The sequence below is a fragment of the Halodesulfovibrio aestuarii DSM 17919 = ATCC 29578 genome (genome assembly GCF_000384815.1).
GTDB classification, from domain to species: Bacteria; Desulfobacterota; Desulfovibrionia; order Desulfovibrionales; family Desulfovibrionaceae; genus Halodesulfovibrio; species Halodesulfovibrio aestuarii.
This window is the reverse complement of record NZ_ARQF01000015.1, coordinates 57,672-115,342: the sequence shown is the minus strand read 5'-3', so window position 1 is coordinate 115,342 and position 57,671 is coordinate 57,672. Positions and strand designations below refer to the sequence as shown.

50 protein-coding genes (2 of these 50 cut by a window edge) are annotated in these 57,671 nt (G+C 44.7%); 26 read left to right on the top strand and 24 right to left on the bottom strand.

Translation table 11 applies throughout. The features are described 5' to 3' along the window. The 3 genes from aroC to F461_RS16765 form a co-directional block, all read left to right on the top strand. Positions 1-613 carry the 3' portion of a chorismate synthase gene (gene aroC / locus F461_RS0101405; protein WP_019999377.1) on the top strand. The gene continues 488 nt to the left of window position 1, outside the view, so 613 of the gene's 1,101 nt are visible here — the last part of the coding sequence; its start codon lies beyond the left edge, outside the window; it ends in the stop codon at positions 611-613. Positions 614-637: 24 nt separating this feature from the next. Further along, positions 638-2,839, top strand: coding sequence for an SF1B family DNA helicase RecD2 (recD2, locus tag F461_RS0101400; RefSeq protein ID WP_019999376.1), 2,202 nt, complete (start codon positions 638-640; stop codon positions 2,837-2,839). A gap of 246 nt (positions 2,840-3,085) precedes the next feature. Beyond that, positions 3,086-4,627, top strand: coding sequence for a response regulator (locus F461_RS16765; protein WP_019999375.1), 1,542 nt, complete (start codon positions 3,086-3,088; stop codon positions 4,625-4,627). On the opposite strand, the gene F461_RS18395 is transcribed toward F461_RS16765, so the two are convergent. The 4 genes from F461_RS18395 to F461_RS0101370 all read right to left on the bottom strand — a co-directional run bounded on the left by F461_RS18395 (position 4,607) and on the right by F461_RS0101370 (position 8,924). Continuing rightward, positions 4,607-5,830, bottom strand: a complete 1,224-nt coding sequence (locus F461_RS18395) for a BPG-independent phosphoglycerate mutase family protein (protein ID WP_019999374.1) — start codon at positions 5,828-5,830, stop codon at positions 4,607-4,609. The genes F461_RS16765 and F461_RS18395 overlap by 21 nt on opposite strands. After that, the gene (locus F461_RS0101385; RefSeq protein ID WP_019999373.1) at positions 5,830-7,119 is read right to left on the bottom strand and encodes a homoserine dehydrogenase; all 1,290 of its coding nucleotides are present in this window, start codon (positions 7,117-7,119) and stop codon (positions 5,830-5,832) included. The genes F461_RS18395 and F461_RS0101385 overlap by 1 nt, the downstream gene beginning before the upstream one ends. Further along, complete coding sequence (locus tag F461_RS16755; protein WP_019999372.1) at positions 7,106-8,302, bottom strand: aminotransferase class I/II-fold pyridoxal phosphate-dependent enzyme; 1,197 nt, start codon at positions 8,300-8,302, stop codon at positions 7,106-7,108. Before F461_RS16755 ends, F461_RS0101385 begins: the two co-directional genes overlap by 14 nt. 274 nt (positions 8,303-8,576) lie before the next feature. Then, positions 8,577-8,924 carry a DVU0772 family protein gene (locus F461_RS0101370; protein WP_019999371.1) on the bottom strand — a complete coding sequence of 116 codons (348 nt, stop codon included), beginning with the start codon at positions 8,922-8,924 and terminating at the stop codon, positions 8,577-8,579. Positions 8,925-9,742: 818 nt separating this feature from the next. Here F461_RS0101370 and F461_RS0101365 point away from each other — a divergent pair. After that, positions 9,743-9,997: a hypothetical protein gene (locus F461_RS0101365; protein ID WP_019999370.1), complete on the top strand. Its 255-nt coding sequence runs from the start codon at positions 9,743-9,745 to the stop codon at positions 9,995-9,997. Between the two features lie 688 nt (positions 9,998-10,685). On the opposite strand, the gene htpG is transcribed toward F461_RS0101365, so the two are convergent. Next, positions 10,686-12,572 carry a molecular chaperone HtpG gene (htpG, locus tag F461_RS0101355; protein ID WP_019999368.1) on the bottom strand — a complete coding sequence of 629 codons (1,887 nt, stop codon included), beginning with the start codon at positions 12,570-12,572 and terminating at the stop codon, positions 10,686-10,688. Positions 12,573-12,895: 323 nt separating this feature from the next. On the opposite strand from htpG, the gene panB reads away from it, so the two are divergent. Further along, positions 12,896-13,753: a 3-methyl-2-oxobutanoate hydroxymethyltransferase gene (gene panB, locus F461_RS0101350; RefSeq protein WP_019999367.1), complete on the top strand. Its 858-nt coding sequence runs from the start codon at positions 12,896-12,898 to the stop codon at positions 13,751-13,753. Between the two features lie 84 nt (positions 13,754-13,837). Here the strand turns inward: panB and F461_RS0101345 are convergent, their stop codons facing one another. The 4 genes from F461_RS0101345 to F461_RS0101330 form a co-directional block, all read right to left on the bottom strand. After that, positions 13,838-14,482, bottom strand: coding sequence for a hypothetical protein (locus F461_RS0101345; protein WP_019999366.1), 645 nt, complete (start codon positions 14,480-14,482; stop codon positions 13,838-13,840). Positions 14,483-14,493: 11 nt separating this feature from the next. Continuing rightward, entirely contained in the window at positions 14,494-14,937 is a 444-nt protein-coding gene (locus F461_RS0101340; RefSeq protein ID WP_019999365.1) for an alanyl-tRNA editing protein, read from the bottom strand. 108 nt (positions 14,938-15,045) lie between these two features. Beyond that, positions 15,046-16,140, bottom strand: coding sequence for a hypothetical protein (locus F461_RS0101335; protein WP_019999364.1), 1,095 nt, complete (start codon positions 16,138-16,140; stop codon positions 15,046-15,048). A gap of 298 nt (positions 16,141-16,438) precedes the next feature. Beyond that, positions 16,439-17,329, bottom strand: coding sequence for a DMT family transporter (locus F461_RS0101330; protein ID WP_019999363.1), 891 nt, complete (start codon positions 17,327-17,329; stop codon positions 16,439-16,441). Positions 17,330-17,528: 199 nt separating this feature from the next. Between F461_RS0101330 and F461_RS0101325 the strand changes: the two genes are divergently transcribed. The 6 genes from F461_RS0101325 (at position 17,529) to F461_RS0101300 (ending at position 23,664) form a co-directional block, all read left to right on the top strand. Beyond that, complete coding sequence (locus tag F461_RS0101325; RefSeq protein ID WP_019999362.1) at positions 17,529-18,386, top strand: hypothetical protein; 858 nt, start codon at positions 17,529-17,531, stop codon at positions 18,384-18,386. Positions 18,387-19,063: 677 nt separating this feature from the next. Next, positions 19,064-20,179 (top strand): hypothetical protein, encoded by a 1,116-nt coding sequence (locus tag F461_RS0101320; RefSeq protein WP_143154858.1) that lies wholly within the window; start codon positions 19,064-19,066, stop codon positions 20,177-20,179. Positions 20,180-20,342: 163 nt separating this feature from the next. Further along, positions 20,343-20,894, top strand: a complete 552-nt coding sequence (locus tag F461_RS0101315; protein WP_019999360.1) for a hypothetical protein — start codon at positions 20,343-20,345, stop codon at positions 20,892-20,894. Between the two features lie 82 nt (positions 20,895-20,976). After that, positions 20,977-21,885, top strand: a complete 909-nt coding sequence (gene rarD / locus F461_RS0101310; protein WP_019999359.1) for an EamA family transporter RarD — start codon at positions 20,977-20,979, stop codon at positions 21,883-21,885. Positions 21,886-22,042: 157 nt separating this feature from the next. After that, complete coding sequence (locus F461_RS0101305) at positions 22,043-23,149, top strand: NADH:flavin oxidoreductase (RefSeq protein WP_019999358.1); 1,107 nt, start codon at positions 22,043-22,045, stop codon at positions 23,147-23,149. Between the two features lie 209 nt (positions 23,150-23,358). Continuing rightward, positions 23,359-23,664: a YciI family protein gene (locus F461_RS0101300; RefSeq protein WP_019999357.1), complete on the top strand. Its 306-nt coding sequence runs from the start codon at positions 23,359-23,361 to the stop codon at positions 23,662-23,664. 75 nt (positions 23,665-23,739) lie between these two features. Here the strand turns inward: F461_RS0101300 and F461_RS18390 are convergent, their stop codons facing one another. The 5 genes from F461_RS18390 to rpsF all read right to left on the bottom strand — a co-directional run bounded on the left by F461_RS18390 (position 23,740) and on the right by rpsF (position 27,740). Beyond that, positions 23,740-24,903, bottom strand: a complete 1,164-nt coding sequence (locus tag F461_RS18390) for a GGDEF domain-containing protein (RefSeq protein WP_019999356.1) — start codon at positions 24,901-24,903, stop codon at positions 23,740-23,742. Positions 24,904-25,196: 293 nt separating this feature from the next. Continuing rightward, complete coding sequence (gene dnaB, locus F461_RS0101290) at positions 25,197-26,681, bottom strand: replicative DNA helicase (protein ID WP_019999355.1); 1,485 nt, start codon at positions 26,679-26,681, stop codon at positions 25,197-25,199. Continuing rightward, positions 26,635-27,171, bottom strand: a complete 537-nt coding sequence (gene rplI / locus F461_RS0101285) for a 50S ribosomal protein L9 (protein ID WP_019999354.1) — start codon at positions 27,169-27,171, stop codon at positions 26,635-26,637. The genes dnaB and rplI overlap by 47 nt, the downstream gene beginning before the upstream one ends. 10 nt (positions 27,172-27,181) lie before the next feature. Continuing rightward, positions 27,182-27,445 (bottom strand): 30S ribosomal protein S18, encoded by a 264-nt coding sequence (rpsR, locus tag F461_RS0101280; protein WP_019999353.1) that lies wholly within the window; start codon positions 27,443-27,445, stop codon positions 27,182-27,184. Position 27,446: 1 nt separating this feature from the next. After that, entirely contained in the window at positions 27,447-27,740 is a 294-nt protein-coding gene (rpsF, locus tag F461_RS0101275) for a 30S ribosomal protein S6 (RefSeq protein ID WP_019999352.1), read from the bottom strand. Between the two features lie 401 nt (positions 27,741-28,141). Here rpsF and F461_RS16745 point away from each other — a divergent pair, with 401 nt between their 5' ends. After that, positions 28,142-30,481 carry an LPS-assembly protein LptD gene (locus F461_RS16745; protein WP_019999351.1) on the top strand — a complete coding sequence of 780 codons (2,340 nt, stop codon included), beginning with the start codon at positions 28,142-28,144 and terminating at the stop codon, positions 30,479-30,481. Positions 30,482-30,773: 292 nt separating this feature from the next. Beyond that, the gene (locus F461_RS16740; RefSeq protein ID WP_162139278.1) at positions 30,774-31,457 is read left to right on the top strand and encodes a carbonic anhydrase; all 684 of its coding nucleotides are present in this window, start codon (positions 30,774-30,776) and stop codon (positions 31,455-31,457) included. Between the two features lie 784 nt (positions 31,458-32,241). Here the strand turns inward: F461_RS16740 and F461_RS0101260 are convergent. From F461_RS0101260 to F461_RS0101235, 5 genes are all read right to left on the bottom strand, one after another. Then, positions 32,242-33,474: an L-serine ammonia-lyase gene (locus tag F461_RS0101260; RefSeq protein ID WP_019999349.1), complete on the bottom strand. Its 1,233-nt coding sequence runs from the start codon at positions 33,472-33,474 to the stop codon at positions 32,242-32,244. 12 nt (positions 33,475-33,486) lie between these two features. Next, positions 33,487-34,788: a TRAP transporter large permease gene (locus F461_RS0101255; protein WP_019999348.1), complete on the bottom strand. Its 1,302-nt coding sequence runs from the start codon at positions 34,786-34,788 to the stop codon at positions 33,487-33,489. After that, positions 34,789-35,322, bottom strand: coding sequence for a TRAP transporter small permease (locus F461_RS0101250; RefSeq protein WP_019999347.1), 534 nt, complete (start codon positions 35,320-35,322; stop codon positions 34,789-34,791). It lies immediately after the preceding gene. 87 nt (positions 35,323-35,409) lie between these two features. Beyond that, positions 35,410-36,441, bottom strand: a complete 1,032-nt coding sequence (dctP, locus tag F461_RS0101245; protein WP_019999346.1) for a TRAP transporter substrate-binding protein DctP — start codon at positions 36,439-36,441, stop codon at positions 35,410-35,412. A gap of 551 nt (positions 36,442-36,992) precedes the next feature. After that, on the bottom strand, positions 36,993-38,438 hold the full coding sequence (locus F461_RS0101235; RefSeq protein ID WP_248642538.1) for a sigma-54-dependent transcriptional regulator: 1,446 nt from the start codon (positions 38,436-38,438) through the stop codon (positions 36,993-36,995). Between the two features lie 284 nt (positions 38,439-38,722). Between F461_RS0101235 and F461_RS0101230 the strand changes: the two genes are divergently transcribed. Next, positions 38,723-41,224 carry an ATP-binding protein gene (locus F461_RS0101230; RefSeq protein WP_071410325.1) on the top strand — a complete coding sequence of 834 codons (2,502 nt, stop codon included), beginning with the start codon at positions 38,723-38,725 and terminating at the stop codon, positions 41,222-41,224. Positions 41,225-41,319: 95 nt separating this feature from the next. After that, positions 41,320-42,189 (top strand): HAD family hydrolase, encoded by an 870-nt coding sequence (locus tag F461_RS0101225; protein WP_019999342.1) that lies wholly within the window; start codon positions 41,320-41,322, stop codon positions 42,187-42,189. A gap of 33 nt (positions 42,190-42,222) precedes the next feature. On the opposite strand, the gene F461_RS0101220 is transcribed toward F461_RS0101225, so the two are convergent. Next, on the bottom strand, positions 42,223-43,593 hold the full coding sequence (locus F461_RS0101220) for an amidohydrolase (RefSeq protein ID WP_019999341.1): 1,371 nt from the start codon (positions 43,591-43,593) through the stop codon (positions 42,223-42,225). A gap of 511 nt (positions 43,594-44,104) precedes the next feature. Here F461_RS0101220 and F461_RS19290 point away from each other — a divergent pair. The 7 genes from F461_RS19290 (at position 44,105) to F461_RS0101185 (ending at position 50,601) form a co-directional block, all read left to right on the top strand. Beyond that, positions 44,105-44,272: a hypothetical protein gene (locus F461_RS19290; protein WP_019999340.1), complete on the top strand. Its 168-nt coding sequence runs from the start codon at positions 44,105-44,107 to the stop codon at positions 44,270-44,272. Positions 44,273-44,314: 42 nt separating this feature from the next. Next, on the top strand, positions 44,315-45,136 hold the full coding sequence (locus F461_RS0101210) for a transporter substrate-binding domain-containing protein (protein WP_019999339.1): 822 nt from the start codon (positions 44,315-44,317) through the stop codon (positions 45,134-45,136). 214 nt (positions 45,137-45,350) lie between these two features. Then, a complete protein-coding gene (locus F461_RS0101205; RefSeq protein WP_019999338.1) occupies positions 45,351-46,361 on the top strand; it encodes an amino acid ABC transporter permease in 1,011 nt (336 codons plus the stop codon). After that, the gene (locus F461_RS0101200) at positions 46,358-47,089 is read left to right on the top strand and encodes an amino acid ABC transporter ATP-binding protein (protein WP_019999337.1); all 732 of its coding nucleotides are present in this window, start codon (positions 46,358-46,360) and stop codon (positions 47,087-47,089) included. The genes F461_RS0101205 and F461_RS0101200 overlap by 4 nt, the downstream gene beginning before the upstream one ends. A 510-nt stretch (positions 47,090-47,599) precedes the next feature. Beyond that, positions 47,600-48,394, top strand: a complete 795-nt coding sequence (locus F461_RS16735) for a MogA/MoaB family molybdenum cofactor biosynthesis protein (RefSeq protein WP_019999336.1) — start codon at positions 47,600-47,602, stop codon at positions 48,392-48,394. A gap of 12 nt (positions 48,395-48,406) precedes the next feature. Beyond that, positions 48,407-49,735 carry an HD domain-containing phosphohydrolase gene (locus F461_RS16730; RefSeq protein ID WP_019999335.1) on the top strand — a complete coding sequence of 443 codons (1,329 nt, stop codon included), beginning with the start codon at positions 48,407-48,409 and terminating at the stop codon, positions 49,733-49,735. Further along, positions 49,732-50,601: a 4-hydroxybenzoate octaprenyltransferase gene (locus F461_RS0101185; RefSeq protein ID WP_019999334.1), complete on the top strand. Its 870-nt coding sequence runs from the start codon at positions 49,732-49,734 to the stop codon at positions 50,599-50,601. The genes F461_RS16730 and F461_RS0101185 overlap by 4 nt, the downstream gene beginning before the upstream one ends. A gap of 87 nt (positions 50,602-50,688) precedes the next feature. Here the strand turns inward: F461_RS0101185 and F461_RS0101180 are convergent, their stop codons facing one another. The 3 genes from F461_RS0101180 to F461_RS0101170 all read right to left on the bottom strand — a co-directional run bounded on the left by F461_RS0101180 (position 50,689) and on the right by F461_RS0101170 (position 53,202). Beyond that, positions 50,689-51,924, bottom strand: coding sequence for a P-loop NTPase (locus tag F461_RS0101180; protein WP_019999333.1), 1,236 nt, complete (start codon positions 51,922-51,924; stop codon positions 50,689-50,691). 267 nt (positions 51,925-52,191) lie between these two features. Then, entirely contained in the window at positions 52,192-52,848 is a 657-nt protein-coding gene (gene hypB, locus F461_RS0101175) for a hydrogenase nickel incorporation protein HypB (protein ID WP_019999332.1), read from the bottom strand. Between the two features lie 9 nt (positions 52,849-52,857). After that, a complete protein-coding gene (locus tag F461_RS0101170; protein ID WP_328586279.1) occupies positions 52,858-53,202 on the bottom strand; it encodes a hydrogenase maturation nickel metallochaperone HypA/HybF in 345 nt (114 codons plus the stop codon). A 149-nt stretch (positions 53,203-53,351) separates the two neighbouring features. Here F461_RS0101170 and F461_RS0101165 point away from each other — a divergent pair, with 149 nt between their 5' ends. The 3 genes from F461_RS0101165 to F461_RS0101155 are packed head-to-tail and all read left to right on the top strand — an operon-like array spanning position 53,352 to position 55,665. Beyond that, positions 53,352-54,068: a tetratricopeptide repeat protein gene (locus F461_RS0101165; RefSeq protein ID WP_019999330.1), complete on the top strand. Its 717-nt coding sequence runs from the start codon at positions 53,352-53,354 to the stop codon at positions 54,066-54,068. A gap of 37 nt (positions 54,069-54,105) precedes the next feature. After that, the gene (locus F461_RS0101160) at positions 54,106-54,909 is read left to right on the top strand and encodes a tetratricopeptide repeat protein (RefSeq protein ID WP_019999329.1); all 804 of its coding nucleotides are present in this window, start codon (positions 54,106-54,108) and stop codon (positions 54,907-54,909) included. 27 nt (positions 54,910-54,936) lie between these two features. Then, positions 54,937-55,665: an AMIN domain-containing protein gene (locus F461_RS0101155; RefSeq protein WP_019999328.1), complete on the top strand. Its 729-nt coding sequence runs from the start codon at positions 54,937-54,939 to the stop codon at positions 55,663-55,665. Positions 55,666-55,772: 107 nt separating this feature from the next. Here F461_RS0101155 and F461_RS0101150 read toward each other — a convergent pair whose 3' ends face one another. Further along, entirely contained in the window at positions 55,773-55,973 is a 201-nt protein-coding gene (locus tag F461_RS0101150; RefSeq protein WP_019999327.1) for a heavy-metal-associated domain-containing protein, read from the bottom strand. A 154-nt stretch (positions 55,974-56,127) separates the two neighbouring features. On the opposite strand from F461_RS0101150, the gene F461_RS0101145 reads away from it, so the two are divergent. Beyond that, positions 56,128-57,671: the 5' portion of a heavy metal translocating P-type ATPase gene (locus F461_RS0101145; protein WP_019999326.1), read on the top strand. Its footprint extends 997 nt past the window's final position; 1,544 of the gene's 2,541 nt are visible here — the first part of the coding sequence; it begins with the start codon at positions 56,128-56,130; its stop codon lies beyond the right edge, outside the window.

Below are 57,671 nucleotides of genomic sequence, written 5' to 3'. Positions count from 1 at the left end.
TCCTGCTCCTGTAATTGAAGCATCCGGAGCACAGAGGCGTCCATATTTTGCAGCGGATGACTCTATTGTTGATGCATGGAATGAGCGTGTAGCAGCAGTGAAAAAAAATGGTGATACTCTTGGCGGTATTGTGCAGATTGAAGCTGTCGGTGTGCCCGCTGGGCTTGGTGAACCCGTGTTCGACAAACTCGATGCCTTGCTTGCCCATGCTTTAATGAGTGTGGGAGCCGTAAAAGGCGTGGAAATTGGACAGGGGTTTGAAGCTGCGCGCATGTTGGGGAGTGAAAATAACGACGGCATGAACGCTGAAGGGTTCACTTCAAACAACTGTGGCGGGAGCCTTGGTGGAATTTCTAACGGCATGCCTGTCATTGCCCGCGCTGCAATTAAGCCGATTCCTTCCATCGCAAAAGAACAGCATACGGTAACCCGCAGTGGTGAGCCTTGCACCATGCAGATTAAGGGGCGCCATGATATCTGCGCAATTCCTCGCGTTGTACCTGTGTTGAAATCGATGGTCGCGCTTGTTCTTGCCGATTTATTGTTACAGCAAAGTAAACAATTTTTCTCGCCTGTTTCAGGCGTTGTAGAGCCTCGCGGGTTTGACGAATAATATAACTGTCAGTACATGAGCTACATGCAATCTACCTTACCTACTAATACTAATGCCCAGAATGCTGCCAGTCTGGACGGCATGTTGGAACGTATAGTCTTTCATAATGAAGAGAATGGCTATTCTGTACTCAGGTTTAAAACCACAGCGGGTGATAACTATACTGTTGTGGGGAACATGGCAGACCCGCAAGTAGGGAGTTCTTTAAAACTTACCGGCGAGTGGGTGGATAATGCCAAGTTCGGACGGCAGTTTAAAATGCTTACGTATGAAACCAGCCTTCCAGCTGGTCTTGTAGGCATCCGTCATTATCTTGCATCCGGCCTTATCAAGGGTGTTGGGCCTAAGACTGCTGAACGTATTGTTGAAGCCTTTGGTGAAGATACTTTTGCAATTTTGGATAATGAACCGGAGCGACTTGCTGCGGTAAAAGGCATTGGTAAGCGTACTGCGAAAGGTATTCAGGAAGCATGGTCAGAGCACCGTGGTATCCGTGACCTTATTATGTTTCTGCAGCCGCATGGTGTTTCCACTGCGTATGCAGTGCGTATTTATAAGTTCTACGGAAAGCATGCACTGAGTGTTGTTCAGGAAAATCCATATCGTCTTGCTATGGACATTAACGGAATTGGTTTTGTTACGGCAGATACTATTGCCCAGAAAATTGGTTTTGATGTGGATTCCCCGCTTCGTGCCGAGGCTGGAACATTGTATATGCTTACCAAAACATCAGACGAAGGGCATGTGTACTTTCCGTTTGATGCGCTGGTAACAAAGACATCCGATACGCTGAACATTCGGGCTGACCTTGTTGAGGGCGCAATAGATACTCTTGAGCGTGAAGAGCGTGTCATTGTTGAAGAGCTCTCAAACGGGCAGGTTGCTGTCTATCGTAGTCGATTTCACGCATACGAATCCGGTATTTCAACATACATTAAAAAGATTATTGGTTCGCCCAAAACAGTGCTGATCAAAAATCCTAATGAAATTGTTGAAGAGGTTGTTAAAAATCTTGGGATTGATCTGGCAGAAGAGCAGCTTGAAGCCGTACACACTGCTGTACGAACTAAAATGATGGTGCTTACAGGCGGGCCGGGTACTGGTAAAACAACCATTACCAAGGCGATTGTGCAGGCGTATAAAAAGCTTAAAGCCAAAATTCTGCTGTGTGCTCCAACAGGCCGCGCTGCAAAGCGTATGTTTGAAACAATTGGCGTGGAGGCAAAAACCATCCATCGCCTGCTGGAGTATTCACCGCGCGAAGACGGGTTTCAGCGTAACGAGAATAATCCGCTTGCATGCAGTCTTATTGTTATTGATGAATCTTCTATGATGGACACTATGTTAATGTTCCATCTACTCAAAGCAATTCCTCTCGGTGCAACCGTGATCTTTGTCGGGGACGTGCATCAGTTGCCGTCTGTCGGCCCGGGCAACGTGCTTAAAGATGTCATTTCATCTGGTGTCGTGGATGTTGTAGAGTTGCATGAAGTTTTCCGTCAGGCGCAGGAATCAGACATTATTACCAATGCGCATAAGATTAATGCAGGTGAAGTACCGTTTCTTGAGTCTTCAAAAGAGCGATTGTCTGATTTTTATTTCATCCGGCAGGATGACCCCGAGCGTTGCGCTGCTATGATTGTGGATCTGGTGAAGAACCATATTCCGCGCCGGTTCCATTTTGATCCCATTGACCAGATTCAGGTGTTGACACCAATGCATAAAGGCTCAGCCGGTTCCGGCAATTTGAACCATCTGTTGCAGGAAGCTTTGAACCCGCAGCCATTATGTCTGAAACGTGGTGATCGTGAATACCGTCTTGATGATAAGGTCATGCAGCTACGGAACAACTACGATAAAGACGTATTTAACGGTGATATCGGGCGTATTTGCGTTGTGAACACTGAAGACAAAAAGCTTACAGTCCGGTTTGATGATGAGAAGAACGTTATCTACGACTTTAATGAACTTGATGAACTGGTTCCTGCCTATGCAATTTCAATTCATAAATCTCAGGGGTCAGAATATCAGGCTGTTGTTATTCCTGTGCTGACTCAGCACTATGTATTGCTGCAGCGTAACCTTATATATACAGGGGTAACGCGCGGGAAAAAACTTGTTATTCTTGTAGGCGCACCAAAAGCGCTGACAATGGCGATTAAGAATAATAAAATGCAAAAGCGTTTCACGTATCTTGCCCAACGCTTGAGTGAGTTTTTACAGTAGTTCTATCTATGGGGTATGTTGCAGTAATGTAATAGTCAGAATTCCTGTTTATAGAAGGCGCGATATTGAGAATATAAATCTCTCTGATCATAAAAATGATCAGAGAGATTTTTTTTATAATGAAATTTGAAATTTTTACAGCGCGCTAAATTTACGAGTATGGTACGGCAGGCGTATATGGAAAAAGATGAACAGTACGGGGACGCTTGTCGTCTGGTGGGACGCCAAAACTAGCGGGAGTATAGCGTGACTGTTTCAACCAACGTGCTGACAATGGAGGATGACCCAGTAGTGCGGGAAACCATTGCGGCATATCTGACGGATGAAGGATATAATGTAATACAGGCAGAAAGCGGATTGCAGGGACTATCCCTGATTCAGGATAGAAGTATCGATGTTGTGTTGCTTGACTGGCGGCTTCCGGACATTTCCGGAGGGGAAGTGCTTTCCAAGTTGGCAGGAGTTAATCCAACGTTGCCGATAATTGTCGTGTCTGGAACGGATGAAGTCCGCGAGGTTATTGATGCGCTGAAGCGTGGAGCATGGGACTATCTACGTAAGCCTCTTAAAAATATGGATATCCTTGTTGATGCGATACGTAGGGGGCTTGCCAGAGCACAGCGGTTGAAAGAGACCGCATTGGAAGGTGAGCATTTAAAGGAGCTTGTACGGAGTCGTACAGAAGAATTGGAAAGAGCAAATGCTCTGTTGAGAAGAGAAGCAAAGGAACGGCAGGAGTACGCGGCTGCTTTGAAAGAAAGTGAAGCTCGTTTCAGGCAGCTTGTGGAGACCGTACGGGAAGCATTTTTCGTACGCAATGCGCTGACAAAGGAATTTACGTATGTCAGCCCGGCAGCAACAGAGATGTTTGGCTTAACGCCTGACCAGCTTGCATTAAACTCATGGTTATTATTGGATTTAGTTCACCCTGATGATCGGGAAGATGCCAGAAAGAAAGCGTTGCAGTTTGATAACAATCCCGTTCCGGATAGTTTTGAGTACCGATTTATAGTGGGTGCTGAGAAAAAAATGAAGTGGATTAGTTTTCGTATTTTTCCTGTATTCGATCTTAATGGTACAATATACCGACAGGTGGGGGTTGCCGAAGACATAACGGAACGTAAATATGCACATGATGCCTTGTGTGCCTCACTGCGAGAGAAGGATATCTTGTTCAAGGAAGTGCACCATCGTGTAAAAAATAATTTGCAGCTTGTCTCCAGTCTGTTGAGCCTTCAAGCGCAACGAATTTCTAATTTAGAAGACAGGGAGCGTTTTTTGGACTCGCAACGACGCATCCAGTCTATGACGCTGGTGCATGAGGAACTGTATCGTACAGATGATCTTTCCTGTATTGATTTCAGTTATTATGTGGAACAGTTGGCGCGACGGATTGAACAGGCTTTTTCCGCAACTGTTCCGGTTGAATTGACCGTGGATTTGGAGCGCATTCATTTGTCAGTGGACACGGCGGTACCATGCGGTCTTATTTTAAATGAACTTATTTCCAACGTGTATAAACATGCGTTTGTCGGTAGAGAAAGCGGTCGATTGTATCTTTACGCTGGATTGCGGGATGGCGCGATTGTCTTAAAAGTTGTTGATGACGGCATCGGCTTTCCTTCCTCTTTTGATGTTCGGGAGTCTAACTCGCTAGGAATGCAGGTTGTTCATGCGTTAGTAGAGCAGTTGTCCGCTAAGCTTGTTATTACATCCGATAGGGGCACAGAGTTTGAACTGGCATTTTCTGATTCAAGTTTATGCTTGCTACCGAACTGCGCGGGGTAGTTTGCATTCGTGAATGCGTTTAAGAAGCGTATCAATGAGGAGTGTGTCTTTTGTAAGGCGCATTCCTTTTTTACATTCAGCTTCTGTAAATCTTCGTACGGCTGTTTGCTGCGCTAGCTTCGGGTGGTAGGCGATAAACGGTACTGCTCCATAAGCGTGAGATTTTGTGGCAGCAGGCGTAAGGTGGTCTGTAGTAACAACGATACATGCCTCCGGCATTTCATGTAGAAGAATCGGCAAAAGCTCTTTGTCTATTCGTTCAATGGCGTTTTTCTTTCCTGCTGAATCGCCAAGGTGGCCGCAGTGATCCGGCGCTTCAATATGGATGAAAGCAATACTGTTTTCAGGTTCTTGAAGGAATGCAAGTGCGGCATATGCCTTTGCTGTAAGGTTCGTATCCGGATGTCCGGTGAAGGACGGGTGTGTGATAACCTGCATCTCAGCCATATGCCCGAGGCCGTGTAGAAGCGGAATGCCGGAAACAATACAGCTGTTTGTTTTGTACAGTGTGGGAAAGGCGGGTAGAGTATAGGGGCTGCCTTGTCCCCATAACCATAGGCAATTAGCTTTGGAAGTTCGCTCTGCAAGTATTGTTGAAGCGTTCAGCATGATGCTTTGTAATGATGCCGGATACTGGCTCAGAATGGTATCCAGTGGCATATGTTGCAGCATATGGGGGCCGGAGGTGACAAAAGAAGGCAATCCCTTTTGGGTGCGCCTGCGGTGATGCTCCTCAAGGGTCTGAAGACCGTTTTTTTGAATCAGCAAGTGGTGATAGGTTCTGTTTGCAATAAAGGTACAGGATGTGCCACCGCAAGCATGGCTGAGTGCTTGTATCAGCGTTTCTCCTTCTTCTTGGGTAATGGACGAAGCACACGGTGTGGTAATAACGCCGTTTTCTGTGCGGCAAAAAGTAACGCGCCAGATAAGGTCGTCCTTAGATGTTGTAACCCCGAGCGCTGCGGCTTCAATGGGAGCGCGTCCCTTGTGGTGCAGAACAGGGGCATAGCCGAATAGAGACATGTTTCCTACATCAGAATCCGGACTGAAGCCATCTGGAATAGTATAGCAAAGACCCGCCACACTGTGGCGGGTCATAGAGTCTAGAACTGGGGTCTCAGCGCGTTCCAAAGGTGTACCATCGGGACACAGAGAGGGATCGTCTGCTGCGCCGTCAGCTATGCAGACTATAATTTTTTGCATTACAGAATCCGGTAGAACACAGGTTCTTCAAGAACAAGCCCTTTTTCTTTCATTCCATTTACTGCCTTCTGAACAGCTTCTGCACGTGCTTCATGTGTAAGGAATACAACAGAAGCCGTGGTTTCAGTGCCATCTTTCTGGATAGCCTGAGCAATGGAGATATTCTGCTCGGCAAGGGTGCCAGCGAGATCACGCAGTACACCCGGCACGTCCTGCACCATTACACGGAAGTAGTACTGGGACGTCGCATCTTCCGGAGCAAGAATATCAGCAAGTGGAGGAACCTGTTTTACGTAGCCGGTGTTGTTGGGATGTGCACCGCGGGCAATGGTGAGGATATCACCAATTACCGCGCTTGCGGTCGCAAGATCTCCAGCACCCTGACCATGCATGAATATAGGGCCGCATGCGTTACCTTCAAGCCGAACTGCGTTGTATGCGCCACCCACACGGGCAATAAGCAGAGTGTGGTGAACCAGCATTGGGAATACGCCAGCTTCGATTTTTCCATCAACTTTACGGACATGGCCGAGCAGCTTCACACGGTAGCCGAATTCTCGTGCAAACTCGATATCCTGAGGGTGAATTTTAGAAATACCCACAACAGGAAGTTCGGTAAACGGATATTCAACACCAAAAGCAAGGCGGGTGAGCAGGCACAGCTTATGTGCGGCATCAAAGCCTTCAATGTCCAGAGTCGGATCTGCTTCAGCAAAGCCGAGCTCCTGAGCTGCCTTGAGCGCGGTGTCAAAATCGAGTTTCTTAGTAGTCATTTCGGACAGAATGTAGTTTGCTGTGCCGTTAAGAATACCTATAAGACTCAGTATCTGATTTCCTGCAAGGTTTTGCTTTAAGCTATCCAGAATCGGGATGGCGCCGCAGACACTTGCTTCGTATGTAAGATGTACGTTGTGTTCTTCAGCAAGAGCAAAGAGATCGTGACCGTCTTCAGCAAGCAGTGCCTTGTTTGCCGTTACGATGTGTTTACCGGCCTTAATGGCAGCAGTGATGAGCGTTTTCGCAGCGGTAATACCCCCGATAAGCTCAACAAGAACATCAACTTCCGGATCGTTAACAAGGATGTCCGGATTGTCTGTAAGTACTGTGCCTTCTGGAAGATCTGCAGCACGAGGCTTGGATACGTCGCGTACAAGAACAGATTTTACAACAACTTCTCTACCAGTGCGTGCGATGATAGAATCACGGTTCTCTTTAATAACTTTTAGAAGACCACTGCCAACAGTACCGAAACCGGCAATGGCTAAAACGAGGGGTTTATTCCTTGGCACAAATACATCCTTCTTTCTGGAAAAATTTTTTTATTCCACGACATGCCTGATTAATGCGGTGCTCATTTTCAATAAGTGAGAAGCGAACATAATCGTCTCCGAAGTGTCCAAAACCAAGTCCCGGTGAAACCGCAACTTTTGCTTCAAGCAGCAGCTTTTTCGCAAATTCAACTGAACCTAGTTGCTTAAACTGTTCAGGAATCTTTGCCCATACAAACATGGTTGCCTTTGGAGAAGGTACATCCCATCCGGCACGTTCAAGGCCTAAGATTAATGCGTCACGGCGTTTCTGGTATACTTCGACTATTTCCTGCACGCAATCATCAGGACCATTTAATGCAACCGTCGCAGCAATTTGAATTGGTTGGAATATTCCATAATCAAGATAAGACTTGATTCTAGTAAGTGCGTGAACAAGCTTTTTGTTGCCAGCGCAAAAGCCAACTCTCCAGCCAGCCATAGAATAGCTTTTTGACATGGAGTAGAATTCTACGCCAACGTCCTTAGCACCTTCAGCCTGAAGGAAGCTCGGAGGAACGTAATCGTCAAAAGTAAGATCTGCGTATGCCATGTCATGAATAACATACACATTATACTTTTTAGCCCAGTTTACGACTTTTTGAAAAAATTCAGGAGTTGCCAGCTCAGTTGTCGGATTGTGCGGATAACTAAGCATAAGCACTTTCGGTTGCGGCCACGTTTGTTGCGTGGCGGTTGTCAAGTCCTCAAAAAAATCACGCCCCTTTCCTATCGGAATCCTACGGACATCTGCTCCTGCAATAATAGCGGCATATGTGTGGATAGGGTAGGTCGGGTCTGGAGCAAAAACTACATCACCCGGAGAGAGCATGGCAAGTGCGAGATGTGCAAGACCTTCCTTAGCTCCCATGGTAGCAATAGCTTCTGTTTCCGGATCAAGGTAGACATTATATTTTCTTTGATACCAGTCACAAATAGCTTTACGCAAGTTCGGAATGCCCTTGGAAGCTGAGTATCGATGGTTAACACCTTTGTGCGCCGCCTCTGTGAGCTTATTCACAATATGATCAGGGGTAGGAAGATCGGGATTTCCCATGCCCATGTCAATAACGTCGATGTTCTGATGTCGCAGTTCCATTTTTAAATCATTAACAACTGCGAATACATATGGTGGTAATCTGTCGATTCTTGGGAATTCATTCATAGCGCATACTTCCTCTAGAAGGTTTCATTTTCTCTAGATTACATATAGGGGCTGCGCCTGTAAAGCTAGTAGTTGCAGTGTCTTTAGCTGTTGTTGGTTTTTTTTGTGATTTTTACATCAGAAAGGTGGATAGAAAATGAATAAATTATCAAACATTTTTTTGTCAAAAAGAGAAAAACAAAAAAAAGGACCGATAGCAGCCCCGATGATGCTAACGGTCCTAGGAATTACCATCAGTATTCACATGTAATGAATACGTGGTAAGGAGTTTGAGTTATTTTTCGTAAAGTTCTTCTTTAAGCCATTTTTTAATTGCGGGTGTAGGTTCAAATAGTCCTTTCAGATCACCGTATTCGGCCAGGAATGCATTCGCGACTCGTGGTGGTAATGGAACTTCGATAAGATCAATTGCTTCTTCTGAGTTTCGACGGACTAGTCGAACAACGGGCTGTTCACCCCATGTGTCTACTACAAAATATGTTGAGTAATCTGCTTTGGAACGGACTGGAGGGTACTCAGCATGCCAGTCATTGTTCCCCCACTCCAGATACATAGTTACTGCATGTTCGGGGCTCATGTTCCAGTCAATCTGTAAGTCGCTGAATTTTGAAAGGTTGCTCATTTTTCCTCCAATATAATCAAATACTGTATTTTCCAGTTCTCTATAAGTGGCGGGAAGAACTGCCACACTCTTCCCACCACATGTTGCCTGTGAAGGTAGGAACGTCTTTTTCGTTGTGTTGAACTAATAATAACTATTACTAATAAACTGTCAAGGATAATTAAGGGATTTTTTTTTGATATTCGCTGTGCTTTTGTATCAGGTGGATATGTTCTTTAAAATGAGATTAAAAAAGAGGGGAGGGAGGTGTGGATAACAATCTGGGAGTGCTTTAATATAGGGGATATGCGCGAATCGCACTTACTGATAAAATAATGCACTTTTAGATTTTGCTACGTTAAATAGAAACTACGTATAATCCGTATAGCAGGGGAATATTCCATGACCCCTGTGGTGCTACCCTTCGTTTTAGCAGAAGGATGCATCAACCGGATCTAGATGCAGCATTTCTCTTTTTCATTTTGCTGACCCGTTCGTTTTCGTCTCTAAATGCCTGCATAGACCTAAACAAGATTTATTTTGGAACTGTCCATAATAGAATGGAGATATCCAGTACCTTAATATCGGTTTTGGTGTGGTATTGGTTACATGATGGAGATTTACACATCAGTACAAACTGAATGGTCAAACAGTTTTAATTGCTTGACCTAGTATTTGTTTTATGTGTTTATAGCGTCGCTGGAGAAGTCCTCTATCTCTATTGATGTTGCTTTGTGGGTCGAAGCATATCGTTAGGTTGAGGCAATGAGTACGCTCCCACCGTGAGAGGTGGCCATCATGCTGATTGCTGAATCCTGTAGAGTCAAACGGAGGTTGTCATGAGACCAGTGAAATTCGCAAAACCTGAACAGTACGCAGATCACTTTTTCGATACTGCCGAGAGTTTAGGCGTTAAATTCACCCAGACTGGTAACATTTTTACCGATGGGGGAAAGAACATTTCCAAGGGCAAAGTTGCCGCCATTTATCGTCGATATGGGGATGAATGTCATGTTTGCCCAAGCTGTGAATTTAAGAGTGACTCTGTAGGACTTAAGCATTTCCGGATGATCGCAGAGAAGGCTTTGGGCTAGAAATCTTCTCGTTGTCTATGTGATTTTGTAGCATGATTGGTGCCCGCCGCTGCCCCCGCAGCGGCGGGCTTTTTATTGCTGTTGCGTCAGGTTTCGTCATGAATTTGTTGAATAAAAGGCCGTATTGGTTCAACCAATTTCTTCTGCTGGTTGTGAATCGTCGCAACAGAAATTTCTTTCTGAAAAGGTATCTTTTGTAATTAATTAGCTGAATATACATGATATTTTCGTTTTATGGTTATTTCTGTGTTGTCAAGAAAGAAAGAAAGATAACACATATTTTTCTGATTTGTAGACGTAAAAAAACAGGCTGTGTAGGTTGTCTTTACTTGTTGTGGCAACTTATACGGCAAGTCTCTTCCTTTGTTGAAGGAAATTGTGTTGTCTCTGATGTCCTTGATTCCTTAGGGTTCTCAAGTGGCATCAACTCTTAAAAAAGACCGGCATTTTTTTTAAGAGTTTGATCTGTTGGTAGTGCTTCAGATCTTGGGAGTGATTTCTGGCGAATGATCCTCCCGTCTATGCAGTTTTTTCTGCACACCGATATGGCATCGGTTAAAAAAATCGGCGTTTCACAGTGGTATGTGAAACGCCGTTTTTTTTGTGTAATGCTAACTCACCACGAGGCTTGCTTAGCAAAAAAAGCTGATTTCCTGGCGGCAAGCAATGCCTGCCGCCGATAGGGGCGCTAGATTTTTTTAATTTCAGAGTACCAGCTTCCAGCTTTTTCCAGAATATCGTTGATGCGGGAAACCATAGCATGTGGATCTTTCAAGTAGCCTTCAAGCAACAGGGAAGATTCAAACAGCTGCTCCACAGTTTCTTTAACCAGACCATCATTTTTATCGGATTTGTAGATGCGCAGCAGGTTGCGGATGATAGGATGATCTGCATTCAGTTCGAACACTTTTTTCGGAATGGATTCATCCTGATTCATCATGCGCATGATCTTTTCCATAGAAGAGGTTGCGCCATCAGGGCTGCTCAAAACAGCAGGAGAACCGGAAAGACGTTCAGATAAGCGAACTTCGGTTACTTTATCGCCGAGCAGTTCTTTGATGTGTGACAAAAGATCGCTCAAAGTAGCGGTTTCTTCTTCAGACAGTTCTTCTGCTTTCTCTTTTTTAACTACATCTTCAAAATCTTTTAAGCTGTCCGGATTAACAGTCTCAGCTGCCACGAGTTCAAACTCGTCGAACTTACCAAGGTTATCCATAACAAATTCATCAACAGGCTCGTACAGGAAGAGAACTTCAAGTCCTTTACGGGTAAAGATTTCAAGATGCGGATTAAGCTTAGCTGCTTCACGGCTGGTTGCCGAAATGTAGTAAACAGATTTCTGGCCTTCTTTAACGCGTTCAACATATTCCTCAAAAGAGGTAAGCTCATCGGCAGTCTCATGAGTAGAGGAGTTGAAGCGGAGAAGTTTTGCAAAGCGGTCACGGTTTGCATAGTCGCTGTAACCAAGACGGAACACTTTACCGTGCACGTTCCAGAATTCCTTGTACACATCAGCATCGTTTTTAGCCATGCGTTCAAGGTGAGAAAGGATTTGTTTGGTAACGGTCTGGTTGATTTTGCGGATAAGAACGTTTTCCTGCAACGTTTCGCGGGAAATGTTCAGCGGAAGATCTTCAGTATCTACAACCCCTTTAATGAAGGAAAGGTAGTCCGGCAGCAGGTCTTTGCATTCGCGCTGGATAAGGACGCGGCGCACATATAGATCAAGACCGTAATCATCGCGGCCGATGCTGCTTAAATCGCGGCCGAAGGTCGGGATAAAGGCAAGGCTTGTAAACTGTACAGGCGCGTCAACTGCGCTGTGTACTGTTGCAATCGGATCTTTGTCATCAAAGGTGAGGTAGTTGTAGAATTCTTTATACTGTTCTTTGGATATGGAGCTTTTAGGCTCACGCCACAATGCAGGAGTAGTGTTCTGATGTTCTCCATCGAGGTAGATAGGGAATGGAATAAAACTTGAGTGCTGTTTTAGAGCACGTTCAAGACGGAATTTTTCGAGAAACTCTGCTGCGTCATCTTTTACGTTGATGGTAATGACTGTACCGCGTTCCGGTGCATTTTCTGCAGGGATGATTTCAAATGAGCCAAGTCCGTCAGATTTCCAGGTGAAACCGTCGGAGCCCGGTTTGTAGCTGCGGGTGGTAACAGTGACATCTTCAGAGATCATAAATACAGAGTAGAAACCTACACCGAAGCGGCCGATAATGTTACTTGCAGAGTCCTTGCTTTCTGCTAATTCGGCAAGGAAGCGCTCTGAGCCGGAATGGGCGATCGTTCCGAGATGGTTCACCAGATCTTCTTTGCTCATACCTATACCGGTGTCGGTAATGGTAATGGTCTTGGCGTCTTTATCAATAGCAATATTAATAGAAGGTTCAAGCTCGGCAGCCGCAATCTCTTCGCCTTTAGCTTCAGCAAAACGAAGTTTGTCGAGAGCATCAGATGCGTTGGAAACGAGTTCACGAAGGAAAATTTCGCGGTTGGTGTAAAGAGAATGAGTGATAATATGAAGAAGTTTTCGAACTTCAGTCTTAAATTCATATGATTGTGACATACGAAAAGGCTCCTATGAAATGTCATAAAAGTTTAAAAAAAATACTACGCCAATAATAAATCGGAAATTTCCAAGGTCAAGGTTGATTAGAAAAAACAGTGGAAGGTCTTAAAAGTTAATGGCTTTCTTTCGATTTAATTAGGATTCGACGAGAGCGTTATTCCTATATATAACAGTGGCCGTTTATGTATAAAATTATGCCACACCAGCCTTCATGGCTGGTTATTGTGTTATCATGACCATACAAGGTTGAAGAAGAATGTTTGTAAGAGCAGGCTCTTGCAGACTACCATCTTGTCATCGTGCATAGAAAAGGAGCGATAATGAGCAAGCAGACGGCTGTAACAAGTGTTAAGCCCTTGACCTCTTTAGATATTCGTCACAGCAAAGGTGATCGCAAGCTTACCATGTTAACCGCATACGACTATTCATCCGCAACGCTTGTAGATGAATGTGACATTGATATGATTCTTGTCGGCGATTCGCTTGGTATGGTTATGCTGGGACGTGATGATACGATTAGCGTAACAATGGATGAAATGGTCCATCATACTAAAGCGGTAGTGCGTGGGACAAAAAGGTCTCTCGTTATCGCTGATATGCCCTTCATGTCATACGAAATCAGTGTCGAGGACGCGTTACGGAATGCCGCGCGATTGTTTCAGGAAGGCGGAGCACGTGCAGTAAAGCTTGAAGGCGGTCATAGCGTTATTCCGCAGGTAACGGCTCTCGTTCGCTCAGGTATCCCTGTAGTCGGACACATCGGTTTGACTCCTCAGCGGGTAGCCAGTCTTGGCGGGTTTAAAGTGCAAGGTAAAACCGCAGAAGCCGCCAACACACTGCTGGAAGAAGCAAAGGCTCTCGAAGCGGCTGGTGTCTTTTGTATTGTACTCGAAGCGATTCCTGTTCCAATAGCTGCACGCATAACTCAAGAACTTTCTATACCGACAATCGGCATAGGTGCCGGTGCAGAGTGTGATGGACAGGTGTTAGTCTTTCATGATCTCCTTGGTCTGTTCGATCGTTTTGTTCCAAAATTTGTGAAGCAGTATGCAAACTTGCGCGAGACCGCAGCTTCTGCAATCAGTGATTATAAGCGTGAAGTGGAAGAAGGCAGCTTTCCGGCAAAAGAGCATTCCTTTGCCATGCCGGAGCATGAAAAGGAAAAGTTTGAAAAGTAATATATGATTATTTCTAAATGGTTAAAGAGAAAAAGGCTGTCCTTCATATGAAGGACAGCCTTTTTTTACAATGCATAATGAATCTTAATACGCAGGTTGATACTCGAGAAATTCAGACAGCGAGTGACCGGTAAATTTCTGACAGTTTTTGCCGTAGCATTCTGATGCGGAAAGCACTGTTGCTGTTAAAATTCTGTTTGGTTGAATGTCACGTATAAGCAGAAGTCTTGTGGACGTCTCCGGCTGTACTCGGGACTTGTAAGAATAGAGGGCCAGCCAGTCCTTGTAACCATTATTGTCCCAGTCGAGGACTGCTAGAAGTGAAAGGTTTTCCTGACAGAACTCGCTTGTAATAAGAAGTTCTGTGCCGTTGTATGTGGCAGTCTGACCTGCAGATGGCATGGCTGAGTATGTGGTTCCGTCTATTGGCAGATTATGCTGTGCTCCTGTCCAAAGAAAGTTCAGTGAGAGATTGTTAAATGCTGTCTTGCTGAACTGCTGTGGCGGGATAACACAGTTTGTTGTTTGTTGCGGGGTGTAGAATACGTAATCCGTTGGTAATTTTTTCTGCAGTTGCGGCGGTAAGCTCTTTGTGGCTGAAAAATAGCCAGAGGTGATGATAGTAGCAGGTTCGCCGAAAAGTGCAGAGTTTCTGAAACAGCCTGTGATCATCGTCAGGCACAGGGCAAAAGAAAAAAGTGTGCATAAGGTATGTGTGCGTCGAAGCATGACTTCCTCGTTTAGTCAGCAGATTTACATTTGAAACGGATTCGTAACCTTCCGTCCTCAAAGTTGTAGGAGTTGATGATGAATTCACCGAGCTCAGAAGTATTCTGCACGTGCTCACCAATACATGGGCAGCTGTCATAGTCTCCAATATGGACTATACGGATAGTTGTAATGTCGTCCGAAGGAAGGCGTGAAAGATTGTAACGTTCCTGCGCTTGTTCAATAGGCATGATTTCTTCAGTCACTTCAAGATTGCGTTGGAGCTGCGTGTTGACTGCGGATTGTAGTGCAATGGCTTCGAATTCTGTAAACGGACGTTCGAAGTGATAATCGCATTTCGATTTTTTGGTGTTGATGTGAGCGGAGTAACAGCGGTCGCAGCCGAACATGCTGACCATTGTTCCGTTAAGAACATGTTCAGCCGTGTGCATATGAGGAACGTAGTTTTTTCCCATGGTACCCTTTCCTGTTATATGAAAAAAATGTTGTGCCTGAAGAGTCACGTTGGAGTCAAATTTTGTACGTAAAAAAAGCCGCACTTGGTGCGGCTTCTTGTTTGCAACTTAAAGGCTGGCTTGAGCATCCATTGTGCTCGCGAGATCAAGTAGCCTGTCCTGAATAGTCATCATAACTTCTTTTGGATTCGACAAGTCCTTGCTGCGGCGGAAAACCCATGATGCAATGTACAGGTTGGTTTCATCATCCTGATTTTTTGTCCATTTATATTTGCGGATCATGGAGGCAAGGGCCGCTTTGTATGCTTCACGATCACGGATTGCCTTTTCGTAGGCGACGCCCTCAGCTTTCATTTTCATTTCAGCGGCGTCCGTTACGGACTGTGTTGCATTCATATTTTTAGAGACCTGATAGTCATGGAGTGCTGTTTGGAATTTCTGGTTCGCGGTCAGCACGTCGCGTTCAGCCTGTAACCAGGCAGAAATATCAGACATAGCAGAATTAATTTTTGCACAGCTTTTAAGTACACCTGCCGTCGCACGCAACTGTTTTGCTGTAAGATGGTAAAATGAATTACGTTCGGCCTGCGTCAAAGGGCGTTCGCTTCCGTCAAAAGAACGTTTTATGTTGGTAAGGTCCGTATCTATGGCATCAATAAAGCGTTGTTTATAGAGAGCATAGAGTGCGTTGATCATGCTGGGACGCAATGCGTAGCGCATGACAGAACGTCTACCGATGGCGAGATCATCTCCACTCCATGAGAGCCCCGTCATTTCAATGCCGTAATGAACATTAATGACTTTTGCATCAAGAAGAAGCTTTGCTTCTTTTGAAGCTGCCGGATGGCTTCCCTTAGGGTGGTACGAATTAACTAGCAGATGTGATAAGTCTGCAATAAAGCTGGGTTGGACGACTGTATCTTCGGTAATTTTTTTATGAACAGGCGCAACAGGTTCGACAGATGTTGCCGTTGGTGTGGTTTCGGAAGTTGTTTTAGTCGGCTGGTGTTCAATGTTTGTTCGCAGTGGAATGCGCACTTGTGTTGTTACTTCACCAGTAGGTTCAATGTACTGTTCCGTCTCAACAATTTCGGGTTTAAATGTCCAGAGACTTGTGAGGGCTATTGCAAGTACGACAAGCGCGGCCCAGAGTGCTCGTTTGAGATTCGTAGTATTTTTTTTTTGCACTTCTTTATCGGACATGATGCCCCCCTTGGGAATCATTAACTTGGTTATCCCCGAAAAAACGTTCACCCTATTAATACGATGTTATAAGAGTACAATGTTTGTATGACAGATTTTCAACGTCATAACTACTATGGCGCATTAAGCCTTGGTAGCATTAAGGGTATGCGTTGTGAAGTGTTATTCTTGTGATGAAATAAAAAAAGAAATGCCTGTAAGGTGCTGAAATGATGATAAAGAAATTTTTTGCTTATTTTTTAGACTGTTGTGCGGGAAATAAGAAAAACAAGAATTTCCGCTCAGCAGAAAACAAAAATCAATTGTTTATAACGGTGATGACAGACTTTTTTGGTTTTGCGGGACTGCGGGCGATGACAATTACCGCACAAATAACCAGAGCACCGCCGGCATAGGCTGCGGCAGTCAGTTGCTCATTCCACCAAAGTACAGCAAGGACGGCTGCAACTACAGGTTCGATAGTCGCTATAATGGCAGCTTGAGTAGCCTCAAGGCGGCGCAGCCCTGCACAATACGCATAGTAGGCGAGATATGTACATAGGAATGCAAGGCCTATGATGACGGCAAGTTTGATAGGCGAATAGGCTGTAAAGGTTACCCATGGCAGCAAAGCAATCGCACCGGCAGGCAGGCACCATGCGTAGAGCGTTGCAGGTTGATAGTTTTTGAGAAATGTTTTGCCGAAGATGTAATGCAGTGAGTACGTAAAGCCGGAAAGAAGTCCGAATAATATGCCGGTAAGCGGGAGTGAAACAGTATCGCTTTGCCCGTTGAAACAAACAAGAACTGTACCCGTAAGGGCTAGTCCAAGGGCAGCTAGTTTGACAGGGGTCAGTTCTTCTTTGAAAAGGATCCGTGAAAAAATAGCTACCCATATCGGAGCAGTGTAGAGGAGAATTGCAGAAACGGCTGCGCCTGCATGTTTGATTGCAATCTGGTATGAACCAAAAAATACCGAAACACCAAGAACGCCGAAAATAAGAAATACCGGAATGTCCTTACGTTGCACCGTAAGGTTTTTATGCTTTGCTGAGTGGAGGATAAAGAAAAGGGCACCGAGGGAGGCTCGCCAGAAAGCAAGCTCATGCGGGGTAACTCCTTCTTGTAGCCCATATTTGGAAATAGGACCGAGCAGTCCCCACAGTGTTGCTGCAGCGATTATTTGTAAGTATCCAATATATTTATCCATAAATTTTCTCCTGCCGAATCTATGTAGCATGGAAAAGTGGTTACAGTAAGCCGTTTTTAATTAAAATGTCTAACCTCTTTAATTGATTTATTTAATCTGTTGTGTGACTAGTGTGGATGTACACGCTGCTGTTGCAGTGTTGAGTGATTTCAGGATGGTGGGACCTCTGTAAGGCTATGAATAGGAAGACAGTTGAGGCATGAAGAATCGTACGGTGAGTATTTGGATCAGTGTGTGTGTATTGCTTATTCCGGTGACTGCTCTGTCAGCTACAAAATGCTACTGGGATAGTGGGCTGCTGCAGTTTAGCGGTGGTGCAGTTCAACAGGCTCTGTGTTTGACTCCGGACATTGATGCAAATGGTGTGGTGAGGGAATTTGAAAAAGGATTACCTCCAACGTTGGACGAGCTTGTGGGGCGAGAGTTTGACTTTTCCCCTGAGGCGGTGGAGGGATACGTTGCAGCGTATGGTTTGCGTGCAAAAGAGTTGGGCGGAGCCTTAAATCTCAGAGTTTCACGTGCACGTGGAAAGTCTGCTATTTTTTTTGTTTTGCACGATTCAGGCGGGCCTGATTTTGGCATTCGAACCTTTTCGCCGGATATTGATGTCTCCCCACATATAAATAATATGCGTCAATTTGGCAGGCGTTGGCATGTCATAATTGACCGCAGTGGAAACTCCACGACATTAATTGATTTTTTTCAACCACTGCGATCTACCTACTTTGAGGCTCATGACGACGGGGCTAAAGCAAAGGGGCGCTTTTTACATGTCGGCCTTATTCAGCCCATACGAACTAACGCGGGGGATGCTGTTGAAACGCATAAAGTGATGATCCCTCAGCCTGCATATACTGACGCACAGTATAGAAGACTGGCTCAAGTGTATGTTGCTGCATCAAGTCGGGCTGGACGATGGTTGATACCAGCTTATGCGGCACAGTTAAACAGGTATGGTAATGCGCCTGTTTCTCTGGGCGGGCCGAAAGGGTTTGATTTAGCTGTGTGGGGGAATGCGTTGCGGGATGTATATCGGGAGATATACTCAGGTCATTAATGCAGTTTCTTTTATTTTGTATTCAAAGCGTTTTTATGAAGCACATACGTATCAGTGCTTTATAAAAGCGCTTTTTTGTTTGATATGAATTAACCTAACTGCAATATATTTCTTTTACATAATGTATATGTAGTATTTAATGTCTGTAGAGCTGTTTTTTATGTTATTTTGACAGATAAAAAGAGACTATATGTCTTATTTACTACTTTATTTGTACGATAATAAGAAAAACAATCTATCTTTTTTTGTTTTTACAGTTGAATATAGAAATGTATTAAAAAGAGAAAGGGCATTGTAAAATATTTGATACAAACTGAACATGTCAAAAATGCATATTAAGAAGATGGAAAGAGTGTTCAACATGCTTCCTGCAATAATATAGTAATGCAGTGTTCATGGAAATTTTGAAGCACTCAAGCTCGTTGTGATTTTTTCGAGGGGAACAGCCTCTCTGTACTCTCCATACTTTGGTATCGTAGTGAGACGAATGCCAGTTTATCAGGGGGCTGAATGAGCCGGAGTATTGTCCGGCGCAGTTGAGGGCAACGTGTGCGGTACGACCACATACACGGGGCGGTTCTGTTAAAACAGAATCGCCCTTGCTGTGTGTGGTGCAATACAAATGAACGAGAAACAATGTAATTGATGTACGTATTGCAACAGGTTATTGCTGTTGTATGAGTCTAACTACTGTAGAAAGAAAATCTTCGTCCACCTTGCGACTGGTGCCATCTGCAGAACAACAAACAGCAGTTGGTGCGCTTGTGGGGTGTGCAATTTGTCTTGGTTTTATTGGAGTATTGATGAATGGCATTACGTTGGTGCGCTTTGCTGTGCTATATCTTTGCTTCATATTTATGACTGTTGGAATGATCCTGCGAAGACAGCAACGGATTATTGAAATAAGTTTGCCTGATAGTTGCATATACTTTCTTGGAAGACGAAAAAAAGATGTATATACCATTCCGTTTGGAATGATTACCGCACTTAGACTCACACGGCGTAATGTTCAAGGGGATCTTGTTTCCTCAGATTTTGAACCTGAGAAAGGGAACAGTGGACGATATCCGTTCCATCTGGATGTCATATTGCGTGATTCCGGGTACGAAACATTAGATAGGTCTGTTCTTGGGCCGGATCTTGCTGCAATTGCATTAAAAATTGCGGAAGTAACAGGGTTTGCGATTGAAGATCATGCTGGAGTAGGATTTGCGCGTACTTCACGTGCAGAGTATGCGCCAGTGTTTCCATCCGTTGAAAATGAACAGCCAGAACATTCAGCGCTGAAGCCATGTCTTATTGGTGGGAAAAAAGGATTTTCATGGTCACTTTCTCCAGGACATTTGTATATTGCGCTAATGACATTTTCTGTAGCCGGCTTGCTTTATGGCGGAGGCTATGGAGTATGGAAGGCCTCAGAAGGTGAAGGAAGTATTATTGCGGGTGGGATATTGCTTTTTGTATGCGGATTCTTTGCCTACATGATTCTTTGGCGGCTGATACGGTCGATTGCTGGCAAGGGGTTTGTCGTATGGGATGATGAAATGGTACGGTTTGGTAGATCCTTTTTGGGGAAAGAGTATGCCTTTGTAATGTTAGAGTTACGAGATGTTGGAGCTGTTCGTATAGCCGTTCCAAGAGCCGGAAAAGGGCGTGTTGAGATTATTCAGGTATCCGGTGCTGTATTTAAAACATTACATGTTTCTTCCCCCCTTGCACCATTAACAATAGGTGATTTACATTGGTTGAGCCGGTATATGCGGCAACAGGTATCTGTATCAGAAGCTGTGTAGTGTAATCTACACCAGAGTGGTTCAATGTTCGAAATAGCTTGTAAAAAAAAACGCTCTTAGATAGGTTTCTGAGTACGAAGCACCTGTTTTTGCATAGCGTATCTCACTGTTACTTTTGCGTGAGTTGCGCAGTTTATTTAATCCAACCCTGAGAGGTCTCACAATGGCGAATCCTTCAGAACATATTCTGTATAGCGGCGGTGCACGAGGCACGGAAGCATACTTTGGTGAACTTGCAGAAAAGTACGGGCTTCAGGAAGTTAACTACAGCTTTGATGGCCACATGCTTGAGCGCACCAGAGGCTTACGCGTTCTGACCGCTGATGAACTGGCACTGAAAGACGTGAGTCTTACGTATGTGTCCCGCTTGATGAGCCGTTCTTACTCTGTCGCGCCGTTGTTCCGCAAGGTTCTTCAGTCTATTTGCTGGCAAGTTTCCAGCGGGCATGAAGTGTATGTTGTGGGTGTTATTCAGGACGACAATACGGTTAAAGGCGGCACTGGTTGGGGTGCAGAATTTGCTAAGATTTGCAATAAGCCGCTGTATGTTTTCGGACAGGCGAAAAATGCTTGGTTCCACTGGGAAAAGAATGAATGGCTTGAAGTTGAATCTCCAACCATTTCACATCGACATTTTACCGCAACCGGTACCCGTTTTCTTGAAGAGAATGGTAAGAAGGCAATTGCTGAGCTTTTTGAAAGGTCCTTTGGATAGGGTCAAAACGCAAAATTTTGCGGGAGCCTCGGCTCCCGCTTTTTTTATGACTGTGCATACGCATCGTTGAAAGGATACTATTGTGTGTAAAGATGATCGAGGCAGGGCTGGGGTAGTTGCTGCCATTTGTTCGTTTGTTTTTTGGGGCATGGCGCCTGTGTACTGGAAACAGGTAGCACATGTGCCTGCGTTTGAAGTGCTGTGCCACAGGATTTTGTGGTCATTATTTTTTGTTGGGATTATGCTTTCAATTCGTTCTAATTGGGGCGCATTTAAAAACATCTTTTCTTCTAAAAAAACAATGCTTCTTCTTACTATGAGCGGCTTGCTTGTAGGTGGTAACTGGGGCTTATATATTTGGGCTGTAAATCATGACATGGTCTTGCAAACAAGCCTTGGGTACTACATTACACCGCTTGTAAGTATGCTTCTGGGGGTTGTTATATTTAAGGACACTATCCGCCCCATACAGCTTTGCGCAGTATTGCTTGCTGCGGCTGGCGTAGCAACTCAGGTTGTTATGGTCGGCAGCCTTCCGTGGGTTTCTCTTGCTCTGGCCATTTCTTTTGGTTTGTATGGGTTACTGAGAAAGCTTGCAGATGTTGAATCTCTTGCCGGGTTGATGTTTGAAACAGTCCTGTTGATACCCTTTGTACTTATCTATCTTGGCCATCTTGAATTGCAGGGGGCCGCTTCATTTTTGCATGTTGATCGTCTGACAGATATGTATCTTGTGGGGGCTGGTGTTATTACATCACTGCCGTTGCTGTGGTTTGCATTTGCAGCGTGCAGATTACGTCTTACTACTCTTGGATTATTGCAGTACATTGCACCGAGTCTGGCATTTATGCAGGGCGTATTTTTGTTCAATGAACCGTTTACGATGGGACACCTGTTTACCTTTGTGTTTATTTGGAGCGCTCTTGCGTTGTACTCCGGTGAAGGATGGCTGCAACGCTCAAGAAAACTTGTTCATGCTGAAGAAATGTAACTTTTATCGTATATTTTGATTTGCTATAGCGAAGCCGCAAGCCCTGTGTTACAGAGTTTGCGGCTTTTTTGCAGTCAGTAAACAAGGTTATTGATTCAAAGTGATGTATTCGGCTATACATAGTGATCTTATAAAACTAATGAAAATCGGGGAAAATATGTTTTTCGATAAAATAAAAATTAATGGAATGACCGTGCCGAATCGTTTGGTTCGCTCTGCAACATGGGAAGGGCTCGCCTCTGCTGAAGGATTTGTAACGCCTGCACTCGAAGACGCAATGCTTGAATTGGTTGATGGCGGTGTGGGGATGATTATTACCGGGCATATGTTTGTAGCAGAACAAGGACGCGCCAGAGAACGCCAGCTTGCCATTTTTGCAGATGAATACATCAGTGGGCTGCGCTCAATGGTTAACAGAATCCATGATCATGGTGGCGCTGTTGTGGCGCAGCTTGCTCATGCTGGCGGTTATGCTGCTCAGGCTATCACAGGAATGCCTGCATTGGGGCCTAGCCCTTTTGCCATGAGGGATGGCGAACTTTGTCAGGAAATGACTGAACATGACATTGATGTAATGGTCTATTCCTTCCAGCAGGCGGCGGAGCGAGCAGTTGCCGCAGGATTTGACGGCCTTCAAATTCATGCAGCACATGGGTATGGGTTAAGCCAGTTTCTTTCTCCCCATTTTAATAAGCGTACCGATATGTACGGCGGCGTACTTGAGAACCGCATTCGCCCGTTGGTGCGGGTCTATGAAGCTATTCGGCGTGTTGTGGGAGAGAAATATCCTGTGATGCTCAAAATTAACTGTGAAGACTTTGTTGAAGACGGTCTTGAACTACAGGACAGTGTCAGAGTTATTCAAGGTCTTGCCACAATGGGGTTGGATGCAGTTGAGATTAGTGGTGGATTGCTTACAAATCGCCCGACAACGTCATCAACACGGGTGGGGCGTTTTGATTCTCCAACGAAGGAAGTATGGTACCGTGAGGCGGCACGTGTTGTCAGAGAAAATACTAAGCTGCCAATAATGCTTGTGGGCGGGGTTCGCAGCTTTAGTGTAGCTGAAGGGTTATTGTCAGAAGGGGTTATTGACCTTGTTTCCATGAGTCGACCGCTTATACGTGAACCCAACCTTTTAACACGATGGGCTTCTGGGGACTTGCGGAGAGCAGATTGTATAAGCTGCAACAAATGTTTTAGCGTGCTCATTAAAAATGAAGGTTTTTTCTGCCCTCTGGCCCGTGCTGAAAAAAGTGAATAATTAAATTGATTGAGGAACGATGAAAAATTTCGTACTCCATGGGGGCTGGTAGCTGCGAAGCGGCGCAATTGTTGACAGATAGTGTATCTTGTCAGGCTTTGTAGTGAGCTGTTCCGTTGCATGATGTTGGAACCTCTTTGGCAGAATGTTTCTTCAGAGTGTAATCTTTTTAGCGGATTGCTGTACAGCGTGTCAGAAAGGAGAAGATAATGAAGATTCTTGCAATTGATAAAGTGCTGCCAGAAGCAACACCGGATAAAGTTAAAGAAACGTTTATGAAAGAAGTTAACCACACTGTTAAGATGTATCTTGCTGATGTGGTTCGTGAAATGTATTTTCGTCAGGATCGTTCCGGTACCATTTTAATGCTGGAGGCGCCTTCTATGGAAGATGCACGAAGCCTTATCGATAAAATGCCTATGGTACAGGCTGGGTTAATCGATTTTGACCTGATCCCGCTTGGGCCATTCGTTCCGCTGGCATTACTTCTTGATGAAGATACCCCGACCCAATAAGTATTGCTCATCCAGATGGTACAAGACGCTCCGATTAAACTCGGGGCGTTTTTTTTTGAAAATAAGGATATTGTATTACGCTGCTTCTAAAGACATTTCGACTCTATTTCTTCCATGGTTTTTTGCATAATATAGAGCCGAATCTGCTCGTTCAAGAACAGGTTTTAGATAGGTGTCATCAGGAGTGGTCATTGTATAGCCAATACTGACTGTGTGATGGATTGTACCATGTGAGGTTACTAATGGTGTTTGTTCGATATGTTTTCTTATACGTTCGCCGAGAGCACAGGTATTTAAAGGTGATACTCCATGGGCAATGATCAGGAACTCTTCGCCTCCTATGCGATAAAGTATGTCTGTAGATCGTAAGCAACAGGACACTTCCTCCGCGAAATGCTTGAGTAATGTGTCTCCTATGATGTGACCATAGGTATCGTTTACTAACTTGAAGTGGTCAATGTCCAGCATGAGCAGGCCTAGTGATGTGTGCGTATTTTGCAAGTCCAAAAAATCTTCAGGAGTAATTGAATATAAGGCTCTGCGGTTTAAAAGACCTGTTAGCGGATCTTCGATTGCCTGGCGTGTAAGTTTTGCATTTAGTTCTTCAAGGATAAGCAAGATAAGTCCTACAGTGGTTAAGAGTAGAGACGCGTTTGTCCATAGAATGTAGGCAGATGTTGTCCAACCTGTTATAAAGTAGAGATTAAAACTTTCAGTTCGGACGATATGAATGCCACGGTAGATAATGATAATAGCGTTTAAAAGATTAATTCCCCCCATCCCCTTGGCGGTGTTTGATTGACGGGCGTTTCGTATTAATTCATAGGCTATTAAAATATTTATTGTTGCATAGTTTAAGCTTGTTATGAGCACTTTGCTTGTTACAAGTCTCGGGTCGAAGAGTGTTATTTCTGAAGCAATTATAACTAACGTTATTAGTGTGATTCCACACCACCACACTTTTCGGGTTAAGGAGCGGCTGAAGAATACACGGATTCCGAACCAGAAAAATACGTACCCGGCTGTTGCGGAAACATTCGCAACAAGTACAGAGAAAAAAGGTGGAATAAAGCCTCTATACGTCGTTAAAATGAGACATAGTAGGTAGCATGTCATCGCCATAGCCCACCAAAGTACGCCGCGTCTGGAGAACCGGCTAAAGTAGAGCCAGAAAAAAGCGACTGTTGAAATCGCAGCTGAAGCAGTAAGCGATGCATATAGTTCGCGTATTTCAAGCATGTGTTGTCCTAACTTTTTGGTAGAGCATATTGATTAGAGCAACTGGATTAAGGAGCTATATAATCATTAATTATGTCTAATAAAAAATTATCATAAGACAATTTTTTTGTATTTGTACAAGGGGATAAGTTTAACAAAATTTTTTAAGCATTGTGCAGCACCATAATGCTTTATCGGTTTCTTACTGTATATTATGAGCGATTGTAGGAAAAAGAAAAAGCCAACACGATTGTGGTGCTGACTTTGTGTACATGGATATTGTAGAATTAATTATGAAATGCGTGTCTAAATTATTACATTCCTGTATCTTCTGGAATTTCTTCAGATGGATAGAGGTCTGTAGGGTTTTCAAATCGTGTAAATTTACCGTTGTATTGCAACTGGGCGGCACCAACTGAACCGTTACGTTGCTTGCCTATAATGATTTCAGCAGAGTGGATTTCAGCACGGTCTTCTTTTTTGTTGTACACAGCATCACGGTAGATAAACATAATAACGTCGGCATCCTGTTCGATCGCGCCGGATTCTCGAAGGTCAGAAAGCATCGGACGTTTGTCTGCTCGTTCTTCAACCTTACGGTTCAGCTGAGAAAGAGCAACAACGGGAATGTTTAATTCTTTAGCGAGTGCCTTCAGGTTACGGGAAATATCGGAAATCTCCAGTTCTCGGGAGTCAGTTTTGCGACTCGATCGCATAAGCTGCAAATAGTCCACAACAACCAGGCCGACATTTTTTTCTGCTTTTAAACGACGGGTACGTGCACGAAGATCAAGAGTAGAAAGAGACGGTGTATCATCAATGTAAATTGGCGCCTTGCCAAGAACGTCTGCTGCATAATGCAAACGTCCCCAGTCATCATTATCAATACCACGGCCTGTTCTCAGTTTATTCATGTCTACACCGGCAACTGTTGCCAGCATACGAACCATGAGCTGTTCCATTCCCATTTCCAGAGAATAGAATACAACTGGGGTATTTCCTTCCAGAGCAGCGTTTACAGCGAGGTTAAGCGTAAACGCAGTCTTACCCATAGAAGGACGCGCTGCAATAATGATAAGATCTGTAGGCTGCAAGCCTGCGGTCATTTTGTCGAGGTTGTAAAAGCCAGTCGTAACACCGGTTACGAGATCTTTACTATCGATACGGATAGAAAGCTGGTCGAACACTCGGTTGATGAGTGTCTTTGAATCAATAAATGTTTGACCGGAGGTTCGCTCGGAAATTGCGAAAATAGACTGTTCGGACTCATCCAGAAGTTTGTCTACTTCAGTGCCTTGATCGTAGCACTTGCCTATAATATCTGAGCAAGATGCGATAAGGCTGCGTTGTAACGATTTGTCACGAACAATTTTGGCGTAGTGTTCAGCGTTTGCTGCACTGATGATGGAGTTGACAAGTTCGCCTATATATACCGCGCCGCCGACTTGTTCGAGCAGGCTTTTGTCGCGCAGGTATTGACCTATTGTAACAGGGTCAACAGCGATACTCTGTCTGTGCAGCTCCATCATGGCGCCGAAGAGTATTTTATGGGCAGGGGCGTAGAAATCATCTTCGGTGACGATGTCTACAAGTGTATTAAGGGCATCCGCACGCAAAAAAATACCCCCGAGCACAGCCTGTTCAGCTTCAATGCTGTGGGGAGGGACATTGCGCAGCAATTCGTCCGACACGTTTTCAAACGCGTCGGAAACCGAACCTTCGCCCTGATGGGCGAAGGTGTCGGTATGAAAGCTATTCTGCGGATTCGTCTGCGGATTCCACGGTGGATTCTGCGTCATTTTCTTCTACAGGAGCTTCTACTGGAGCTTCTTCTTCGATGAAGCGGCCTTCAGCTTTAACTGTGAGCTTAACTTCAGCAATAACACCAGCGTGGAGACGTACACGGATTGTGTATTCGCCAAGGGTGCGGATTGGGCTGTCAAGAAGGATACGGCGACGATCTACTTCGAGGTCGAGTGCTGCAAGTGCATCTGCGATGTTGCTTGCAGTAACGGAACCGTAAAGTTTGTCGTTTTCACCAACACGAACTTCGATGACAACGTCAGCAGCTTCCAGCTTTTCTGCCAGAGACTGAGCTGCGCCGCGTACTGCTTCCATTTTGTCAGTGAGCTTTTTACGGTCAAGCTCAAAAACTTTCATGTTAGATGCAGTAGCAACCATAGCAAGACCCTGTGGTACAAGGTAGTTACGGCCATAGCCAGCTTTAACTTCTACAATATCGCCAAGAACGCCAAGGTTCTCAACGTCAGCGCGGAGAATAAGTTTCATGACAAATCTCCTATAAGGTGCTTTTCTTTTTCACTTCACTTGCGTGAGTGGAAGTGAATACAAGAAGTGCCATCTGACGGGAGCGTTTAATCTCACGAGTGAGAGCGCGCTGGTGGAAAGCACAAGTGCCGGTGATACGACGAGCGATAATTTTACCACGTTCGGTGATAAAGTCACGGAGGATGTCCGGGCGCTTGTAGTTCAACGGAAGATCTTTGTCTGCACAGAAGCGGCAGAATTTACGGCGTGGAGTAAAACGTCTTTTAAAAGCCATCTTATTTTGCCTCCTCAAGCTTAACAGTTACGTACTTGAAGATACCGTCAGTAATACGGATGATACGTTCAAGTTCGGCAACAGCGGTGCCAGGAGCTTCAAACTCAAGACGAACGTAGTAGCCGCGCATAAATTTCTGTACCGGGTATGCGAGGTCACGCATGCCCCAGTGGTCAGCTTCGAGTACGTTGCCTTCAACGCGCTCGATAACACCAGTAAGAGTGCTCAGCAGTTCTTCGCGAGCATCACTTGCTAACTCTGGGGAGAGAAGCAAAAGTGTTTCGAATTTTCTCATTCCAATCTCCTTATGGACTGTTGGCCCGCCCATCTACATAAGTGGGTGAGCAAGGCAGAACGAGGGTTAATAAGGCAGGTGTGAACTTCTGTCAACCTAATTCTGTGAAGGAGAAGATAGCAGATGACAAGATCTTTGTCACCTTAAGGAAGTGAAAAGTGTCTTAAAGAAATTATCAGTTTTTTTTAACTATCTCCTTATCAACTCGCACTAAGTCGCCTTATTCCTCATTCGGGGGGAGCGGAAAGCTTTTTTGCGCGGGTGAGATATGGGTATATCGCTTATTTTATATGCTTTCCCTGCATGTTAAGCTGTGGTATAGCTTAAACGCTGTTGTACGTGGTCTCATAACTAGTTATGGAAAATTCTACTTTTCTACCTGAAATCGTTGGGAAAAATGTATGTTAGTATCGCTTCGCAAAGCAGTTGTGGTCTTTTTTGTTTGTGCCTTCACCATGTTGGCTGTTACAGCCGGGGAGAGTGCAACGCTTACAGCGACAAATGAAGATCAGGAAGCTGTTGAGTGGCAGCTCGCCGCAGAGAAAGTATCGACACTTAACGACGCGGACGTCATTGAAGCTGAAGGGGATGTCGTTCTTAAGCAGGGTAATGATTATCTAAAAGCTGATTTCGCCCGATACTATGCCGCTACCAACTGGGTATATTTATCCGGTAATGTTGAGGTGTTCATGAATAATGATAACCTGAGTGCGGAAACTGCTGAGTTTGATCTGGGCAAAAAGATTGGCTGGATGAAGAATGGCAAGGTCTTTATGGCCGGCCCGCATATGTATTTTTCCGGTAAGCGAATTCAGAAGAACTGGGGGGACTCGTACACTTTTAATAATGCGAAAATTACCGTGTGCGATGGTGATAAGCCTGCATGGTCATTGAATACAGATAAAGCGACCCTTGAATTGGAAGGGTATGCGATTATTAACGGCGCGGATGTAGAGATCCGTGATTATCCTGTTCTTCCTCTCCCTTACTTTGTCTTGCCTGTAAAAACACGTCGAGAGTCTGGACTGCTTCGTCCTGATTTTGGTAGCACAGACCGTTTAGGTTTCTGGGTTACCCAACCATATTTTTGGGCCATTGATCAAGATCGTGATATGACGTTCTATGCACAGTATATGAGTAAACGCGGCTTTATGCCGGGAGTTGAATATCGTTCCCGAACTTCAAGTGAAAATCAGTTATGGGTACGTGCAGACTGGCTTAACGATGCAAAAACTGTAGACGATACTGCTGATGCCAGTGACTTTGGGTATGATGATCTTTTACGAACGAACGCGAACCGTTACTGGGTTCGTGGTATGTATGATGGTGAATTTCCAGATCCGCGTTGGAAGTTTAAAGCAGACATAGATTTTGTCTCAGATCAGGATATGTTGAGAGAATTTAACTCTACTACTGCTGGTTTTGATGACTCGCAAGACGAAGTAGAGAATCGTTTCGGGCGTTCTTTGAATGATATAAGTGATCCAATTCGTACATCTCGTTTGCTTCTTACACGTGATTGGGATCGATTTGGTGCCGCGTTGCTTGGTGAGTATAATCAGAATTCTGCGTTGGGTCATGGAAATAAAAAGCACTCAACAGATACGACCTTGCAGCGTTTACCTGAGTTTGATGCTTATCTTTTTAGAAACAGAATTCCCGGGTTAGAACAGATTCCTTTCACACTGACTGCGGATTTTCAGTCTGTGCAATTTGCTCGTGAGGAAGGCACTGATGGCAATCGCATTGATGTGATGCCGATGCTTGGTCTTCCAATTGTAACTTCATACGGCACAATTACTCCTGAAGTCGGGATGCAACAGGTCTGGTATAATACGACGGATCGTGATCCGCTCACGACGGAAAATGGAGATGACAGCAGGGACAACCGTACTCTCTTCAAATTTGGTGTTTCCGGCTATACAGAGCTTGCGCGAGTGTATAGTTACGAGCCGACGTTGGTAGCAACGCAGGATAATGCAGGTGAAACTGAGCTTCTTGGTCTTAAGCATGCAATTCAACCACGTTTTGAATACCGTCATGTGTCCGGCAGCAACGAAAGTGATACCCCTAACTATGACTACGTAGACCATTTGGGTAATGAAGATGAATTAACTGTTTCTCTTGTAAATATTCTTACAAGGAAACGTGCCATGGTTCTTTCAGGTGATGAGGAAAAAGGGATAGAGCCTTCTCTTCAAACATTATATAGTGAGCTACTTTGGTTCCGTTTACTGCAGTCCTATGATTTTGAAGAAGCTAAACGTGATGAAGGTACTCTAATTGAGGATGAATCATATGAGCGTCGACCTTGGAGTGATCTTGAAGGCGAGCTACGCTTTTATCCTTGGAGTCATGTGTGGTTTTCCTCCCGAACATTCTATTCATACTATGACAATCAGATAAATCGTCACGATCACACGTTAACTTTGGCTGCCCCAGAATATGGTAAGTTTTCAACAGGTGTTGATTTCAGGTATAACCTTGATAAGAATCTGGACTATGCCGGAACTGGATTAAGAAATCTTAATGTCTGGAAAAATAGACTTTCTGTAGATATGTTTAGGCCGCTCAGGCTTGAAGCATACTACGAATACGATTTTGAGAAAAAAGAAGCTTATGAACAAAGTTATTCTTTGATTTATGATCATCAATGTTTTAGGTTGATCTTCAAAGCAAAGTTTACACCGTTTGACGATAGCTATAATGTGTACCTTGAATTACCGGGACTCACTTTTTAAGTATAGAACTTAATAAAGCGTCCTTCTCTTGAAGGACGCTTTTTTTGTGTTCTAAGGCTTACAATACGTTAGCCATATGAGTACTTGGAAGTAACCTGTTGTTAATCATAAGAGTGTAACAACGTTTTTTTGCATACTAAGAATTGTGTAACGTAGGCGGGAGTCACCCAATGAGGGTAGGGGGACTTTTCATTCTACTGTGACATTTTAAGGAAAGAGTATGCGAAACGTACTGTGCTTTATTTTGGTTTGTTGTTTAGTGTGTTTCACAATAAATGAAGCGAGGGCGAATATGCGCGATAGAACTCCAGAAAGCGCGCTCAAGGCCTTGCAAGAGGGGAATAAACGATTCGTTGTAAACGAGTCGGAACACCCACGCTCGAGCTATGAGCAAACAATTATGGCAAAGGGAATCGATCAGAACTTCCACGCGGTGGCGACTGTTGTCGCTTGTTCTGACTCACGTATGCCTGTTGAACGAATCTTTGATATCGGAATAATGGATGCCTTTGTTGTCCGTGCTGCCGGTAATGTCATTGGAGTCGATCAAACAGGTTCTGTAGAATATGGTGTCGGGGTTGTAGATACTCCTTTACTTGTTATTCTCGGGCATACAAATTGTGGTGCTGTACAAGCTACTATTGATAAGCTGTATGGTAGTAAAGATGATCTGACTCCGAGTATCAATGCAATTATTGCAAAGATTAAACCTGCCGTTCTTAGTGTTCTTAATAGAGAAGATGGGTTGAATGGGCAGAGCGTTCTTGATGCCTCTGTGGAGCAGAATGTATGGCAGGGACTGCATGACTTGTTTATGCAGAGCAAGCTCGTTCGTGACAAGTACGTTAATGGCGATGTGAAAATTGCTGGTGGCGTATATGATTTGCATACTGGTGAGGTTCGCTGGCTTAATGAAAAAAACGTTGCAGTTACTTTTGCCGATGTGCAGCTTAAATTGGAAAATAAGGTAAATTAGCTCGCTTTATTACTTACTATTTCAAGTAGACAGAGTTGGGCGGTTGCCAAAATGAAAGAAAAGCTCGCTGTGTAGCGGGCTTTTCTTATTTATGATAGAAAAAGTAACAAAAAAGTCAAAAGATAATAAGTTTTTTGTTTTTTATAATGATTTAATAATCAAGTGGTTATGTTGTGTCATTGTTTTGTATGATGAATATGTTGTTATTTTTCGGAGTTGTACCTTTCAATATGTGTTGACTATTTAGAAAAGATAGGACTAAACATAACTCAAAGCAGAAATGACATTTTTGAATAAACGTTGTGCGCTATTTCAAGGGTGTTCTGGCTTTTAACAAAAATGTATGCTCCTGTGTTAGTTTGTCTTGGGTACGTTGTGTGATCAGAATGTGTCGAGGCTGATTCCAACTTTCAGCAGTAGCGAATGGTAACTAATACTGACCAGTAAAAACATACGAATGTCTTTTAATATAAGTTGATATGAACTTGTATTGATATAAATCATGCCCATGCAAGGGGCTGAAAGCGAACTCTTCTCGCAACGTAGAGTGAGCCAATGGGGGAGACCGGTGATGATTCACCGGTCTCATTCGTTTTTTTGGAGCATTGTAGTTCTGGCGTGTATCTGTGTATGTCCAACCGGTGATCTACAACATTGCTGGCTAGAAAAGGGCACCTAGTAACTACTGTTCAAAATATGTGCAAAGGCGCCATCGGGTGGATGATCCCGATGGCGCCTTTGCGGTGCTCTATATGTCTTAGGTTGTCTAAGAGTATATCTTTTTTTAGTCGCAGCCCTTGCAGCCTTTGCATGACTTTCTGTCAGCATAGGCGACAGCAAGGCCTCCGGTAGAAGTCTCACGGTAGAGACTTGGGAGGTCGTGACCGGTTTTGGTCATAACAGCTACAACTTCGTCAAATGGTATTCGATGCGTACCATCTGAGAAGAGAGACATTTCCGCAAGGGAAAGTGCACGGGTTGCAGCACATGCATTGCGTTCAATGCATGGAATTTGTACCAGCCCGTCAACAGGGTCGCAGGTGAGTCCTAAGTGGTGTTCCAGTCCCATTTCTGCGGCATATTCAATTTGCTTGATGGAACCGCCTAAAAGCTGGGTAGCAGCCGCAGCGGCCATGGAACAGGCTGAACCTACTTCACCCTGACAGCCAACTTCTGCACCTGAAATAGAACCGTTGTGCTTGATGACATTACCGAAGAGAGCGGCAGTGGCAAGGGCGCGCAAGATGTCTTTTTCTGTGGTCTCATGTTTTTCACTAAGATAACGCAGCACTGCAGGTACTATTCCGCAGGAACCGCATGTTGGTGCTGTAACAATAGTTCCCCCTCCGGCGTTTTCTTCAGAAACAGCTAACGCGTATGCAGTGACTAGACCTGTCTGCTGCAATTCTTTTCCGGAAAGTTTACTTTTTTTGAGATAGTTCCATGCTTGACGGCGAAGTCCGATTGAGCCTGGAAGTACTCCCTGATTGGAGAGCCCATGCTCAATCGAAGCGGACATAACTTCCCAGACCTCTTTGAGGAAATCCCAAATTTCCTTTCCTTCGCAGTTTTCAACGTATTCCCAGTAGGTAAGTCCAGCATCAGAGCAGTGTTCCATGATGGAAGCTATGGTCGTAAGATCGTATACTGCTGTGGTTGTTTCGCTTTTAGCCCCCGGCTCGCGCAGCGCGCCGCCACCTACAGAGTAAACGGTGTAGTCAGCTGTTATGTTACCTTCAGCATCCAGAGCCTCAAAAATCATTCCGTTCGGATGGTCAGGAAGCTTGTCGTCTGGACGCCATACAATTCCAGTGCGGTCTTCGCCAAGAACTTGAAGGATAGCCCAGTCTGTAAGGTGTCCTTTACCGGTGGCTCCCATGCTTTCAAACAAGTGGACTCTGTAGCTTGCAGCCTGCGGGTGAGCGGCTAAAAAACGCTCTGCAGCAAACTTCGGGCCCATTGTATGGGATGAGGAAGGCCCGATACCGATACGATATAATTCTTTGATGCTCTGCATGAGGATTGCTCCTTAACCCATGGCAAGTTTAACAAGCCAGAGTGAAACTTCAGGGATGTAGGTGGTGATAAGAAGTGTCGGAAGCCATGCAAATAGAATAAGGATCATCGTTGGTTTTAGCATGGTGTTTACTCGTGCACCGGAGATTCGACCGGAAAGGTAAAGCAATGGCGCTGTTGGCGGGGTAACGTTACCCATGCCGAGGTTTACACCCATGATGGCTGCAAAGTGGATCGGGTCAACACCAAGTTGTGTTACAAGCGGCAGCAGCAGCGGCGTGCCGAGAAGAACACCGGAAACGTCGTCCATGAGCATACCCATAATGAGCATGAACACGTTGATCATCATAAGGATGACGTATTTGTTTTCAGATACGGAAGTAAGAACGGACATTACCTGAGATGGCAGATCTTCCATAATATACAGGCGTGAAAGGATCATAACCGCAAAGGTCATAGCCATAATAACGCCGGTAGTTGTTGCAGACTCAATAAGAGTCTTCATAAGATCTCGGGCCTTAAGGCCGCGGTAGACGAACAGTGCAACAGGGATAGCATACAGTACAGCAGCTGCAGCGGCTTCTGTAGGAGTCATGATCCCGCCGTAGATGCCGCCGAGAATGATGACAGGCATCATAAGAGCCGGAGATGCCTTCGCACTTTTTTTAAAGAAGAGTTTGCTGGTGGTGGCAAAGTCACCGTGTTCTGTAATTTGAATGTTTTTGTTGTTGCGCAGCATGTACAGGTTAACAAGGCTGAGCAGTGTCGTAAGGATAACACCCGGAACAAATGCTGCGAGGAAGCAAGCAAGTACGGACTGGTTACCCATCCATGCGTACAAAATCATAAGCATGGAAGGTGGGATAAGGATACCAAGTACGCCGGAGCTTGCGAGGAGCGCCGCAGCATGTCCGGTAGGGTAGCCTGCACGTTTGAGCTTAGGCATCATGATAGAGCCGATACAGGATACGGTTGCGGAAGAAGAACCGGATACTGCACCAAAGATAGCACAAGTGATAACGCATACTACGCCAAGTCCGCCGCGAATACGGCCAGCGATAATATCGACAACATCAATAAGCTTGTCGCCGATGCCCCCCTTGTCCATAACACCACCCGCCATAATAAAGAGCGGAATGGTAAGCAGAACAACAGAGTTCATTTTTGCGAAGCCGTATGGCAGCAGGAAGCTAGGGTCATAATTGCCCTGAAAAATTAAGTAGGCAGCAGAACTGAAGAATGCAAACGGAATTGGTACACCTATGAATAGTGTGAATACCAAGATAGCGATTGCAATTGCAATTGTGATAGACATTTAAAAATCCCCCGAACAGCCGAATCTTTCACCTTTAATAAAGGAGATAAGATCTTGTACGAAATATGTGACATGATACAGAGACATGAGAACAAATCCCAGACCGACAGCTGCTTGTGGAATGAGCATAGGCAGGCGGAATACAGGGGATTTTGGATGCATTACCAACGCCCAGGACACAAATTGCAGCGCCCAGAAGGTGAAGAGAAGACAAATGGCACAGGTGATAGCATCTTTAAGAAGAAGAACTGAGCCTCTAATCGTTGGGTTTTGGATGTAGCAGGAGAGCAGGTCTGCAGAAATTTGGCTTTTTTCGCGGCTTCCTTGTGCGGCACCCATAAAATAGAGCCAAAAAGCCAGCATAGAGATAAGTTCTTCTGAACCATAAAAGTCAGAGCCAAAAATGTAACGGATTGTAATGGTGTAACAGATCATGCCGACAATAATTATGCTGGTGCTCGCCATTACGAATTTTTGGAAAAGGTCGAGTCCTTTCCATGGAATGCTTAGAGCATGTTGGAGAGATTTATTCATCTTGATTGTTCCTTGAACTACTCAGAAAAAGTCGGCGGTGCGGCATGCCGCACCGCCGTGTAAGGTTAGAACTTAGTTAATGTCGCCTTACTTGGTGTAAGACTCTTTAATTCCGTTGAGGAGTTCAGGAGTGAGGTTCTTTTCAAGACGTGGCCATGCCTTAGCACGAACATAGTCTGCCATTTGCTCAAGCTCCTGAGTTGTGAACATAATTACTTCAATACCTGATTCAGCAAGCTTTTTGCGGTACATTTCGTCTTCGCTTTCAGCCATGAGGAATGAATTCTGGGATTCGTCACCAAATGCAGATTCGATAATTTTCTGATCTTCCGGGGTCAGGCTTTCGAAGAGTTTTTTATTCATTACGTACTGGGTAGACTCGAAGTTTACGTTGTACTGGTAGTAATGCTTAATTACATCGCGGAAGCCGAGGTAGTTAAGGTTTGGAGGTCCGCCAAGCCAACCGTCAACAACGCCGGTCTGCAGTGCAGAGTAAACGTCAGTGTATGGGAGGGAGGTTGTACGGAAGCCAAGTTCTTCTGCGCCGAATTTAAATACGTCAAGACCCGGTACACGGATCATAAAGCCTTTTTCAACGCCAGGTTTGTTGGCATTTTCAAGCGGCTTAACAGTACCTACGCCGATGAAACCTTCACCGTAGTATCCAAGGAATTTAACGCCAAGAGCGTCATGCATTTTTGCCATTTCTTTTGGCAGAAATGCGTTTTTGTCATAAACCTTGCGAGCCTGTTCGTAGTCTCGCGCAATATAAGGAAGGAAGCCTACACCGAGACGAGCGTCAAATTGATCAGGTACGGTGATGTGTGCGAAATCAATAGAACCACGGATAACTTCTTCGTAAAGCTGGCTTGCGTCGCCAAGCTGGTTAGCCGGGTAGATTTTAATTTCGATACGGCCATTAGTTTCTTTTTCAATGCGGGCTTTAATACGCTCAGCTGATTTTTGAGCCATATGTTCGGTTGGATGCTGGGTAGCAAGCTTGAGAACCATCTTTTCATCTTTCTTAGCTTTAGGTGCTGGCTGGTCGTTTCCGCCGGTACATGCGGTAAGACCAAAAGCAGCTGCAAAGCAAAGCATTAGAGCAGCAATACGTTTCATTACAGTAACTCCTAAAAAAAATTGATTTGACTCTGAGGAATGTTCAGAGCTCCTTCTCACGGGTGCTATAATGCTCAGAGCGTGCCACATAAAGAAAAGTGCATGTTTTTATGTGGTTGTTGAAAGAAGTCTGTGTTTTGTATCGAAAAAATGATCATAAAAGCAGAATAATATGTTCATAAATTTGGGACGGGGGGGATATGATGTTCACAAAAACGGGACAGTTTGTACTTTTATACAAATTGTATAATGCAATATCATGCTATAGTTAGCTTTTTATTTGAGGAGAGTGCTGTGGCGGGACGTGAGATTGCTCTTGTTATACATGGTCGCTTGTTCATAAGAGGTTGGAACTGCATTCCAGTAAAGGCAGGTGGGGTAGGATGCCCACGGGGAGAAAAGGCAGTGAGGGTAGTACCTATTGAAGGAAGAAGCGAAGGAAGTCGTCTGAAAAAAAGATTGTTTGCTTAAACAATCAAAATGTTTCGTAAAAGTGAACATTTCTTGATGGATTCTGCTCACTAATTTGTAGGATGTTGTCGATAAAAGGATTACTTAGAAATATTATGTTCCTTCATAAGAACATAGAGGCGGGTTCGGGACAGGCCGGATAATTTACATGCTTCCTTAATAGAACCGTTGGCCTGACGGATAAGATTTTCCAGATATACTTTTTCAATCTGCGCAACGCAGGTTGTTCTGAAAGTCTTGAATGAAGGGAATTCGCCGCTGAAAAGCGAGGAGATGACATCTGCAGGCACAGGCTTCAGGATGTTTGAGTCGTCCTGATTTGTCAGTAGAAGTTCCTCTTCTTGCGGGCGTAGCATTTTACCTGCGGCGCGTGCGCGGATGTCTACAGGTAGATGTTCCGGATAGAGTATTGGTTCGCCTTTTGCACGCATAATGGTACGTTCAAGGGTTTGTACTAATTCACGAACATTACCCGGCCATTCGTAATGCATAAGCATTGTGACGAGTTCATCCGAGAGCTTTTTGGCAGGAGTGCTATACTTTGAACAAAGTCGTTCTGTGTGAAATTCAGCGAGCGCGGGAACATCTTCCAGTCGATTATGAAGCGGCGGAAGTTCCATGGAGCAGGATTTGAGACGATAATACAAGTCTGTTCGGAATGTTCCTTCCTCACACATCTTTTCAAGATTACGGTTGGTTGCTGCAACCAGACGGAAATTACTTGTCTTTTCAGAAGTTGAACCAATCGGGCGGTATCGTTTTTCTTGCAGAACTCGCAGGAATGCGGATTGTGTAGGGAGGGGGAGTTCCCCCACTTCATCTAAGAAGAGAGTGCCGCCATCAGCTTGTTCGATAACGCCCTTTTGGGATGTTGTTGCACCTGTGAAAGACCCCTTGATGTGTCCGAACAGTTCTCCTTCCACGAGGTTTTCAGGGATAGAGGCGCAATCTAGTACCACAAAAGGCCCGTTGGCGCGGTTGCTGTTTTCATGAACAGTACGGGCAACTACTTCCTTGCCTGTGCCGGTTTCACCCGTAATGAGAACGCTGGCATCGCCGGTGGCTGCAACTGAAAGGTTTTCCAGAACTGGGTGCATAGCAGGGCTGTCACCAATGAGAGCATCCCGTTTGATGACGCGTTGTGACCATTCTTTGTTACGCTCTCTGAATTTTAGTGCGCGTTCCATAGAAAAGGTTATTTGTTTTAGGCTGCTACCTTTTTCAATGTAGTCCCACGCACCATTCTGGATAGCCAACTCTGCACCGTCAGGATCGCCTGCGCCTGTTATGATAATAACATCTGGTTGTTCTTTAGATGCACGGATACGCGGCAAGGCGTTCAGTCCGCTGCCGTCAGGGAGACGAACATCAAGAAAGACAAGGTCAAATGCGTGAGTTTGCAGCAGAACAAGGCCGTCTGTTAAATTACTGGCGGTGTGGTGTTCATACCCACTATCATCAGCAAGTTGTGATATGATGTTAGAAATGTTGGGGTCATCATCAATGATCAAAATACGAAACATCATAGCTCCAGCTTTTTTTCAGACTCTGTGTAGTGCACGCAAGATGTGTAACAGCATATCTACGTAAACTTACCCTATGTAGGCTTTTAGATGGGATATACAATTGTAACAGGAAGACTTTAGTAAACAAGAGTGGCGTGTTAATCAATGGTATTCAAATATAATACGCTATGTAATGTAAATGTACAAAAATTAAAAATTAAAAATTAAATTGTAACACTTGTTGTTATAGATGAATAGGAATTTCAGTATGCAATGTCAGCAAGTTTTATCTAAAATATATTGTTATGCTTAGTGAACGTTTTTCTTCTTTACGGAAGTCTAACCCAGTGTATCTGGTCTTGTTTTTACTGTTGACCTTGTGCGCAACTCTTCCCGTGTATTTGTTCTTTTATGAGAATACACAACTTACGGATCCGTTGTCTGATGCAGAACGGACTTGGCTTGCAAAGCTGGATCGCCCCATTGTGCTGGCGGTTACACCTGATACACGCCCGTTGGAGTTCGTGAATGCTCAGGGCGAATATCAGGGGATGGTCGCAGATTATATGCATCGGATCTCTGATGAGCTAAATATAGAGTTTGAAGTGGTTGAAGCTGCCAATATGCAAGAAGTGTTGCAGTTGGCTAAAGAACGTAAAGTTGATGTCATTGCCGCTTTTGCTGGAAATCCTGCAAACACGGATTTTATGCTGTTTACCAATCCATATCTTGAGCTTTCAACAGCCATTCTTGCGAATAGAAGTGAGAAGGGGCCTCTTACGCTTTCTGACATAAGTGAAAAGAGGATGACGCTGGCGCTCCCTAAAGGATACGATGTACTTTCCTATGTGGAAAAATTTTATCCTAATATTAATATTCAGACTACATATAATTATCTTTCTGCACTGCTGCATGTGTCGTTTAACGAAATTGATGCAACAATCATCTCGCTGCCTCAGGCCAGCTATTTTATCGAAGATAAAGGTATAACGAACCTGCGTGTGGCAGGGTATACAGAGTATCGCTTGTATTACCGGATGGGGGTGCGTTCCGATAATCCAATTCTTGCAGATATTCTACAAAAAGCACTGGATAGCATTACACCGGTTCAACGTGAGCGTATTTTAAAACGTTGGGTTCATTTGCAGCAGGATTTGTTGTCTGAAATTCTTTCCAGCCGTTTTGTCTGGTATATTGTTGTAAGTATTGTGTCATCTATTCTCCTTGCCTTTGCAGGGATCATTTTCTGGAATAGAACACTTCGCTTGCGTGTAAATGAACGAACGAAAGAATTAAAACGGGAATTGCAGGATAGAACACGTTTTTTGGCGGCGCTGAATCAGGCTGAGGATGGTATTTTTATTTTGGATACAGACGGTATTCTGGAGTATGTAAATGCGTCCTTGTTGCACCTTACCCAATATACGGAAGAGGAGATGCTGGGGCAGCATATATCAATATTGCGTGGTAAAAATCACCCTCGGGAATTTTTTGAAGATTTGTGGATAGTGTTGCGTAGCGGCGGGGTGTGGCGTGGTGAAACGGTATATTTAAAGAAAAATGGTGAAGAGGTTGCTACAGAGGTTACGGCAACTCCAGTATTTGATGAATCAGGAAAGCTCATAAATGTTATTGAGCTTATTCGTGATGTAACAGAAAAAAGGAAGATGGAAGAGCAGCTCAAGCAAAGCCAGAAGCTTGAAGAGTTAGGCACCCTTGCCGGAGGGATTGCCCATGACTTTAACAATATTATTGCTGCAATTTCCGGCTATGCAGAGCTTGCGCTACCTTCAACAGAGGAGGGGAGCCGTGCGCATACAAACCTAAAACGTATTCAGCAGGTGGCAGAGCGGGCACGTGCAATGGTGCATCAAATTCTTGTTTTTTCCCGTAGAAGAAAACCGGAGCAGGTGCTTGTGAATGTTTCATTAATGGCAGAAGAGGTGGCACAACTTCTCCGTTCATCATTGCCTTCCACCATTGAAATAAACACAAAATTTGCCGATGGCTGTACTGTTATGGCGGATGCAAGTCAGCTACATCAGGTTGTTATGAACCTTGGGACAAATGCCGGCTATGCTATGCGGACCAACGGTGGCACCTTGAGCATTATAACCGCCGAGGTTCAATTGTCTGTCAAAAAAGCCCGCCTGATGGGAGTGCCTGTCGGACGTTATGTTTCTCTTACTGTAGAAGATTCAGGAGAGGGGATTCCTGCACAGTATCTTGGGCGTATTTTTGATCCGTTTTTTACCACGAAGCCTAAAGGCGAAGGAACTGGCATGGGGCTTTCAATGGTTCATGGAATTATTACCAGTTTGCGTGGTCATATCGCTGTCGAAAGCCGTGAGGGAAAGGGAACCCGTTTTGTAATCCATCTTCCGTATAGTAAGGGTGAGCATATGGGGGAAATGAAAACAATTGTCCCTGTTACTGATGGTGACGGCAGTATTATGCTTGTGGATGATGAACTTGATCTTGTGCATGTTTATGCAGATGCGTTGGAAGATCTTGGGTATGATGTTCGGGCATTCAATAATCCTGTTGAAGCTCTTAAAGCGTTTGAGAAAGAGCCGGAAGCGTTCGATCTGGTTATTACAGATCAAACCATGCCTAAATTAACTGGTGACAAACTGGCGGCACAAATCCATACATTGCGGCCGGATGTTCCTATTGTGCTGTGTTCCGGTTACTCGGACGCAATCGACGCAATAACAGAAGGAGAGAGCGGCGTTCGCAAGGTCTTGCTTAAACCCTTTGAGCTTAGAGATCTGGCCCGGGCTGTTCAGGTGTTGTTACGGCGGTAGCCAATGTAAGAGTGACTTAAAAAAACGTCGCTGACGGCAATCTCTTGTGGTATTAAGTAGAATGAACTGAAAAGTTTGATTCGACAGGAGTAGAGATGCATACCCTTGTTTTTGATGTGTATGGGACGCTGGTTGATACCGCAGGCGTGGTTACATTGCTTGAAGGGAGATTGGGCGAGCGAGCTGGCTGTTTTGCCAAGCAATGGCGAAGTAAGCAGCTGGAATATTCTTTCCGAATGGGATTAATGCGTTGGTATCAGCCCTTTTCGCAGTGCATGAGATACGCTTTTGAGCACACATGTGAAGAGTTTCATGTATCTTTTTCATCTGAAGAAAAAGAAGCCCTTTTTCTTCGTAATCTATCACTCCCAGCGTTTTCCGATGCAGAAAAGGCTATGCCTAAATTTGCACAGACTGATGCAGAATGCTTTGCCTTCAGCAACGGTACTGCGGAGGATGTGGAGACTGTTCTTGTCTATGCAAACTTGCGCGAGTATTTACAGGAGGTTGTGAGCGTAGATACAATAAAAATGTATAAGCCTTCGCGCATTGCCTACATGTATTTACTGGAACGTCTCGCCCAGCATAGCGGAGATGGCGTGGAAGCGGGCACGGCTGGGGGGCTGGAACGTAAACAGCAAAGCGGTTCACCTCAGGGTACTACTCTGAAAATGGCTGGCCACCGGTGTCTTCATTATATTGAGGCAGGGCTGGATGAGGCTGAGCGGCAGCAGCCGTTTGATGCTTTTTCTGTTTCTTCTCCGGATTTGAATCGAGTCTGGCTTATTTCTTCAAATCCCTTCGATGTAATCGGTGCAAAGGTAGCCGGCCTGCATGCTGTGTGGGTTCGCCGTTCGGCTTCCAGTGTGTATGATCCCTGGGGAATTCAACCCACTATAACCGTCGCGAATCTCATAGAGTTGTATGACGCCTTATTGTTCCAGAATGTTATTGCTCTGAAATGAAAAAGCCATGTGAATATACATGGGCTTTTTTTGTTACCGGACGTGAATTACAGGAAAACGAGGTGTTAGCTTAATTCCAGCTCGTTCTCGGATTGCGTCTGCGTGCTGTTGCGCTTCTTTCAGGAGTGAGTTTTCGTCAAACGTCATGATTTTTTTGTCTTTCATTAACCATTGGCCGTCACACATGGTGTGGGTCACGTTTGTTGAATGCATTGAATAGACAAGGCTGGATACTGGGTCGTGTACGGGGACAGAACCGGGCATGAGCGACGGCTTGATAATGGCTAGGTCAGCTTTTTTCCCCACGCTTAATGAGCCTATCTGATCATCCCATAGCAGTGCTCTTGCTCCATTGACCGTTGCCATTTCAAGAATGGTTTCTGCGGGAACCGTGGTTGGATCGAGAGTTCGTCCTTTATGTATAAGCGCGGTCAAATACAGTTCGTCCAGCATATCCATGCGGTTGTTGCAAGGGGCGCCGTCCGTTGCGATGGTGACGCAGATATCTTGCTTGAGCATCTCCGGCACTGGTGCAAAACCTAACACACGCATTGCTGCTCCCGGGTTGTGGGATACTTTTACATCGTATTCAGCAAAAAGCGAGATTTCATGTTCAGTCAACCATACTGTGTGTACTGCCAGCAGGTTAGGGCCGAGAGCCCCTAGTTTTGCGAGATGCTCAACCGTTGTGGCTCCACGAGTTTCGCGGACAAATTCTACTTCTTCCTTAATTTCTGCTACATGCATGTGAATGCCGACATGGAGTTTGTCGGCGAGTGCTTTGGTACGTACTATCAGTTCATCTGAGTTATTGAATATTGTGCGCAGTCCGAACCAGCATCTGATACGGTCATTTTCGGCACCGTTCCAGCGTTTGATAAGGTCAAGCTGGATATCAAGGGCTTGATCTGTAGTTTCTTGTCTGTCTTCAGGGATTCCTTCTCCGCAATCCATAGTGGAGCGGGCAAGGATGCCACGAATACCAGCCTTTGTAACGGCCCGTCCCATAGCATCAACGTGTTGACCGCCCGGTTCAGCGAAGCAGGTAACGCCGGAGCGGATAAGCTCTGCGCAGCAGGCAAGTGCGGAAATCTCCACATCCTCCTCTGTCATCGCTAACTCATACGGCCAGGTGCGTTCGTGCAGCCATGTAAGCAGATTTACGTCATCGCCAAGTCCTCGGCCCAGTTGCTGGCATAGGTGCACGTGCGTATTGATCAGGCCGGGAATGATGATTGAATCCGTGCAGTCAACCATTTCTACGTCCGGTGTAAGGTCGTGCGGAGCCACTGCCCCGATAGCAGTAATTCGGTCGTCAGTAATAAGAATGTCGCCGTTGACGAACATTTCTCGATTTTCGTTCATTGAAAGAATGAGCGCATTGCTCAAGAGTACTTGCGACATGTGTCCTCCGCAAAGAAATCGTTCATAAAGTGTACTGGATGGAACAGGTCTCAACAGACAACTGTACTGGAAATTCAGCAGGGGGAATATGCTCGAGAGTGCTTACTGTCAATTCTGCATGTGCTGAGACAACAAGCGAGACAATTTGATGTACAAAAAAGGATCCATGCTCTTTATTATATACAAGAATGATGCGGTGTGGCGAGGTTTAGAGTAGACGTTATTGAGTGAATATACTACAAATGCCAATTGGTAACTAAGCTGCGGGAAACAGCTGTTACCGATGATGCCGGGCCTTGCATATTGTCCTTACATAAGGTGTATGGTTGCGATATGCTAGGAGGGAACCCGGCGTGTTTTATTGGTTAGCCATTGAATAATGACTTGAGACAGAAGACTGTTTTGTAACACTTGATTTTGTTCGGGTTTTACATATATGTTAAGCATGTTGAAGGGAATGCCTTTGGCGTAATGTTCCAGTGTCATTTTCTTTGTAAGGAGTTAGTAAGGTATGGAACGCGTTCTTAAAGATCGTTACAAGCGCGAGTTTGTTGAGGTTATATGTCCTATATGCCGTAAAACTCAGATTATTGCTTTGCCCGAAGAACCAATGCCTAAATGCGAGAGGTGTAAACGGGAAATGGTCATTAAGGAAGTTTTGACCGAAGGGAAATACTAACTCTTTGTGGTTTATTTTTTTATCTATTATGGGAGAATAGGGATGAAATTTGTAAAAGTACTTATGGTGCTGGCATTGACTTTTATGCTTGCAGCACCTGCTTATGCGGCTGATATTGATATTGCTAAGCAGTCTACCATCAATAAAATTCTTAAAAGCGGCGAACTCCGTGTTGGTTTTGACGCAAGTTACGCTCCTTTTGAGATCACTGATAAAAACGGTCGCTACATCGGTTTTGATATTGACCTCGCTAAAGAACTCGCAAAAGCTATGGGCGTGAAATTTGTGCCGGTTAACACCGACTTTGACGGCATCATTCCTTCTCTGCTTTCTGATAAATTTGATGTTATCATCTCCGGTATGACTCTTACTCAGCAGCGTAACCTGCAGATCGGTTTCTCCGATGCATACTTCCTTATGGGACAGGGCGTTATGGTTTCTAACAAACTTCAGGGTAAAATTGCTCGTTACAAAGAGCTGAACGATCCTAAGTACGTTATTGTTTCCCGTCTTGGTACCACCGGTGAAGAAGCTGTTAAAAAGTACTTGCCAAAAGCAACCTACAAGTCTTTCGAAAAAGAAGTAGACTGCGGTATGGAAGTTATTTCCGGCCGTGCTGATGCTTTTGTTTTTGATATTCCTGCACTTGAGAACATTGCTTCTGTTCAGGGTAAAGGCAAAGTTTTCGTACTTAACGATCCTTTCACCTTCGAGCCTATGGCAATCGGTTACAAACAGGGCGATCCTGATTTTGCTAACTTCCTCAACAACTTTATCTTCCAGTTCAAAAACGACGGTCGTTACCAGCGTCTTTACGACAAATGGTTCCGTTCTGACGCTTGGAAAGCTCAGTTGAAGAAATAGTTTTTTTTGTCTACTAAGGGGTCGGCTTCATGCCGACCCTGTTTATTCCGCTGTCACGCTCACCTGTCTTTCAGGGGCAGCGTCGATAATCTAAGGCATACAAAGCTTCCTTCTGGTTTCATATTACGTTGTGGTATGCATAATGTAATATGGAGCCGGAAGGTTTACTGTTTTTTAGAACTTGTTTGTAACGTGTTGAGATAAGGATACGCAGATGATGAATTACACGGGACTCGACCGTCCTAAGAAGCCGGGGTATTTCCTGTTTTGGAAAGCCATGTTTGTGGCAATTTGCCTGTTTGGTATCGGCTTTATTTACGCTGCTGCAGATTTTGTAGACTACAACTGGCGCTGGGAACAGGTGCCTCAGTATTTCTGGCTTGATAAATCTCTTGATGTTCGCTCTGAAGTTGAAGGTGATTTAACCAAAATTGAAAAGACTGCCACAGGGTACACTCTTGTTATTCAAGATGGTAGTTATGAAGAAATGGTTAAGCTGCCTTCAGATGCTAATATTTTTATGGTCGAAGGGGACTATGTCTACATGGGCGATACTCTTGCAGAGTATCGTGTAAGTAAGCCGGGTATTTTACTCGAAGCAACATATGTAACACTGAAAGTCTCCTTGCTTGCGATTGTCCTCGGCATTGTCGTAGGTATTCTTAGCGGCCTGATGCGAATTTCGGAAAATCCTTGTCTGCGTTGGCTTTCCATCACGTACGTTGAACTTATTCGTGGCTCTCCACTGCTTGTTCAGATTTTTCTTTGGTACTTTGTTGCCGGGTCTCTTATTAACGCCCTGCTTAGTAAGATCGGCCTGAGTGCAATTCCTGCTTTATGGTATGGTGTGTTTGCGCTGGCTATTTTTACCGGTGCATACGTTGCAGAGATTGTTCGTGCAGGTGTACAGTCTGTACATAGAGGGCAGAGTGAAGCCGCGCGAGCCTTGGGCTTAAGCGGTTCACAGGCAATGCGCAAAGTAATTCTTCCTCAGGCATTCCGTCGTATTCTTCCTCCGCTTGCGGGGCAGTTTATCAGTCTTATTAAAGATTCCTCACTGCTTGGCGTAATTGCTGTGCGCGAACTCACTAAAGCTACCCGTGAGGTTATCAGTTCGTCCCTTATGTCATATGAACTGTGGATTGCCTGTACCATTATGTACCTTGTACTTACCTTTGCCCTTTCTGTGGCGGTTCAGTACCTTGAAAGGAGAGCGGTGCGATGATTTGCGCGAAGAATGTTAATAAATATTTTTATATTCCAGAAGAACTGCATGCCCTTAAAGATGTTTCATTGGAAGTGGCTGCAGGTGAAGTACTGGTTATTATCGGGCCTTCCGGTTCCGGTAAGTCAACCTTTCTGCGCTGTTTGAACCGTCTGGAATTTGCCAATAGCGGTTCTATTACCATTGAAGGCACCGAGGTGCTTGATCCTAACTGCGATATCAACGAAGTTCGTGCAGAAGTTGGTATGGTATTTCAGTCCTTCAACCTTTTTCCCCATATGAGCGTGCTCGATAATATTACTATGGCGCAGATGACTGTGCGCAAGCGCTCTAAGAAGGATGCAGAGAAAAAAGGCATGGAACTGCTTGAAAAAGTTGGTCTTGCACATAAATATAATGTGTATCCGGATCAGCTTTCCGGTGGGCAGCAGCAGCGTATTGCTATTGCACGTGCTTTAGCAATGGATCCTAAGGTGCTGTTGTTTGATGAACCTACCTCTGCACTTGATCCGGAGATGGTTGGCGAGGTTCTTGATGTTATGAAGAATCTGGCAAAAGAAGGTATGACAATGGTTGTTGTAACCCACGAAATGGGGTTTGCCCGTGAAGTTGCAGATCGTGTCGTATTTATGGATGGTGGTCAGCTCGTAGAGCAGGGGACACCGGAACACTTCTTCACCAGTCCTGAGCATGACCGTACAAAATTATTCCTGAGTCAGATTTTGTAGTTCTTTCTAGATTGCAGGTGGTTTTATAAAAAAAAGAACGGACTCAGTTTAGTCCGTTCTTTTTTTGTCATTTATATGTACTTCGGCTGTAACGTACAGTGTCTAGCCTTTACTTGATTTTTATTGGTTGTGCGCACAGTTGGGCGAGTGAAGACAATATGGATGTCTAGTTTTTGTTAAAATTATTAGGCTGCTACAACACGGATTATTTTTTACATTTGGGCTTTGTTAGCTTAAAAGTAGTCAAAAGGTGTATTGTTTTTGTTGTCAAATTTCACTAGGATAGCAATCTCATTTCAGACAAAGGCAATATAGTCTTTCTATGGCGTTTAAGTATCACTATTGTTTCTTAAAAACATCATAATAGTAAATAGTTAAATGGAAATACATGGCAGCGAGATGTTCTATCAAGGACGTTGCGTGCTTAATTTGTTGCTATACATCGTTGTATTGTTTTATTCGGGTGAATTTATACAAGATAACTAATCTGCACGATATTGTAGGCGTAACATGAATAGATATTCACTTACAGCATTACGAGGGATTGCTCAGGATAACATCGTTTTCATCGGTCGCTCTGGTGAAGATGTTGATCTGGCAGCGACTATCAATACTTCGCTGGCTCCTGCTTACTTTCCTGTCGGAACTGAATTTTCGATCATTGAAGACGGTTGTGATCAACCGTGCTGCACTGTTATTCAAAACGGATACTTTCCGTCCCATAACGGTATGCACTCTGTCGAAGGTATGTGGGTAAAAATACTCCGTGGACTTGATGCGGGAACGTCTTGCACTGTGACGCCTTCTAAACGGGGGTTAAGTCTTGCATGGGTGACTCTTTCCGATAAGGGTGCTCGAAATCAGCGTGAAGATAAAAGTGGCCCTTTGATTGAAACTTTAGTTCGGGAAAAATACGAACTTGCGTATGCGCGCGGGTATATTATTCCTGATGAAGAGTTACAGTTGCGCCAGTTGCTTGTGAATCTGGCCTTGCTTCAGAAGTTTGATTTGATTTTAACAACAGGTGGTACCGGAGTTGCGCCTCGCGATGTTACTCCGGAAGCAACTGTTAAGGTCATTGATCGTCGCCTTCGTGGCGTAGAGCAAGCGATGATGGCTGCGAGTCTTAAAAAAACGCCTCATGCTGTTGTGTCCCGCGCGATCGCGGGAACTCTTGGAACGTCTCTTATTGTTAATATGCCTGGCAGTACAAAGGCTGTTACAGAAAATTTAGAAGCGGTTCTTCCTGCTTTTGAGCATACCATTGCTAAACTTCAGGGTGACCCTGCTGATTGCGGGAATTAGATAGGAGAATCTGTGGTATTTCAGCACGAGTGTCAGGGGCCGGGGCTTGCTTACACTGAAGATAATAATTTTAAGGTTCGTTTATTTGACCTTGTCAATGCGCTCGCTCGTTCATTGGATATGGTTTCGCACACTCTTGCGGGGCATCATACCAATGTTGGTTTTTTTGCAGCGCGTATAGCTGAGTGCTATGGGTTAAGCAGTTTTGAACGACGCAATGTTGTTTTTGCAGCCATGCTGCATGACATAGGCGCTGTCTCTTTGTATCCTGCGGTGGATTCCCTTTTGTTCGAGGATGATACAATAAAGCATTCAATTGCTGGATCGGTGATTATCAGTTCGTCAAAAAAGTTGCAGGATGTTTCCAAGCTTGTGGAGTACCACCACACTCCGTGGGAAGAATTGCGAGGAGAAAATAAGCGTTATGAAATCAGTAACATCATTAATCTTGCTGATTTTATTGATGTTAATACCCGTAGAGACCGTCCTGCAAGACTCCAGGTTCCTCTTTTAATTGAATTATGCCGTAAGCATTCCGGTAGATTATTTAATCCTGACTATATCGAAGCTTTGCGTGAAGCAGAGTCAAAGCGTGATTATTATCACCGGTTGTACTCTGAACGTACTGAAAAAAAACTCAGACTTTCTACACAATTCGAATCTGATATGCTTGATGCTGAAGGCGTCTTGGATTTTACTGGCTTGTTTGCAAAAGTTATTGATTTTCGTAGCCGGTTTACCGCAACCCATTCACAGGGGGTTGCCATAACATCCAGTGTGTTAGGGCGTTGGCTAGGTTTCAATGAGGTCGAGCAAGCCCTTTTTCAGATTGCAGGGCGCTTGCATGATATCGGAAAGCTTGCCGTACCCACAACTCTTCTGGAAAAAAATGACAAATTAACCTCAAGTGAATTTTCCGCCATTCAGCGTCACGCAGTGTATACAGAGCATATACTTTCCGGTGTACCGGGGCTGGAAGTTATTCGAGACTGGGCATGTCAGCATCACGAGCGTATAGACGGAACAGGCTATCCAAAAGGGATTGCGGGTAAAGAAATTTCTTTGGGTTCTCGAATTCTTCAAGTTGCAGATGTCTTCACTGCTATTACTGAGGATCGTCCGTACCGTAGAGGGATGGATTTTAAGCAGACAACCAAGGTCTTGCGGCAGCTTGGTGATTCAAACAAGCTCGACCCTATTGTTGTTGAAGTGCTTATTGAGCGGTACGATGAAATTAACGATCTGCGTTGTAAGGGACAGACTCTGGCTCTTGAACATTTTTCTAACTATTCAAAAGTGCTGTATAATAAATACGGTATTGTCTCTAAGGATATTTCATGAGTTCGGCTTCAACTCCTCTTGCTAAATTCGGCGCTGTCTGCCGAATGATTAAAATTGAACACTCGGTATTTGCTCTTCCTTTTGCATATCTTGGACAATTTATCGCAGCCGGTGGTTTGCCGCCGCTAAAACCTTTTTTATTGCTGACAGTCGCTATGGTGGCTGTTCGTTCTGTTGCAATGGCCTTCAACAGGGTGATTGATCTGCCTTTTGATGCAAAAAACCCTCGTACGCAGCAGCGTCCCCTCGTAACTGGTGAAATTTCGCCAATGCAGACATGGGCCTTTGTAGCTGTTATGGCCGCAATTTTTGTGATTGCGTGTTTTTTCATAAACGAATTAAGCTTCATGCTTTCGCCTGTCGCATTATTTGTCGCGGCATTTTACAGTTTGCTCAAACGCTTTACATGGCTTTGCCACTTCTGGCTCGGGGCTGTTCTTGCCCTGTCTCCACTTGCTGGTTGGATCAGTGTTGATCCTCAGTTCACAGTGTCTGCCGTACTGTTCGCATGGGGCATATTATTCTGGGTTGCAGGGTTCGATATTATCTATTCCTGTCAGGATGCAGAATATGACCGTACTGTTGGCTTGAATTCAGTTCCAGCCCATTTTGGCCTTACGTCCGCTCTTGTTATTTCATCGTTTTGCCACGTGGTGACTTCTATAATGTTTCTTATGGGAGGCTGGGCTGCAGGACTCGCATGGCCGTATTTTGCGGTGTGGGCCGTTGTTTCCGGTATCCTCTATTGGGAGCACTCTATCATTAGCGCAGATGATATGAGCCGTGTTAACATGGCATTCTTTACCATGAACGGATTTATTTCTGTAATGGTGTTTGCGGGTGCTCTCGCTGGAATTTTTATGTAAGATTTTAGATTGATAGCAATGAAAAAGGGAGAAGCTGTTTCAACAGCTTCTCCCTTTTTTGTCGGAAATGAGGAAAAGTTAGATTGCTTAGCCTGCTGCAAGCAGTTTCCCTTCAATAAAGTCTGTCACGACTGCAACAGGTGCATTTACAGTAATGCCTTTCACAAGAGAAATGTGTTTTTCTTTCAAGGCGTCGCATGCGTCCTGCGGTACGTCTTTAGCCAGAACATATCCAGCATCAAGGCGTTCGAGGAAAGACGCTGCCGTTGTTGCTTCGAATGCCGGAGCGTCAACGGTTTCAGTCGAAAGAATCTTTTTATTTTCCGCATCTGCTACTGCAATGACATACTGTTCTGCCAAGTGCATCGATGGGGACAGGGTGCCTTTGGTAACAGGCAACGCGATTTTGATAGTGCCTTTATGGGGCGGAAGAATAGGATGCAGTTTAGTAGCTGGCTCTGCACCGTTATCAAGCATCAGGATCGGCTTGATTATTTTCTGGATGGCCTGAGCCGTAGGGCTTTCCTGCTGCACAGAAAGGAATGCGTAGCCTTCATCGCCGGAGCGAACGACTTCCGGATCAAGCGGAATATCACCGAGGAAACGAACTCCAACTTCTTTGGCAAGGTCTTTACCGCCACCTTTACCGAAAATATTTTCAACATTGCCGCACTGTGAGCACACAATACCGCTCATGTTTTCTACGATACCGAGAACCTGATTGCCAACGTCACCAACAAAGGTAACGGAGCGGCGTACGTCATCAATAGCCACCCCTTGTGGTGTGGTTACGATAACAGCCTGTGCATCATTACCCAGAAGCTGCATGACGGAGAGTGGTTCGTCACCGGTACCCGGAGGGCAGTCTACAACCATGTAGTCAAGGTCGCCCCAGACAACATCGGAAAGAAGCTGCTTGATGAAGCCCATTTTAACAGGACCACGCCATACAACTGGCTGATAGGAGTTAGGCAGCAGGAAGCCCAGAGACATAACGGAGAGGTTTTTGCTCCATGCTACCGGCTCAATGAAAGACTCTTCGATATGTACTTTGGAATCGCGCATGCTTAACAGACGGGGAACACTTGGGCCGTGTACGTCCACGTCAAGCAGACCGACTTTTTTACCAGCAAGGGAAAGGCCGATAGCAATATTGGTTGCAACGGTACTTTTACCAACGCCACCCTTACCGGACATAACAACAATTTTATGTTTAATACGGCTGATGGTGCGTTTCATCCGTGCTTCGCCAGCATCTAACTCAGTAGGTGCTCCGCCGCAGGAACCGGAAGAACAGTTACCACTGCTGCAGTCTGTACTCATGATGGTCTCCAAACAGTAGAATATGCCGCGTTGTAAAAAACAGTCTGTCCTGTGCGGCGGTTAGTAAGGCAGGCTGTATGAGATCTAAGTATAAAAGTCAGTAGTCACTAACGTGGATGTTGTCCAGAGGACGTTCCGTTTTTTTTGCACGTTGAGTGCTATATCTTTCCACGTAAGCTTATTTGGTTTGAGACTTTTGTGAAAAAAAGCCCCCGAAAATCGGGGGCAAATATACAATAATTATCTGCAATGGGTATTTGTCAGATATTATTTTTGTTTTGCTGCATGCGCGGTGCGCAGCCATTCGTACCATGTATCAAGGCCTTCGCTGGTAGTGCAGGAAGTTTGGAATACAGGCATGTCTTTATTCAGCTGGGTTGCAAACCGTTTTGCGCGTTCAACATCAAACTGAACGTACGGAAGCAGATCGCACTTGTTTAGAATCATTGCTGAAGATTTTTCAAATAAGGCTGGATATTTTTCAGGTTTATCGTCGCCTTCCGGAACGCTGAGCAGAGCGATTTTAAAATCTTCGCCGCAATCAAATTCAACAGGACAAACAAGGTTGCCAACGTTTTCGATGAACAGGATATCAATGTTATCCATGTCAAAATTAGCAAGTGCAGCTGTAATCATGTTGCTGTCAAGGTGGCAGCCGCCGTCAGTATTAATCTGAACAGCTTTTGCTCCAGTTTCTGCAACCCTGCGGGCATCGTTGTCAGTCTGACAGTCACCTTCAATAACAGCCATCTTAAATTCATCTTTAAGATCTGTCAGGGTGCGTTCAAGGATAGAGGTCTTTCCCGCGCCAGGTGAACTGATGAGGTTAAGAACAAGAATGCCGTGTTTAGCAAAAAGTTCTTTTAAATTTACTGCGATTTTATCGTTTGCTTCAAGTATGTTGCGTACTACTGGGATTTCCATAGGGATTACTTACTCCGCTTCAAGATGATCTAAGTAAAGTTCTTTTCCTGTGAGCACTGTGTGGCCGAATAAATTTTCACACGATGGACACGGCATACAAAAAAGATCCGTTCCCTCCGGTGTAAACTCAGTAGAGCATTCACCACAGGTAACAGTGACAGGAATTTCTTTAAGCTCCAGCTCAGCGCCTTCTAAAGGGCTTTGTTGTGTTTGTACTTCAAAAGCAAACGAAAGCGCCTCGGGCACAAGGTTGGTCAGCTTTCCATAACAAACGCGAACCATAAGCAATTTAGAGGCATTATGCTTTGCCATCTCTTCCTTGACGATATCAATAAGACTTGCTGCTATTGCCATTTCATGCATGACCGAAAAGTAAATGAAAACATATTCATCGTCCACAATGTTTTTTAAATACTAGTTTGATGTCCCAACTGCTGTTTTCAAGTTGAAAGCGGTATGATAGGGTTTAGTGACATTATAAGTGCATATATTGGGGGCAATAAATGACTGAAGGTGTTTACCACACGTCTTCCAATCTTTGGATTGGTTCTGGTGCAACGAGACGAAAGAGTATTTCGAAGAGATACTGGTATGCGAGTCCAAGGGCAGATGGAGATTTCGAAGTACAACTTCTTACAAGCAATTTGACTCCTGTCGGTGACAAGCGAATTGTTGAACGAGACGAGTTTGAACAAGAATATGTGTTTGAACCTAACCTGTTAGCACTTGAGTCTCACAGGTTGGATGCAGGCTCAGGTCTGCATGATTCTCAGCAACAGGATGATCAGACCGCAGCTTTACTGGCAAGAATTCCTACTCACAAGGCCTCAAAAACGGGGTTACGTCTGGAAGAAGAAGAGGCAATCGAAAAATTTGATCAAGGTATGACAATGCTTCGTAGCGGGTATTCAAAACAAGGCCGCAGAATCTTACAAGGTGTTCCTGAAAAAGAGGTAACTTGGCAGCCAAAGCATAAACATTTGTTTAATGACTTTGGACGGAAGTTGAGAAAGCAGCAGGAACCGGAAATTGCATTGAAACATTACTTGAAAGCATCCGAGCTTTCTCCTAATGATGATCATTTGTGTTATAACATTGCCCGTGTTTATTATGATTTGCGAAAAATGGCCGATTGTAAAAGGTGGTTGCATCGTGCACTTTTGGAGAATCCGCAGCTTGAGCCTGCCCAAAAGTTTTTGCAGGCAATAAAAAATAGGTAGTATCCATAGTAATCCGAACGCTATTAGGAAGTACGTTGTGTTGCATTTAGAATATAAAGGTGTGTACTCGTCTCTTGAATCTGAGCAAGGGACTGAAGCCTCAGAAGAGGATAAACGCTACTGGCTTGTTTGGTATACTGATAATGACACTGTAATGATTCAAGCATTATCTGCCCGGCGTACCATTGCGGGTAAACAGTATCGTTTGCGAGTAGAAGACTTTATTCATAGGTTTATTAAAGAACCGGACGTGTTGTTGCCGCCGCAAGTACTCGCCCATGCTCATCTTGTGGAGCATGAAGTGCGTTCTTTGCCTGAAGAGCCGTATTCTTTTGTCCTGAAAGATAAAAATGGCACAGATGTTACTCCAGAGCTTATCTCCTCTTCGAAAGCTCTTGATATCGCCCGTGAAGAGGCAGAAGCTTTTGCCCGTGAGCAAAAAAAACCTGAAAATGTTGCCAAGAACCTGAAGGCCAGTTTTGAAGATGCGCTCGCAGCACTGGAAAGTGGTGACAGGCGTAATGCCCTTAAGCTGCTCACAAAGCTAGCTGATTCTAAAGAAGGCGTTTTGCCGGAGCATAAACATGTCTTTGCAGGATTTGGTTCAGACCTGCGTAAACAGAAGTTGCCGGCAGCGGCCTTGCAGCACCAGCTGCGTGTTGTGGAACTTAGTCCGGAAGATGAGCACGCCTTGTTCAATGTTGCTCGCGTGTATTATGATATGGGTGATTATGGGAACACCATACGATACCTGAACCGTGCAATTGCGCTTAATGAAAATTTGAAACCGGCACAGCGTTTTCTTGAGTATGTACGTAATGAAGGACGGGCTGCAAAGTAGATGATGTAACCACTGAGGGGAGGATGCATGAATCGCAATATTTCCATGTTGATTGTATTAGCACTTGTGGTCGGGACTGTTCTTATCGGCTATAATAAATGGATAAGGCGTGAAGCCTATACCATTTCTGAAAATGCATCCTCTCAGGTCTCTGTCAACACCTCCACGCAGGAGAGTCAGGCCCTGCAAGATGTTGTAATAGGAAAAAGCACGTCAGATACGCTCTCTTCGACTGCCCCCAAGGCTGACCACGCAAAAAACTCTGATGTGAAGGCCGGTTCCTCCTCATTGCAAGTACCAGTTGCAGAGCGCACGCAAGAGGATACAGGAAATGACCTTATCCTTGTAACAAAGACTGTAACAGTCGCAGAGGTTCGGCCTCAACCTGATGCGACGACGTCAGTGCAGCCTCCAGCTGCGACTTCCCGGAAAAAAGATACAGTTGCTAAACATGCAGAGCTTCTTGCTCTTGAATCCGTTTCGTACGCAGACGAAAAGCTGACTGTGTCTGCGGTGAATAAATTTACGTACAAAATTTTTGAATTAAAAGAGCCTGATAGGTTTGTTGTGGATATTGTCGGGCATTTCAAAGAGGAGTTACCTGAGCCCAAGGTTGTAGCGGATAATCTTGTTAAGGCCGTTCGCTTGGGGCATCACGAAGATCGGATTCGTATTGTGCTTGATTTGAAAGGTAACATTCCATCTAATTGGTCCGCAACCCAGACTAACGGCACCTTGTCTGTCATGATGAAGTAGCGCGGCACACTGTATTTGGTTATTTTGGCAACACACTCAGAAGAAAATTGTTTCAATAAAAAAGAGCCGGATTATTCCGGCTCTTTTTTTATTGCTGTGTATTGCTGCTATTTTTTAATTTCAAACCCAATACCAGTGATGGCTGTTTCGATGGTCTCCATTGGAACAGTGGTGGTTTCTTTCCATTCAACTTTTCCGGAAAGCAGGTCGACAGCAACGTCGGAAATTCCATCAATTGCCTCAAGGGCTTTGGTAACTGCGTTAACGCAGTGCTGACAGGACATTCCGGTAACAGTAATTGTTGGCATTATGTAATCCTCATACAGCTGTTCAAAAGAATTGTATAAAATTAGTATCAAGCGTAGCATATCGTAACATTTAATGTCGCTCAACTATTCAGAAAATTTTTCTGATGGTGCGTACTGCATGTTGCCGTATCTATGTGAAACAATGAGGTTTGTTATGACTGATAACCATATTGAGTCGATTGATTCAAATACACTCCGAAAAGTCACCATGCCCATAAAAGGTATGACTTGTGCTTCTTGCGCTGCCCGCATTGAGAAGGGGGTCTCAGAAGTAGAGGGAGTAATAAATATTGCTGTAAACTTGGCAACAGATTCTATGCAGGTTGAATTTGATTCTTCGCAGAGTAGTGTTGCTGATATCGTGCGAAAGGTAGCTGACACAGGGTACGAAGCGGTGGCACAGCCTGAGAGCGCTGACGACGGTGAAGAACTGCGTTTTGCCATTTCCGGTATGCATTGTGCTGCATGTTCTGCCCGAATAGAAAAGGTTACATCACAAATGCCGGAATTTGCATCTGTTGAAGTTAATCTCGCAACAGAGACTGCCAGAATTACCCCGGCTGTTGATGTTGATAAAGACACCGCTGTGGCAGCGTTTGTCGAAAAAGTTGCGATGCTGGGGTTTGGTGCAACGTTGAAGGAAGCTGAAGACGGTGCACAGGACGTTACTGCCATGTGGGAAGAACAGCAGGAGTCAATGCGGGAACGTTTGGCCGGAATGAAGGCCAAGCTTATCCCGGAAATTATATTTGCCTTTCTCCTGCTGATTGTTGCTATGTCTGACATGACAGGTCTCAGTCTGCCTGAGTGGTTGGCTCCTCATTCCTCGCCGAGGACTTTTTCTCTTACTCAATTGATTTTGGTTATCCCTATCATGTGGTCAGGGCGCGATTTTTATCTACACGGATTTAAAAATCTCTTCAGGGGGGCTCCTAATATGGACTCCCTCATTGCTGTAGGAACAGGTGCTGCATTTGCCTACAGTCTTTGGGGAACTGTGGAGATTTATCTTGGTATTAATGTAATGACCCGTGTGATGGATTTGTATTTTGAGGCAGCAGGTGTGTTGATTGCTCTTGTTTCTCTGGGTAAGTTTCTCGAAACCCGTTCCCGGTCACATACCTCTGACGCTATTAAAGGGTTGATGGATCTCACACCTGATACTGCTATCCGGATCGTTAATGGAGAACAGCATACAGTGCCTGCCGCAGAGGTCGTAGCAGGTGATATTTTGCTTATTCGACCGGGCGAACGTATTCCGGTTGACGGTAGCATCATTGAGGGCTCTTCAAGCGTAGATGAATCCATGCTTACAGGGGAATCATTGCCTGTTTCAAAAACGGTCGGTGACTCACTTGCCGGTGGTACTGTCAACACACATAGCGTGTTAACCATGAAAGCAGAGCATGTCGGCGCAGATACTGTTCTTTCCCGAATCATTCGTGTTGTGCAGGATGCTCAGGGGTCGAAGGCTCCGATAGCTTCCATGGCTGATACTGTTAGTCTGTACTTTGTACCGATTGTTATGTGTATTGCGTTAGTTTCCGGCATGGCATGGCTTATTGCTGGAGCGTCTTTCCCGTTTGCGCTACGAATTTTTGTAGCCGTTATGGTTATTGCCTGCCCGTGTGCCATGGGGCTTGCTACGCCGACGTCCATTATGGTCGCGACAGGGCGTGGTGCTCAGCTCGGGGTGCT

Bases quoted from the DNA above. Each gene is read 5' to 3' on its own strand.
- F461_RS0101220 (WP_019999341.1), bottom strand. From the start codon at position 43,593: ATGTCGCAAGTACTCTTGAGCAATGCGCTCATTCTTTCAATGAACGAA.
- htpG (WP_019999368.1), bottom strand. From the start codon at position 12,572: ATGTCACAATCATATGAATTTAAGACTGAAGTTCGAAAACTTCTTCAT.
- F461_RS0101230 (WP_071410325.1), top strand. From the start codon at position 38,723: ATGCTTAGTGAACGTTTTTCTTCTTTACGGAAGTCTAACCCAGTGTAT.
- F461_RS16745 (WP_019999351.1), top strand. From the start codon at position 28,142: ATGTTAGTATCGCTTCGCAAAGCAGTTGTGGTCTTTTTTGTTTGTGCC.
- F461_RS0101315 (WP_019999360.1), top strand. From the start codon at position 20,343: ATGGCGAATCCTTCAGAACATATTCTGTATAGCGGCGGTGCACGAGGC.
- F461_RS0101185 (WP_019999334.1), top strand. From the start codon at position 49,732: ATGAGTTCGGCTTCAACTCCTCTTGCTAAATTCGGCGCTGTCTGCCGA.
- F461_RS0101325 (WP_019999362.1), top strand. From the start codon at position 17,529: ATGAAGAATCGTACGGTGAGTATTTGGATCAGTGTGTGTGTATTGCTT.
- F461_RS0101225 (WP_019999342.1), top strand. From the start codon at position 41,320: ATGCATACCCTTGTTTTTGATGTGTATGGGACGCTGGTTGATACCGCA.
- dctP (WP_019999346.1), bottom strand. From the start codon at position 36,441: ATGAAACGTATTGCTGCTCTAATGCTTTGCTTTGCAGCTGCTTTTGGT.
- F461_RS0101260 (WP_019999349.1), bottom strand. From the start codon at position 33,474: ATGCAGAGCATCAAAGAATTATATCGTATCGGTATCGGGCCTTCCTCA.
- F461_RS0101370 (WP_019999371.1), bottom strand. From the start codon at position 8,924: ATGAGCAACCTTTCAAAATTCAGCGACTTACAGATTGACTGGAACATG.
- rplI (WP_019999354.1), bottom strand. From the start codon at position 27,171: ATGAAACTTATTCTCCGCGCTGACGTTGAGAACCTTGGCGTTCTTGGC.
- F461_RS0101365 (WP_019999370.1), top strand. From the start codon at position 9,743: ATGAGACCAGTGAAATTCGCAAAACCTGAACAGTACGCAGATCACTTT.
- F461_RS18395 (WP_019999374.1), bottom strand. From the start codon at position 5,830: ATGCAAAAAATTATAGTCTGCATAGCTGACGGCGCAGCAGACGATCCC.
- F461_RS16735 (WP_019999336.1), top strand. From the start codon at position 47,600: ATGAATAGATATTCACTTACAGCATTACGAGGGATTGCTCAGGATAAC.
- F461_RS0101170 (WP_328586279.1), bottom strand. From the start codon at position 53,202: ATGGCAATAGCAGCAAGTCTTATTGATATCGTCAAGGAAGAGATGGCA.
- F461_RS0101180 (WP_019999333.1), bottom strand. From the start codon at position 51,924: ATGAGTACAGACTGCAGCAGTGGTAACTGTTCTTCCGGTTCCTGCGGC.
- hypB (WP_019999332.1), bottom strand. From the start codon at position 52,848: ATGGAAATCCCAGTAGTACGCAACATACTTGAAGCAAACGATAAAATC.
- dnaB (WP_019999355.1), bottom strand. From the start codon at position 26,681: ATGACGCAGAATCCACCGTGGAATCCGCAGACGAATCCGCAGAATAGC.
- rpsR (WP_019999353.1), bottom strand. From the start codon at position 27,445: ATGGCTTTTAAAAGACGTTTTACTCCACGCCGTAAATTCTGCCGCTTC.
- F461_RS0101210 (WP_019999339.1), top strand. From the start codon at position 44,315: ATGAAATTTGTAAAAGTACTTATGGTGCTGGCATTGACTTTTATGCTT.
- panB (WP_019999367.1), top strand. From the start codon at position 12,896: ATGAGCAAGCAGACGGCTGTAACAAGTGTTAAGCCCTTGACCTCTTTA.
- F461_RS0101305 (WP_019999358.1), top strand. From the start codon at position 22,043: ATGTTTTTCGATAAAATAAAAATTAATGGAATGACCGTGCCGAATCGT.
- F461_RS0101330 (WP_019999363.1), bottom strand. From the start codon at position 17,329: ATGGATAAATATATTGGATACTTACAAATAATCGCTGCAGCAACACTG.
- F461_RS0101255 (WP_019999348.1), bottom strand. From the start codon at position 34,788: ATGTCTATCACAATTGCAATTGCAATCGCTATCTTGGTATTCACACTA.
- F461_RS19290 (WP_019999340.1), top strand. From the start codon at position 44,105: ATGGAACGCGTTCTTAAAGATCGTTACAAGCGCGAGTTTGTTGAGGTT.
- recD2 (WP_019999376.1), top strand. From the start codon at position 638: ATGCAATCTACCTTACCTACTAATACTAATGCCCAGAATGCTGCCAGT.
- F461_RS0101200 (WP_019999337.1), top strand. From the start codon at position 46,358: ATGATTTGCGCGAAGAATGTTAATAAATATTTTTATATTCCAGAAGAA.
- rpsF (WP_019999352.1), bottom strand. From the start codon at position 27,740: ATGAGAAAATTCGAAACACTTTTGCTTCTCTCCCCAGAGTTAGCAAGT.
- F461_RS0101165 (WP_019999330.1), top strand. From the start codon at position 53,352: ATGACTGAAGGTGTTTACCACACGTCTTCCAATCTTTGGATTGGTTCT.
- F461_RS0101205 (WP_019999338.1), top strand. From the start codon at position 45,351: ATGATGAATTACACGGGACTCGACCGTCCTAAGAAGCCGGGGTATTTC.
- F461_RS0101150 (WP_019999327.1), bottom strand. From the start codon at position 55,973: ATGCCAACAATTACTGTTACCGGAATGTCCTGTCAGCACTGCGTTAAC.
- F461_RS0101345 (WP_019999366.1), bottom strand. From the start codon at position 14,482: ATGCTTCGACGCACACATACCTTATGCACACTTTTTTCTTTTGCCCTG.
- F461_RS0101250 (WP_019999347.1), bottom strand. From the start codon at position 35,322: ATGAATAAATCTCTCCAACATGCTCTAAGCATTCCATGGAAAGGACTC.
- F461_RS18390 (WP_019999356.1), bottom strand. From the start codon at position 24,903: ATGCTTGAAATACGCGAACTATATGCATCGCTTACTGCTTCAGCTGCG.
- F461_RS0101320 (WP_143154858.1), top strand. From the start codon at position 19,064: ATGAGTCTAACTACTGTAGAAAGAAAATCTTCGTCCACCTTGCGACTG.
- F461_RS0101300 (WP_019999357.1), top strand. From the start codon at position 23,359: ATGAAGATTCTTGCAATTGATAAAGTGCTGCCAGAAGCAACACCGGAT.
- F461_RS0101340 (WP_019999365.1), bottom strand. From the start codon at position 14,937: ATGGGAAAAAACTACGTTCCTCATATGCACACGGCTGAACATGTTCTT.
- F461_RS16740 (WP_162139278.1), top strand. From the start codon at position 30,774: ATGCGCGATAGAACTCCAGAAAGCGCGCTCAAGGCCTTGCAAGAGGGG.
- F461_RS0101155 (WP_019999328.1), top strand. From the start codon at position 54,937: ATGAATCGCAATATTTCCATGTTGATTGTATTAGCACTTGTGGTCGGG.
- F461_RS0101235 (WP_248642538.1), bottom strand. From the start codon at position 38,438: ATGATGTTTCGTATTTTGATCATTGATGATGACCCCAACATTTCTAAC.
- F461_RS0101335 (WP_019999364.1), bottom strand. From the start codon at position 16,140: ATGTCCGATAAAGAAGTGCAAAAAAAAAATACTACGAATCTCAAACGA.
- F461_RS16755 (WP_019999372.1), bottom strand. From the start codon at position 8,302: ATGAATGAATTCCCAAGAATCGACAGATTACCACCATATGTATTCGCA.